The following is a 41,431-nucleotide window of genomic DNA, read 5'->3' on the forward strand; positions in this document are numbered from 1 at the left end:
GCCTGGATCAGCACCACCTTGACCAGCACCCGCAGGCGCGGCTCGAGCTCGGGGATGCCGCTGCGGTAGAAGTGCACCCGCCCGGCCAGTGCCCGCACCAGCGCCGCGTTGGTGATGAGCACCTCGGCGAAGACGTCGAGGATCTGCGCGATGACGCTGGTGTACTCGGCCACCGTGACCGCGGTGTGCAGCCCCGGGATGTCGAAGACCCGCTCGGCGAAGCCGCGTTCGATCTCGCCCTGCAACCGGCCGAGGAGTTCGTCGACGATGATGTCGCGGTCCTCGAAATAGCGGTACAGGGTGCCGATGCTGATCTCGGCCGCGGCGGCGATCCGGTTGGTCGAGGTGTTGGCGATGCCGCGTTCGGCGAACAGCGCCGCGGCGGTGGTCAGGATGTGCTCGCGGGTGGCGATGGCGCGTTCCTGGGTGGGACGTCTGCGCCGTTCGGTGGGCTTGCCGGGCATGGCGTGGGATGGCACCTCCTGTCCCGGCGATGCTAGGCGCGCGGACGCGCCCGGGCGCCACGATCAGGCCGGTGCTGTGAAGGTGCCCGCCGTGGTCGCAGGGGCGCTGTCGGTTCTCACAACCTCCGCGACGGGGACCTGCGTCGGTGTCACGGCGGGGTCGGCGTGTCCGGCCTCCGACGTCCCGGCGGGGGCGCCCGGGTCGGCGGGGTCGGCGGGGTCGGCGGGTTCGCGGATCAGCAGGGCCACCGCCACGCCGACGGCCGCGCCGAGCACGGTGTCCACGGCCCGGTCGCCGAGCAGGACCACCGGGTCGCCGGGCGCGGCGAGTTCGGTCATGGCCATGATCAGCGGGGTGAAGAACCCGAGGGCGATGCCGTAGTGGCGGACCATGAACAGCTCGGTCGGATACAGCAGCGCGATGATGGCCAGCGCCAGCACGGTCGGGCCCGGTCCCGGCAGCAGCAGCGGCGCGGTCACGGCCAGGCCGACGAAGGTGCCGACGACGCGATGGATGCCCCGCCGGATCCGGCCGCGCGAATCCGCGGCGGCCAGCGGAACGGCCGCGCCCGCCATCGCCCAGTTGGCGTGCCCTACACCCAGCAGCATCCCGATCCCCCCGGCGATCGCGATCGCCAGCGCGTAGCGGCCGGCGTGTACCACCGACACGGCACCGGAACGCGGGCGCACCCGTGGGTGCAGCTCGTCGCGGGCCGGGTGCCGACGGGACTCGAGGTACCCCGCGCCGACGCACAGCAGTGCCGTGGCGGCGCTCACGGCCAGAGCGAGCAGCCGATCGTGCTGGTGACCGGCGACCATCGCGACCGCGCCGAAGGCGAAGATGCCGAAGAACGGGCCCTCCGGACGCAGGCCGAGCCGGTCGGTCAGCGGCGAGGTCACCGCGGCGAACACCGCGACCGCGGCGACCAGGACGGCGGGCGGGGCGTGCGCGCCGCCGACGAGCAGCCCCGCGCCCACGCCGCCGACCAGCAGCACCGCGGCCTCGCCCTGGTGTTTCAGCCGCAACCGGGAGGATTCGGCGTAGCCGTACATGCCGGTGAAGGAGCCGAACACCGCGAAGATCAGCAGATCGGTGCGCCCGAGCGCCACCAGGATCAGACCCGGCACCGCCAGGCCGGTGAACACCCGGACCGCGGGTAGGTGATCGATGTCGGTGGCCAGGCGCCGGATCGGGGCGCCCGGCCACGGTAGCGGGATGGGCACAGATCCTCCGGAGCTCGGTCGCGGCCCTTTCGGGCCGCTTCACGACTTTACCGTTCCGGCCGGAACGAATTTCCCGGCGGCCGGGTCGCCCGCGTCGCGTCCGCGCGCGCACTAGCATCGGAGGCATGGCCGTCGCGCAGCGCATCCGTTCCGTCACAGTGACATCCGGGGCCCATCGATGAGCCGGGTCACCGCGCGACGGGCGATGACCCGGATCGCGCCGGGCGTGCGGATCAGCAGGCCCGACACCCTGGCCGTCGAGGAACCCCTGGAATTGCGCCTCGACGGCCGCTCGCTCATGGTCACCATGCGCACACCCGGCAGCGACATCGACCTGGCGCACGGGCTGCTGTTCGGCGAGGGACTCATCGACACCGCCGAGGACATCGTCTCCGCCCGCTACTGCAGCGGCACCGACGCCGAGGGCCGCAACACCTACAACGTGCTCGACATCCGGCTGCGGAGACCGGTGGCGATCCCCGAACGCAGCTTCCTGGCGACCGGCGCCTGCGGCCTGTGCGGCAAGACGGCGATCGAGGAGGTCCGGACCCGCCGCCGCTTCACCCTCGACGCCGAGCGCCCCACGGTCGACGCCGCGCTGCTCGCCGGGTTGCCCGAGCGCCTGCGCGCGGGACAGAAGGTCTTCGACGCCACCGGCGGGCTGCACGCGGCCGGACTGTTCACCGCCGACGGCACCGCCCTGGTCGTGGCCGAGGACATCGGCAGGCACAACGCCGTCGACAAGGTCGTCGGCTGGGCGCTGCGCCACGACCTGCTGCCCGCGCGCGACCTGCTGCTGGTCGTGAGCAGCCGGGCCTCCTTCGAACTCGTGCAGAAGGCGGTCGTGGCGGGCATCGGTTTCCTGGCCGCGGTGTCGGCCCCGAGCTCGCTGGCCGTCGACCTCGCCGCCGACGCGGACCTGACCCTGGTCGGGTTCCTGCGCGGGGACACCATGAACGTCTACAGCGGCGCGCACCGCCTCACCGCCCTGCCCGCCACCGCGCCGGCCTGACCCACGCCGGATTCATCCGCCGCCCCAGAGGCCGCCGGCGAGTGGGCGGCGGTGTGCGTGCTCGACCTCGACGACTTCAACACGGCCGACGACACCTCGGCCACTTCGCGGGCGACCGCCTGCTCATCGCGGTCGCGGGCCGGTGGCAGGCCGCCGTGGGGGCGCCGGGCACCTGCTCGCCCGTCTCGGGGGCGACGAGTTCGTCGTGTTGGCGGGCCCGCCCGCCGGCGAGCGCGCGGTGCGCCGGATGACGACCGATCTGCCGGCGGCCCTGCGGGATCCGTTCGTGATCGACGAGCACCGGCTCCGCGTCGCGATCGGCATCGGCGCGGTGCTGTGCCCGGTCGCGGGCGGCGAGCCGGTGGCGCTGCCGGCCGAGGCCGACCGCAAGCTCCACGAGGCCGAGAGCCTGCACGCCGGGCGCCGGGCCGCACCAGCGCGACACCCCGGCGCGCCGCCGAACGCTGGAGCTCAGACGGCCTCGAGCACCGCCGAGGCGCCGATGCCGCCCGCCGCGCAGATGCCGAGCAGCGCGGTCTGCTTGCCGGTGCGGGCCAGCTCGTTGGCCATGGTGGTCACCATGCGCGCGCCCGTCGCGCCGAATGGGTGACCCAGCGAGATCGAGCCGCCGTGCACGTTGAGCCGATCGATGTCGACACTGCCGACGGCGCCGTCACGGCCGAGCCGCTCCTTCGCCCACGCCGGGCTCTCCAGCATGCGCAGCACCGACAGCGTCTGGGCGGCGAAGGCCTCGTGGATGTCGACCAGGTCGACGTCGGCCAGCGACAGCCCGGCCTTGTCCAGCGCGCGCGGCATCGACACCGCCGGGCCGATGAGCACCTGGTCGGCGGGATCGACGCTCACGTAGCTCCAGGAGCGGATCGCCGCGAGCGGGGTGAACCCGAGCGCGCGGGCCTTGGCCTCGCTCATGAGCAGCACCGCCGAGGCGCCGTCGGTGAGCGGGCTGGCGTTGCCCGCGGTGACCGAGCCGCCCTCGGCGAACACCGGCTTCAGGGTCGCGAGCTTCTCGACGCTGGTCGTGGCGCGGACCAGGCCGTCGGTCTCGATCAGCGTGCCGTCCGGGGTACGCACGGGCACGACCTCGTCGTCGAAGCGGCCCGAGGCGATCGCGGCGGCGGCGCGGTGGTGCGAGCGCGCGGCGAAGGCGTCCTGGTCGGCGCGGCTGATGCCGTTGACGCGCGCCATCTTCTCCGCGGACTCGCCCATCACCTCGCCGGTGGTGCGCTCGGAGATCTTGGGCTGGCGCGGCAGCACGTCGGTGAACGGCGCGAGGCGGCGCACCACGTCGAGATAGTCACGGGGCGAGGGCTTGCCGAGCGCCACCGGTGCGACGGCGTGGACCACCTTCTGCGGCAGCTTGATCTCGGCGTTGCTGGTGGAGTCGCTGCCGCCGGCGATCATGATGTCGTACTCGCCGCGCTCGATCGCCGCGGCGGCCGAGGTGACGGCCTGCAGGCCCGACGCGCACGCCCGGGTGACGGTGTAACCCTCGCAGCCGTAGTCCAGTTTGAGGTCGAGGGCGACCTCGCGGGCGATGTTGGGCGCGTGGCTGGGCAGGATGACCCCGCCCCAGACCAGGGCCTCGATCTCGCCGGGCGCGATCCCGGACCGGTCGAGGAGCCCGCAGACCGCCGCGCCGGCCAGCGCGATGCTGTCGAGCCGGGTGAAGTCGGTGAAGGCCCGCACGAACGGGGTGCGTACCCCGGCGACGATCACGGCCCTGTTCGCGGTACCCGGCATGGCGGCAGCCCTTTCTCGGCGAAGTATCCAGGACGCAGTGTCCTGGATACAGGATGCCGGTACCGGCGGTATCAGTGAAGTGAGAGCCGCGTCACACCGTGGTGATTCGAGCCGCCCCGACCGGGGCATCCGCCGGGTACAGCGAGACCGCCGGGAGGTGCGGAGATGACCGAACCGCGCAGCACGCGCGCCCCCGGGTCCGGGAGCGGACGCCGCGGGGTGGGGATCGCCGGAAACGGGTCCGGCTCCGGGTGCGGGTTCGGGCCGGGATCCGGCGGCCGGGCCGGGTCCGGCGACGGACCCGGCGCGGGCACCGGGTCGGGCTCGGCCGGACGTCGCGGGTCCGGCTCGGGCCGGTGTGCGCGCGGCGAGCCCGCCCGTGCCGCGGCCGTCCCCTCCCTCTCCGGTGGCGCCGCGCCGGGCACCGGCCCCGCCTTCCCCGGGTCGCTCCGCAGCTGCGGCGGCACCGGTTCACGTCCGGGCGCCTGCGGTAGCGGATCGGGTCCGGGCCCCGGCGGACGGGGATCGGGTCCGGGGACAGGCGGTAGCGGATCGGGGTCGGGCCGTGGCGGGACCGGATCGGGATCGGGTGTCGGCAGGTCCCCCGGGCCGGGCTGTGGGGGAAAGGGATCCGGGCCGGGTCGAGGTATCGGCTCGGGCCCGGGCACGGGCGGAAGCGACCCGGCACCCAGCGGCGGGCCCGGCCCCGCCACCGGCGGGGGAATCGACTCCTCTCCCCGGCGCGGCACCGGGTCCCGCCTCAGCTGGGGAGGTACAGGATCCGGGCCCGGCTGCGGCGGTATCGGATCCGGGCCCGGCTGCGGCGGGACCGGATCGGGACCGGGCTGCGGCGGAATCGGATCCGGACCGGGCTGCGGCGGAATCGGATCCGGGCCCGGCTGCGGCGGCACGGGATCCGGACCGGGCTGCGGCGGCACGGGTTCCGGACCGGGCTGGGGCGGAATCGGATCCGGTTCCGGGCCGGGCGGGCGGGGCGCGGGGGTGGGCGGAATCGGCTCGCGGGGCGCGGGCTCGACCGGGCGCGTGAGTTGCGGCGACATGGGAACTGCCCTCCTCTGCGGGGACGCTGACATGGGGGGCGGATACCCGGCCGTGATCGGGCCAACCGGCACCGTCCGAAGGGAGTGCATCCGATGAGCAGCCACACGCACGGCGCGGCCACCATGCCGTCCGACGTCACGCACAAGCTGTCGTTCTTCGACCGATTCGCCAGCGCCGCTTCCCGATTCGCCTCACGCGCGTGGTTCTTCGCGTGCTGTCTGCTGCTGGTGCTGCTGTGGGCGCCCTCGGTGGTGCTGTTCCCCAGCGTGGACACCTGGCAGCTGGTGATCAACACCGCGACCACCATCGTCACCTTCCTGCTGGTCGCGCTGCTGCAGAACACCCAGGCCCGCTCGGACGAGGCGGTGCAGCAGAAGCTCAACGCCATCGCCCACGGGCTGGCCGACCTGATGGGCGAACTCAGCGGCGATCATCCCGAACTCGACAAGGACCGCACCGAACTGCTCGACGCGGTCGGCCTGGAGGATCGCGAGGGCAGCTGATTGACGGCCCGGAGCCCGGCTATATCCGCTTCGTGATGGTGTTCCGTGTTCCGGGCGTCTACCGCCCGCAGGCCGACACGTGGTTGCTCGCCGAGACGATCCGGCGGTGCGCGCTGCCGCCGGGCGGCCGCGTGCTCGATCTCTGCGCGGGCACCGGGGTGCTCGGCTGCACGGCGGCGGGCCTGCTCGGCTCCCACGTGACCGCCGCCGACATCTCGCGGCGGGCGCTGATGTCGTCGTGGCTCAACTGCCGGGTCCGCGGGGTCCCGGTGCGCCTGGTGCGCGGCGGACCCGAATCGGTGTGCCGGGTGGCCCCCTTCGACCTCGTGGTGACCAACCCGCCGTACGTGCCCGCGCGCGCGGCGGTGGGCCGTGGCCGCGCCGTGGCCTGGGATGCCGGGCCCGACGGGCGCAGCGTGCTCGACCGCCTGTGCGCGGTCCTGCCCGCCCTGCTCAGCGAACGCGGGGTCGCGCTGATCGTGCACTCGGCCCTCAGCGACACCGAACGCACCCTGGCCCAGTTGCGCACCGGTGTCGCGCACGCGTCCGTCGTCGCGCGGGCGACCGTGCCGTTCGGCCCCGTGCTGCGGTCGCGCGCGCGGTGGCTGGCCGCGCGCGGGCTGATCGACGAAACCCAGCAGACCGAGGAATTGGTGGTGATCCGTGCCCAACGAGAACCCAGTGCCGAGCTCGAGGCGATCCCGTGACCCACGCCGGGTGGTCCTCACCGCCGACGGTCCCGCGCTGATCGAGGGCCCGGTCGAGGTGTGCATGCCCGACGGGCGCGTGGTGCGCGCGGACCGCTTCCAGGTCGCGCTGTGCCTGTGCCGCCGCTCGGCGGACTACCCCCTGTGCGACACCAGCCACCGCCGCCACCGCCGGAGCGCCCCGTGACCGCCGCGGCCGTGGCGCTGCGCGCCCTGCCCACCCCGCGCGGCGACCTCTCCGCCGCCACGACCGAGGTCCTGCGGCGGCCGCCGGGATCCCCGCTGCCCGCGGTGCCGCCCGGCCGGGACTGCGACGAGGACCTGCTGCTGGCCCTGCACACCTGCTACGAACTGCACTACCACGGTTTCGCCGACGTGGACGAGGCCTGGGAATGGGACCCGGGCCTGCTCGCCTGGCGCGCCGCCCTCGAGGCGGTGCTGCTCGACGACCTGCGCGGCAACGTCGCGGGCGGCACCGACGTGCACGGCGAACTCGACCGCCTGCTGTCCGCGCCGCGCGACCAGCCCGACATCGCCGGTTTCCTCGGCGAGGAGGGCACCCCCGACCAGCTGCGCGAATACTTCGTCCACCGGTCGATCTACCACCACATCGAGGCCGACCCCTACGCCTGGGTCATCCCGCGCCTGCGCGGTGAGGCCAAGGCCGCGCTCGTCGCGGTGGAGTACGACGAGTTCGGCGCGGGTCGCGGCGAGCGGGTGCACGCCCGCCTCTACGCGGACCTGCTGACCGGCGCCGGGCTCGACCCCGGCTACCTGCACTATCTCGACGCGGTCGGAGCGCCGATGCTGGCCCTGGTCGACATGATGTCGCTGTTCGGGCTGCACCGCGCGCGGCGCGCGGCCACCGTCGGCCACTTCGCCTCGGTGGAGATCAGCTCCTCCCCGGCCTCGCGCCGCCTGGTCGAGGTCATCCGCAAGCTGCTGCCGCACCCGGACTGCGTGCGGTTCTACACCGAACACGTCGAGGCCGACGCGGTGCACGAGCAGGTGATGCGCCACGGGGTCCTCGACAGCCTGCTCGCCGAGGACCCCGCGCACGCCGAGGGCATCGTGTTCGGGATCCAGGCCACCGACCTGCTGGAGAGCCGGTTCACCGACCACGTCCTGCACGCCTGGCGGCACGGCCGCAGCTCCCTACGCGCCCCGCTGTCGCCCGACGCCGAAGGGAGTTGACCATGGATCACAGCGCCGCCCCGGTCGTTTCGGCCGTGGCCGAGTACCGCAAGCTCGGCCGCTACGGATTCACCCCGCCCGGACACCGGCAGGGCCGCGGCGCCGACGAGCGGGTGCTGTCGGCGCTGGGCCGTGACGTGTTCGCCGCCGACATCCTGGCCTCTCCCGGCATGGACGACCGGCGCGCGCTCGGCGGCCACTTGGCCCACGCCGAGGAGCTGATGGCCGACGCGGTCGGCGCCGAGGCCGCGTTCTTCTCCACCTGCGGCAGCTCGCTGTCGGTGAAGGCGGCCATGATGGCCGTCGCCGGGCACGACGGCAGCCTGCTGGTGGCCCGCGACAGCCACAAGTCGATCGTGGCCGGGCTGATCTTCGCCGGGGTGAGCCCGCGCTGGATCCCGCCGCGCTGGGACGCCGAACGGCACTTCTCCCATCCGCCGTCGCCCGAGCAGGTCGAGCGGGCCTGGCGGGACAACCCGGACGCCGCGGGCGCGCTGATCGTCAGCCCGAGCCCCTACGGCACCTGCGCCGACCTGCGCGGCATCGCGGAGGTCTGTCACGCCCGCGGCAAGCCCCTGATCGTGGACGAGGCGTGGGGCGCGCACCTGCCGTTCCACCCGGACCTGCCGACCTGGGCGATGGACGTCGGCGCCGACGTGTGCGTGGTCAGCGTGCACAAGATGGGCGCGGGCTTCGAGCAGGGCTCGGTCTTCCACCTCCAGGGCGACCTGGTCGACCCGGTGCGCCTGCGCGCCTGCGCGGACCTGCTCATGACCACCAGCCCGAACGTGCTGCTCTACGCGGCGCTGGACGGCTGGCGCAGGCAGATGGCCGAACACGGCCACGAGCTGCTCGACGACGCGCTGAACCTGGCCCGGCGCACCCGCGCGGCGCTCGGCGAGATCCCCGGGTTCGCCGTCCAGCACGACGAGCTGCTCGGCGTCGAGGCGTCCCACGATCTGGACCTGCTGCAGATCCTCGTCGACGTCTCGGGGACCGGCGCCGGTGGCTACGCCATCGCCGACTGGCTGCGCGAACACCGCTACCTCGACCTCGGCCTCACCGATCACCGCCGCATCCTGGCCACGATGTCCATGGCCGACGACGCTTCGACCACCGACCGGCTGCTCGAGGGGCTCGCCGCCTGGCGGGCCTCGGTCACCGATCCCGAGCCACCGCGCATCGACCTGCCCGACCCCTCCGACCTGCAGCTCGAGACCGTCATGGAACCGCGCCTCGCCTTCTTCGCCGACTCCGAACCCGTGCCGACCGAACGCGCGGCGGGCCGGATCGCGGCCGAGCAGCTCACCCCCTACCCGCCCGGCATCCCCGCCGTCGTGCCGGGCGAGCGGATCAGCGCCGGAGTCGTGGACTACCTGCGCTCCGGCGTCGCCGCCGGACTGAACGTCCCCGACGCGGCCGACACCGGCCTGCGCACCATCCGTGTCGTCGCCGACGGCACCTGACCGAAAGGACCCGCTCATGGCCGACACCGATCAGGCTCCCCTGCGGGCGCTCGCTCTGGTCTGCACCCTCAAGTCCTCGCCCCAGGCCTCCAGCAGCGCGCTGATGGCCACGCAGGTCCTCGACGAGCTGGCCCGCCACGGCGTGCGGGGCGACACCGTGCGCGTTCCCGACCACACCGTGCTGCCCGGCATCTCGGCCGACGAGGGCGCGGGCGACGAGTGGCCGCAGATCCGCCGTCGGATCGCCGACGCCGACATCGTGCTGCTGGCGACACCGACCTGGCTGGGTCACCTGTCCTCGGTGGCGCAGCGCGTCCTCGAGCGGCTCGACGCCGAACTGTCCGAGACCGACGACCAGGGCAGGCCCGCGATGGTCGGCAAGGTCGGCATCGCCGCGATCGTCGGCAACGAGGACGGCGCGCACAAGATCGCCGCCGACACCTTCCAGGCCCTCGACGACGTCGGTTTCACCATCCCGGCCCAGGGGTGCACCTATTGGAACGGCGAGGCCATGGGCAAGGTCGACTACAAGGACCTCGACCGCACGCCCGACGCCGTCGCCACCACCACCCGCACCCTGGCGCGCAACGCCGCCCACCTGGCGCAGCTGCTGCGGGAACGCAACTACCCGCCCTACGAGTGAGCCCGGGCCGGTGCGCCGCGGCGCGTGACGGCGGACGCCGTTGCGCGCCTTCGGCTTCGGGTCACCGATCCGGGTGACCGGCGCGGCGGCGGCCGAACACCACCTCGACCGGATGGCCCGCCACCGCGGCGTCGTAGGGATGATTGCGCACCGTCAGGTGATCGGTGATGGCGCGCAGGATGTGCCAGGAGAAGCCGGCTTCGTCGAGGGGATCGTCGACCTCGACGACGGTGTGCAGGCGCACCGTGATGCCCTCGGCGTCGGCGTCGAACTCGCATCCCAGCACCGAATCGCGCACCGCCGAGGAGATCAGCCGGGTCGCCACCTCGTCGAGGGCCACCCGCAGGTCGACGACCGCGTCGAGCGGGAAATCGGTGACCAGGGCGACGGTTTCGCCGACCGCCCGCAGCATGAGCAGCTGCCGGAACTCGGCGTCGACGGACACCGCGACCCGGCTGTGGTGCAACCGCGGCCCGCCCGCCGCGCCCACGAACCGCAGCGGTGGCACGCCGTCGCCGGCCGGCCCGTGCTCCGGATGCCGTGTCGTCATACCGTTCCTCCGCCCGCGGATCGCCGAGGTCCTTCCTGGGGGCGCATACCCGAGCCCCCCGCGGCGAAACGGCGCCCGCTCACCGGCGCCGGACCGGCACGCCGACCCACACACCGAGGAACAGCAGCGCCCCGACGACCCCCGCCGCGATCCCGACGACGGTGCCCGCGACGACGTCGAAGATGAGGATCGTCAGCCCGACCAAAGCGATGCCCAGCAGCGCCAGCCCCGCGATGGCCGAGCGGTGCGCGGTGGCCACCAGCGTCTCGAGGCGATGGCGGCGGAACAGGATCCGGTGCGCGGCGACCGGGCCGACGAGCAGCGCGGTCGCCGCGATGGAGGCCGAGACCACCACCAGGTAGAGCACCCGCAGCGGGGTGTCGAGCGAGTTGAACCGGGCCTGGAACGGCAGGGTCAGCAGGAAGCCGGTCAGCACCTGCACCCCGGTCTGCACGACGCGCAGCTCCTGCAGCAGCCCCGCCCAGTTGCGGTCGAGGCGCTGGGTCTCGTTCTCGCCCCGAACCCGCAGGTTCCAGGCGTCGTCGTGCATGACGGTGGCCTCCTAGCGGTGGAAGAACTCCTGGATCTTGGTCTGTGCCCCCTGCACGAGCACGTGCCAGGCCTCGGGATCGCCCCGCAGCATCGCCGCGGCGGTCTTCTCGATCTGGTCGCGGGTCGCGTGCGGTGGGATCGGCGGGACTCCGGGGTCGCAGCGCACGTCCAGCAGCACCGGTCCGTCGGCGGCCAGGGCGCGTTCCCAGGCGGGCCCCAGATCCTCGGGCCGGTCGACCGCGATCGCGCCGAGCCCGGCGACCCGGGCCAGCTCCGCGTAGGAGACGTCCGGAAGATCCTGGGAATCGGGGAATTTCGGGGCACCGCCCATGGCGCGCAGCTCCCAGGTGACCTGGTTGAGGTCGTTGTTGTGGAACACGCACACCACCAGCCGCGGGTCGCTCCAGCGCTGCTGGTAGCGCCGGATGGTCAGCAGCTCGCCCAGCCCGTTCATCTGCATGGCGCCGTCACCGGCCAGCGCGATCACCGGCCGGTCCGGGTGGGCGAACTTCGCGCCGATCGCGTACGGCACCGCCGAACCCATCGAGGCCAGCGTGCCCGACAGCGACCCGCGCATCCCGTGCCGCAACCGCAGGCACCGCGCGTACCAGGTCGTCGAGGACCCCGAGTCCGCGGTGACGATCGCGCCCTCGGGCAGCCGCCGCGACAGCTCCCAGACCACCCGCATCGGATTGACCGGGTCGGCGTCGAGCATCGCCTGCCGCTCGATCGTCTCCCACCAGTGCGCCACGTTGTCCTCGACGGTCTCCCGCCAGGCCGGATCGCGGTCCGGGGAGACGCGCGCGGTCAGGGCCGCCACCGTCGCCGCGGCGTCGCCGACGAGATTCACCTCGGTCGGGTAGCGCATGCCGATCCGGGTTCCGTCGCAGTCGATCTGCACCCCGCGCGCCGAGCCCGGCTCGGGCAGGAACTGGGTGTAGGGGAAGTTCGAGCCGACGATCAGCAGCGCGTCGCAGTCGCGCATGAGTTCGTAGCTGGGCCGGGTGCCGAGCAATCCGATCGCGCCGGTGACGTAGGGCAGATCGTCGGGCAGCACGTCCTTGCCGAGCAGCGCCTTGGCCACACCCGCGCCCAGCCGCTCGGCCAGCGCGGCGACCTCGTCGGCGGCGCCCCGGGCGCCCTGCCCGACGAGGATCGCCGGGCGGCGCGCGCCGTCGAGAAGCTCGGCGGCGGCCGCGATCTCGTCACTGGGCGGCAGCAGGCGCGGGGCGTGTACGCCGTCGGGGCCGCTGGATCCCACGCGCCCGAAGCCGGTCTCCGGCGGCCGGAACTGTTCGTGCTGCACGTCGTTGGGCACGATGACCACGGTCGGGGCGCGCCGCGTGCGCGCGACCCGGATCGCGCGGTCGAGGGCGGCGGGCAGTTGCTCGGGCACGTCGACCTCGACCAGGTAGGCCGAGGCCACGTCCTTGAACAGGCCCTGCAGGTCGACCTCCTGCTGGAAGTCGACGCCGCGGGCGCTGCGCGCGGTCTGCCCGACCAGCGCCAGCACCGGCACGTGGTCGAGTTTCGCGTCGTAGAGTCCGTTGAGCAGGTGGATGGCGCCGGGACCCGAGGTCGCCGCGCAGACGCCGAGGCCGCCGCCGAATTTCGCGTAACCGGTCGCGGCGAAGGCCGCCATCTCCTCGTGCCGGGTCTGGACGAAGGCAAGCCCGTCGGCCCGGCCGAACGCCGCCACCAGCCCGCCGATGCCGTCCCCGGGATACCCGAAGACCTGCTCGACGCCCCATTCGCGAAGCCTGGCGACGATATGGTCGCCCACCTCGATTCCCATGGTCACCTCCGCGGTCGGCTTACCACCGGACCGGGCCGGACGTGTCCCGGCGACATCGTCGGCGTCGAGTCGCGTCCGGCGCGGTGCGACGGTTCCAGGTGTCGACACCCGCCGCCGATTCCGCGGCCGCGGTCCTCGGTGCCCGCTGCCGCCCGATCGGCGTGTCCCCCACAGCCCGGATATGCCCCGCCACACCCCGCCGAAACGATCATCGGCGTGCGAAATCCGGCCCGGTACGGCGGTGATTGACGCCCGGCCGCCCGGGTAGAGCGGTCCTGTGACCGCATCGCCAGGAGGTATCCGATGAGCACCGACATCGACCGGCTGCTGCACACCCTGACACGGGTCGTGAACACCCTGCGCGACACCGGTATCCCCTTCGCCGTGGCGGGCGGCTGCGCCGTCTACGCCCGCGGCGGCCCCGCGACCGACCACGACGTCGACCTGTTCGTGCGCCCGGGCGACGCGGCCCGCGCCCGTGGCGCGCTCGTGCGCGCGGGCCTGCGCGCCGCCGACCCGGTGGAGGACTGGCTGCTCAAGGCGTTCGACGGTGACATCCTCGTCGACCTGATCTTCCGCACCAATCACCGCACCGTCGACGACGAACTGCTCGGCCGCGCGGAGCCGATGCGCATCGGCGCCGCGGCCGCGCCGGTGCTGTCGGCCACCGACCTGCTCGTGGACCGGCTGATGGTGCTCGACGCGCACCGGCTCGACTTCGCCCGCCTGCTGCTCATCGCGCGGGCGCTGCGGGAACAGGTGGACTGGCCGACGGTGTTCGCCGAGACCGCGGGCTCGCCCTACGCGCGCGCGTTCCTCGGCCTCGTCACCGACCTCGGCATCTGCGCGGCGCCCGCGCCGCCCGCCCCGCCGGGACCGGAGCCACCGCAGTATGTCATCGCCAACCTGCGGCGCGTGTTCGCCGAGGACCCGCGCACCGCGACCCAGAGCGTGCACGTCACCGTGCGCGGCGACGTGCTGGTGCTGACCGGCGAGGTCGCCGACGAACACAGCCGCGCCGCGCTGGAGACCGTCCTGGCCGAACGGGTCGGGACGCTGCGCGTGCACAACGACGTGCGGGTCTCGCGCCCGGCGGCGCCCGCGGGCCCGGAACTGCTGGGGTGAGGCCGGCATGCGTATCGCGGCGGTAGGAGATGTGCACCTGGGGGCGGACTCGCGGGGCAGCCTGCGACCGGAACTGGCCGACCTGCCCGCCCACGCCGACGTGCTGCTGCTCGCCGGCGACCTGACCCGGGTCGGCACCCTCGACGAGGCGCGGGTCGTGGCGGGCGAATTCACCGACCTCGGCGTCCCCGTCGTCGCCGTGCTCGGCAACCACGACTATCACACCGACCACGACGCCGAGATCACCACGCTGCTGTCCGACCACGGCATCACCGTGCTCGAGGGCGACGCCACCACCGTCGCCGTGAACGGTCACACCCTCGGGATCGCGGGCACCAAGGGCTTCGGCGGCGGTTTCGCCGGCAAGTGCGCCAGCGCGTTCGGCGAACCGGAGATGCGCGAATTCGCCACCCACACCACCGAACTCGCCGACGCCCTGCACACCGCGCTGGCCGGCCTCGACACCGACGTGACCGTGGCACTGACCCACTACTCCCCCGTCTCGGACACCCTGCACGGCGAACCACCCGAGATCTACCCGTTCCTTGGGTCCTATCTACTCGGCGAGGCGATCGACGCCTGCGGGGTCGACCTCGCGGTGCACGGTCACGCGCACGCCGGCACCGAACGCGGCACCACACCCGGCGGCATCCGGGTCCGCAATGTGGCCCGCCCGGTGCTCGGCACCACCTACGCGGTCTACGAGCTGCGCCCGCGCGCGCATCGCGACGACCCGGCCACTGTTTGGCCCCCGCACTCCCGGGTAGGGACCGCACACGGGGGCGTGCACGCGCCCCCGGCCGAAACCGAGACCTACCCGAGGAGCTGAACGATGACCATCGATCAGGAAACCGGCCGGATCACGGGCACGCGCGACAAGGACTACGACCTCATCTGGTTCGCCGAGGCGTCGCTGAGCAACGCACTGCGCATGGAGCAGTACGCCGCCGACGCCGAACGCGTCGGTGACTCCGAACTCGTCGACTTCTTCCGCCGTGCCCAGCACGAGAGCCGCAAGGGCGCCGAGCAGGCCAAGGAGCTGCTCGCCGCCCGGTTGCGCTGACCCACACACACGGCGCCCGATGTCCGTCGCGGACATCGGGCGCCGTGCTCTCGTCGGGTCAGGTCCGGGCTTCGATGCGGGCCCAGGCGCGATGCTCGCCCAGCGCCGCGAGCAGCCCGGCGCAGACGTTCTCCGCCTCGCCCACCGTGACGCCGGGGCCGTCCGGGTCGGCGCCGTTGCGCGTGAGCGCGCCGCTCGCGTCCCCGACCGCGGCCAAGGCCTTGCCGTGGCGCCACATCTCGCTCACCAGGAGGTCGACGCGCGGGTCGATCGGACCCGCCAGCAGCACCGCCCCGTCGAACTCGACCGAGCGCATCGTGGCGAAGGTGCGTTCGATGGGGATGTCCTCCACCGTGCCGCCGTGCGCCGCGGTGAGCAGCGGCCGCGCGCCCGCCTCCAGCAGCGCCTGGCGGACCGCGCGCACCGCCGTCGGCGCGGTGGCGTCGTCGACGAGGACCGCGACGGTGCGGCCGTCGACGGGGAAGCTGCCCCGGCGCTGCGACAGCGCCGGGCTCGGCGCCAGTTCCACGGTCTCGGCGTTCGGCGCGGGCGCCTCGAGACCGAGTTGCGCGGCCACGTAGCCGGTCAGCTCGGCGTCGACGTTCGCCAGCATCTGCAGTCCGCGCGCCCGCACCGTCACGTCGGTGCACTTGCCGAGCTCGAAGGCGAAGGCGTCGGCCAGGTGCTGTTGTTCGCCCGGCGCGAGGCTGCGGTAGAACATGCGCGGCTGGGAGAAGTGGTCGGCGAAGGACACTTCGGCGGGCCCGTTCGCCGAGGTCCGCAGGTGCGCGGCGGGCTCGGGGATCGGGACCGGGGATTCGACGTAGGCCCGGTCGAACGCCCCGGCCGCGTAGGGGCAGCCGCCGCCCAGCGAATTCGGCTTGTAGGGCGCGATGCCCGCGGGCACTCCCATCTGGTGCATGCCGTCGCGCAGGTTGTCGTTGATCGGAGCGTGCGGGGTGTTGATCGGCAGCTGGTTGAAGTTCGGCCCGCCGAGCCTGCTGATCTGGGTGTCGAGGTAGGAGAACAGCCTGCCCTGCAACAGCGGGTCGTCGGTGACCTCGATCCCGGGCACCAGATGGCTGGGACAGAACGCGACCTGCTCGGTCTCGGCGAAGAAGTTGACCGGGTTCGCGGTCAGGCGCAGGGTGCCGATCACCTCCACCGGGGCCAGCTCCTCGGGCACGATCTTGGTCGGGTCCAGCAGATCGATGCCCTCGAACTCGTGACCGGGGGTGTCGGGGAAGACCTGCACGCCCAGATCCCATTCCGGGAAATGCCCCGAGGCCAGGGCCTCGGCCAGGTCGCGCCGGTGGAAGTCGGGATCGAATCCGGCGGTGAGCTGGGTCTCCTCCCACAGCATCGAGTGCACGCCCAGGCGCGGCTTCCAGTGGAACTTCGCCAGCGTGGTGCGCCCGTCGGCGGCCACGAGCCGGAAGGTGTGGATGCCGAAACCCTCCATCATGCGCAGCGAGCGCGGCAGCGCCCGGTCCGACATGTTCCAGAACGTGTGCGCGGTGGCCTCGGTGTGCAGGGTGACGAAGTCCCAGAACGTGTCGTGCGCCGACTGCGCCTGCGGGATCTCGGTGTCCGGATGCGGTTTGCCCGCGTGGATGATGTCGGGGAACTTGATGGCCTCCTGGATGAAGAACACCGGGATGTTGTTGCCCACCAGGTCGTAGACGCCTTCGCCGGTGTAGAACTTCACCGCGAAGCCGCGGGTGTCGCGCACGGTGTCGGCCGACCCGCGCGACCCGAGCACCGTGGAGAACCGCACGAACACCGGTGTCTCGACCCCGGATTCGAGGAACTTCGCCCGCGTGATCCGCGAGGCGGCGCCGTTGGCGACGAACACCCCGTGCGCCCCGACCCCGCGCGCGTGCACCACCCGCTCCGGGATGCGTTCGTGGTCGAAGTGGGTGATCTTCTCGCGGAGATGGATGTCCTGCAACAGGATCGGGCCCCGCGGGCCCGCCTTGAGGGCGTGGTCGGTGTCGGCGGTGACCAGGCCCTGCGCGGTGGTCAGCGCGTCGCCCTGCGGGCAGCGCGCCCCCGGCGTGCCGGACAGCTCCGCGCCGGTCGGGCCGCGCAGTTCCGGGCCCTGCTGACCGGGCGCGGGTTCGGGTGCCGGGCAGCCGCCCGGGGTCTCGTCGGGCGGGGTGGGCGGACGCAGGTACTGCTCGGGGATGCCGTCGTCGGGCATGATGTCGCCTTTCTCGGGTCAGAGGATGGGGCGGCCGCCGGTGACGGCCAGGCGGGCACCGGAGATATAGCTGCCGTCGTCGGCGGCCAGCAGGACGTAGGCGGGCGCGAGTTCCGCGGGCTGCCCGGCGCGGCCCAGCGGGGTGTCGTCGCCGAACGCGGCGACCTTCTCCGGGGGCATCGTGGAGGGGATGAGCGGGGTCCAGATCGGTCCGGGCGCCACGCTGTTCACGCGGATGCCCTTCTCGCCCAGCAATTGCGCGAGGCTGGCCGACAGATTCGCGATCGCGGCCTTGGTCGCCGCGTAGGGCGCCAGCGTCGGCGAGGGCATATCCGAATTCACCGACGAACTGCCGATGATCGACGATCCCGGCGGCATGTGCGGTAACGCGGCGCGGACCAGATGGAAATAGGCGCCCACGTTGAGGGCGAAGGTGTAGGCGAATTCCTCGTCGCTGATCTCGTCGAGATCGGTGTGGGTCATCTGATAAGCGGCATTGCTCACCAGCACGTCGATGCGGCCGAATTCTTCGACCGCCCGGGCCACCACCGCGCGGCAGTGCTCGGGCGCCGACAGATCACCCGGCACCAGCACCGCGCGGCGCCCGGCCTCGCGCACGTATTCGGCCACCTCGCGGGCGTCGTCCTCCTCGTCCAGGTACGAAATGAGCACGTCGGCGCCCTCGCGGGCGAAGGCGATCGCCACCGCGCGCCCGATCCCGCTGTCGGCGCCGGTGACGACGGCGGCCTTACCCGCCAGTTTTCCCGACCCTCGGTACGTGTTCTCCCCGCAATCGGGCACCGGACGCATCCTGGCCTGAATTCCGGGTGTCGGCTGCTGCTGTTCGGGAAATCCCATCGCATACGCTCCTTCACCACCGTCGGCAATTCGGTTCGCTCTCCGACTACCGCGCACCGGGCCGGGCAAACAGTGATTGAGTGGCTTTGTGCCGGGTACGCGGCCATCATGGAATTACTGGTCATCGCCGGTCTCGTCGTCGCGGTCGCCGCCGTCGTGGTGTACCGCCGGGTCACCGGCCGCCGTCCCGACTATCCCGAAGAGACAGGTAACCCCCGGAGGTGAGCGTCCTCCGGGGCGGCCGCGGAAGGAGCCATCATGAACCTCACCCCCGCCGGCCCGGAGCCACCGGTGCCGCACCGCCCCGGGGAGCCGCCCCAGGCCGTCCCGCATCCGCACGTGCACCATTTCCCCGACGACACGCGGACCACCCGCTCGCACGCCGGGGAATCCATCGAGGACATCCGTAACTGGCCGGGACTGTTCCTGGTCGGTGTCGGGCTCGTCCTGCTCGCGCTCACCCTGACCGCGGCCGGCTACGGCTTCGAGGGCTGGGCGGTCATCGCGGGCGTGCTCTGCGGGGTGTGTCTGCTGTCGGGCATCCTCATCGTGCTCGGCGAACACTCGCGGGTGAAGGCCCGCGAGGGCCTGCACCTGTGGGACGCCCAGGGTCACTGATCGCACGCGATCGGCGGCGCCCGCAGTCGGGCGCCGCCGATCGCGCGGGTCAGTCCCGGCCCAGCGCGTGGGCCAGTTCCTTCTTGTTCATCTTCGACCGCCCGTGGATGTTGCGGTCCTTGGCCTCTTCGTAGAGCTGGTCGCGGGTGAGCCCGCGCGGGCCCTTGCGATGCGCCCGCTGTCCGCCGCGCTTGCCCGAGGACATGTCGGTGCGCGACAGCTTGCTCGAGGTCTTCGCCTCCCCCGAACGCGCGCGTTCCTTGTTCACGGTGCGGGCGGCGATCTCCTCGGCCCGATCCTCCCCGACGCCGCGCTCCTCCTGGGATTCCTTGATGTGCTTGTACTGCCGTTCGCGTTTGTCGCTCCACGCTCGCTGCGGCATGACCTGCACCTCCTCGGCTGACGATTCCGGTCTCTGTCGTGGGGGATCTACCCGGGAGCCGGCACCGAAAACAGCCGGGCCAGGTCGCCGACGAACTCGTCGTAGGCGGCGTGGCGGTCCGGGGCGCGCAGCACCGACGACGGGTGCACGGTCACCCCGGCCCGGTACCGCTCCAGCTCGACGGTGCCGCCCCGCAGCTCGGTCACCTTCGCGCTCGGTCCGAGCAGCGCCCGCGTCGCCACCGCGCCGAGGCAGATCACCAGCTCCGGGGTCAGCGCGTCGAGTTCGGCGGTCAGCCACGGCGTGCACGCCACCACCTCGGTGCGGCTGGGCTGCTGATGGATGCGCCGCTTGCCGCGTTCGACGAAGCGGAAGTGCTTGACGGCGTTGGTCAGGTACAGCCGGTCCCGGTCGACGCCCAGGTCGGCCAGCGCGCGGTCGAGCAGCCGGCCCGCCGGGCCGACGAAGGGGTGCCCGTCGAGGTCCTCCTCGTTGCCGGGCTGCTCACCGACGAGCACGGTGTCCGCGTCGGCGGGGCCCTCGCCGAACACCGTGCGGGTCGCGTCGCGGTACAGGTCGCAGCCGTGGCAGTGCGCGGCCGCCGCGGCCATGGCGTCGAGGTCGGTGGTGTCGGGGACGTACCGGGCCGCGCCCGGGAACTTCGTGGTCATCGCGCCACCTCCGCGGGCTCGCGGCCGGGGGCGCGACTCACCGTGGCGCCCGCGGCCCGGGCGGCACGGGCGAAGGTGACCGCGTCGCGCACGGCCGCGCCGCCGGGATCGTTGTTGAAGTAGACCCAGACGTCGGCGTCGTCGGGCCAGGTGTCGCCCAGCCGGTGCGCCCAGCTGTCGAGGGCGCGGCGGCCGTAGTGGGGGGCGGGTCGCGCCCGGCCCGCGTGCAGGCGCAGATAGCCCCACCCGGCCGTGCGCCACAGCGGCGTGACCGGGCGCGAGTCGCGGTCGGCCCAGGCCAGGGCCGCGCCGCGCCGCTCGAGCACCGCGCGGATCTCGCCGGTCCACCACGACGCGTGGCGCGGCTCGACGGCCACGCGCACCGAGCGCGGGAAGCAGCGCAGGCAGTCGTCGAGCAGGTCGGCGTCGGCGCGCAGGGTCGGGGGCAGCTGGAGCAGGACCGGGCCCAGCCGCCCGCCGAGCCCGTCGGCCCGGTCGAGCAGGCGCCGCACCGGCTCCTCGGGCTCGCGCAGCCGGCGGATGTGGGTCAGGAACCGGCTCGCCTTGACCGCGAAGACGAAGTCGTCGGGGGTGCGCTCGCGCCAGGCGACGAAGGTGTCGCGGTCGGGCAGCCGGTAGAAGGCGTTGTTGGACTCGACGGTGGCGAAGTTCTCGGCGTAGCACTCGAGCCAGCGGCGCATCGGTACCCCGTCGGGGTAGAGGACGCCACGCCAGTCCCGGTATTGCCAGCCGGACGTGCCGAGATGGATCACCGCGCTCACCTCCTGTTCCGTCGCGGTCGGGGTGATACCCGTCACCGGGCGGGGCAATCGGCCCGCTCACGCGCGTTTGAAGCCCGCCCCCACGGCAACCCTGCAGACAGGTAGGTCGAAGCCCGAACGATCGCAGCACGACTGCAGGAGATGATTCCGTTGCCGCAGACCTCCACCGATGCCGACGCCCCGCCCCACTCGGGCGGCGACAGCTACGACGACATCGAACCGCTGTTCGCCGACCTGGCCCGGCTCGACCCGGACAGCCCCGCGCACCACCATCTGCGCGAAGACATCATCGACCGTTGCCTTCCCCTCGCCGAACACATCGCGATGCGCTTCGCCGGGCGCGGCGAACTGTTCGACGACCTGCTGCAGACCGCGCGTCTGGGGGTGGTGGTCGCGGTCGACCGCTTCGATCCCGGCTACGGCGCGCCGTTCCTCGCCTTCGCGGTGCCGACGGTGATGGGCGAGGTCCGCCGCCACTTCCGCGACAACACCTGGGCCCTGCGCGTCCCGCGCCGGGAGAAGGAACTCCAGGCCGAGGTGACGATCGCCGCCGACCAGCTGACCCAGGAACTGGGCCGCACCCCGACCGCGCGGGAACTGGCCACCGAACTCGACGTCGAGGTCACCGACATCACGACCGCCCGCGTCGCCGCCGAGGTCTACAACACCCGCAGCCTGGACATGCCCGTGCACGACTTCCACGGCGAGCCCGCGGGCGACACCGTCGCCGACACGCTGTGCTGCGAGGAGAACCGCTACGACCTGGCCGAGGACACCATCACGGTGGCGCCGCTGCTGGCCGAACTCGACGACGCCGAGCGCCGCCTGCTGGTGTGGCGCTTCTACGATTCGCTGTCGCAGTCGGCGATCGCGCGCAGGCTCGGCGTGTCCCAGATGACCGTGTCGCGCATGCTCAGCCGCCTGCTCGGGCGGCTGCACGATCAGGCGGTCGCCGAACCCGTCGCCGCCTGAGGCCCGCCCTCGGCCGGTTCGCTGAGCAGATCGGCGATGGGCGACATCGGGTTGATCACCACGCCCGCCTTCCGCAGGCCGCCGTCCATGACCTGCCAGATGGTCTCCTGCAGATAGGACGAGAGCTCGGTGGCGTCCATGGGCTGCATCGAGCGGCTCAGCCACCGGTTGACCACGCCGTCGACGAAGCCGGTGAGCCCGAACGCCATGGGCTCGGCGATGGTCACAGGCGCGCCCTGGGTGCGCAGCGCGGTCTCCACGACTTCCTTGACCCGGTTACCGATGGCGATCTTGGTCCCGGAGACGATGGGCGAGTTGCTGCGCGGCTGACCGGTCGACCCGGCGCCGAGGAAGTAGTGCAGCCGCGGGTTCTCCGCGATCCAGCCGACGTAGGCGTCCACGGCGCGCGCGATGGATTCGGCGATGGTGCCTTCGGGATTCAGCGTCGGGGTCAGCACGCCGAGCAGGTCGTCGATGATGCGGCGCCGGACCTGCTCGTCGAGATCCTGGCGGTCCTTGAACAGCCGGTAGACCACCGACCGTGGCACCTCGGCCAGGTCGGCGATCTCCTGGACCCCGACCTCGGCGCCCTGGGTCTGCACCGCCTGGAGGGCGACGGTGAGGATGCGGTCGCGGCGGTCGGCCCGGTGGCTGTCCCACCGGCTGGCCCGGCCGTCGGTGCGTTCGACGGTCATCTCGTCCTCCCTCCGTGCGCTGATCGAACTCTAGTGCAGTGGCCGCCGGTGGCCGGTGCTGGCACGGGCCACCGGCGGCCGGGCGGACTCACCCCGCGGCGTCGCGCGGCAGCCCGAGCATGCGTTCACCGATGACGTTGAGCTGCACCTCGGTGGTGCCGCCGTAGATGGTGGTCGCGCGGCCGGCGATGAGCTGTTCCATCGCGTGGTCGCTGCGCTCCCCCGGCACCGACACCACGCCCGCGGTACCGAGTTCGGCCACGATGTACTCCGAGATCGCCTGGCCGAGTCCCATGCCGAGCAGCTTGGCGACGCTGGACATGATGGACACGTCCATCCCCGACAGCTGCCTGAGCACCATGCGGGCGCCGAGCACCTCCACCGCGCGCGCGTCGGCGACCAGCCCGGCCAGGTGGTAGCGCGCCACCGCCGACAGCTCCCGGCCGCGGGCGAACCGCAGCAGGTCGACGTCGGTGGCGTAGGCCTCCATCTTCTGGCTCAGCGCCACCCTCTCACCGGCCAGGGTGGTGCGCGCGACGTGCCAGCCGTCGTCCACCGCGCCGACCACGTCGCTGTCGGGGATGAACACGTCGTCGAGGAACACCTCGTTGAACAGGGCCGAGCCGGTCATCTCGCGCAGCGGCCGCACCGTGATGCCGGGGCTGGACATGTCGAGCACGAAGTAGGTGATGCCCTCGTGCTTGGGCTTGTCCGGGCTGGTGCGGGCGATGAGCATCGCCCAGTCGGCGAACTGGGCCACGGTGGTCCAGATCTTCTGCCCGCTGATCCGCCAGCCGCCCTCGACCTTGCGGGCCTTGGTGGTCAGGCTCGCCAGGTCGGAGCCGGCGCCGGGCTCGCTGAAGAGCTGGCACCACACGACCTCGCCGCGCAGCGTCGGCACGACCAGCTCGCGCTTCTGGCGTTCGTCGCCGTGGCCGACGAGCGCGCCGACGGCCCAGGTGCCCATGAGCAGCTGGGGCATGTCGATGCCGGAGGCCTTGATCTCCTGGGCGATGACGACCTGTTCGAGCGGACCTGCCGAACGGCCGTAGGGTGCGGGCAGGTGCGGCAGGTTCCAGCCGCCGTCACCGAGGGCGATCAGCTGGTCGTCCTCGTCGAGTTCGGCGATGCCCGCCAGATCGGCGCGCACCGCCGCGCGGATCTCCTCGGCCTCGGCGGGCAGGTCCAGTTCGGTCGACAGCGTCGCCCCGGCCAGGGCGTAGGCGGCGACCCGCTCCGCCCGTTCGTCGCGTACCCCGAGCGCCCCGCGCAGCGCGAGGGCTCGCCGGTAGTACAGGTGCGCGTCGTGCTCCCAGGTGAATCCGATGCCGCCGTGCACCTGGATGCAGTCCTGGGCGACCTGCACCGCGGCGTCGGGCACCACCAGCGCGGCGATGGCCGCGGCGTAGTCGGCGTTGTCGTCGCCGCGGTCGAGGGCGAAGGCCGCGTCCCACAGCACCGCCCGCGCCTTCTCGAGCGCGATGCCCATGTGCGCGCACTTGTGCTTCACGCCCTGGAACTGGCCGATGGGCCGCCCGAACTGCACCCGGGTCCTGGCGTACTCCGCGGCGGTCGAGACGCACCAGGACAGGACGCCGACCGCCTCGGCGCCGAACACCACCGCGGCCAGCGACCGCACGCGCTCGGCGTGCAGGCCGTCGAGCACCCGCGCCGCGGGCACCTCGACCGCGGCGGCGTCGATCCGGCCCGACCCGCGCAGCAGGTCGATGCCGTCCTGCGCGGTCACCGTCAGCTCCGAGGCCTCGAACTGCACCCAGCGCTGTGTCGCGCCGACCTCGACGGGCGCCACGATCACCTCGGCCGCGTCGGCGCCGAGGACGCCGTCGGCGTGCCCGTCGACGATCAGGATCCCGTCCCGCTCGACCCCGGTCAGCGCGCCGCGCAGCGCGACGGCGCCGGTGCGTGAGCCGTCGACGAGACCGGGGACCTGCGCGTCGGCGGCGGGCCCGCCCGCGGTGGCCAGCACCGCGCTCGCCAGGGCGGTGGGCACGAACGCCCCGCTGTGCAGCCCGCGGCCGAGCGCCTCGAGCGCCACGGCCAGGGTCAGCAGGCCCGCGCCCTGGCCGCCGCGGTCCTCGCCGATGTGCAGGCCGAGCAGGTCCTGTTCGACCAGCGCGTCCCAGTACGGGACCGGCTTGTCGGTCGCGCCGGATTCCACGGCGGCGCGCACGATCTCGGCGGTGACGGTGCGTTCGACGAACCCACCGACCGCGTCGGCGAGCGCGCGGTGGTCCTCGCCGACGCCGAGGCCGAGCGCGTAACCCGCGCGGGCCATGGCTAGTTCACCTCTTTCAGCTGCGCGGCGACGCCGTCGATCGTCCACGGGCCGTCGGTCTCCACCGTGCGGATCCCGTGCCAGCCCGCGAGTTCGGTGATGGCGCCGCCCTGGACCGCGAACACCTTGCCGGTCAGCGTGCAGTCGGCCTCGGCCAGGTGCGCGACGAGCGGGGAGATGTTGGCCGGGTCGAAGGCGTCGAACTCGCCCTCGGGGACCTCGGCGGCGAACAGCGCCCCCATGCCCGGGGTGGCCAGGGTGAGCCGGGTGCGGGCGATGGGCGCGATCGCGTTGACGCGCACGCCGTAACGCTCGAGCTCGTCGGCCGCGACCAGGGTCAGCGCCGCGATGCCCGCCTTGGCCGCGCCGTAGTTGGCCTGCCCGGCGTTCGGCATGAAGGTGCCCGAGGCCGAGGCGGTGTTGATCACCGAGGCGTTGACCGGTTCGCCCGCCTTGGCGCGCGCCTTCCAGTACGCGGCCGCGTGGTGCAGGCAGGCGCCGTGGCCCTTGAGGTGCACGGCGATGACCGCGTCCCACTGGGCCTCGTCCATGCCGGCGATGAAGGCGTCGCGCAGGATGCCGGCGTTGTTGACCAGCACGTCGAGCCCGCCGAATTCGGCGACGGCCTGCTCGACCAGCGCCTGCGCGCCCGCCCAGGTGGCGATGTTCTCGGTGTTGGCGACGGCTTCGCCGCCCGCGGCGCGGATCTCGTCGACCACCTGCTGCGCGGGGCCGGCGTCGCTGCCGCTGCCGTCGTTGGCGCCGCCGAGATCGTTGACGACGACCTTGGCGCCCTCGCGGGCGAACAGCAGCGCGTGCTCGCGGCCGATGCCGCGGCCCGCTCCGGTGACGACGGCGACGCGCCCGTCAAGCTTTCCCATGAGTTCGGTACTCCTCGTTCGTGATCGGTCTCGGGGTGGTCAGGCGTCGGCGATCTCGGCCCGGCCGTCGATGATGGCGATCTGCCCGGCCGCCTCGGTTTCGAAGGCGTAGGCGGCGACCCCGGGTTCGGTGGCGCCGGTGCGCCAGAAGGTGGTGGTGATGTCCTGGCCGGGCAGCACCGGCTTGGCGAAGCGGACCGCGAGGCGGCGCAGCCGCGCGGTGTCGCCGCCCGCGAGCTCGGTCAGCGCGGCCCAGGAGGTGAAGGCCATGGTGCACAGGCCGTGGTTGATGATGCCGGGCAGTCCGGCCATGCGGGCGATCTCGTCGTCGAGGTGGATCGGCATGGGGTCGCCGGAGGCGGGCGAGTACCGGAAGGTCTGGTCGCTGTCGACGTGCGCGGTGACCACGGCCGCGGGCTCGGCGGCCCGGTCGGCGTCGGTGATGCGGTGCGGCGGCGCCTGGGTGCCCTCGCCCGGTCCGGCGTCGACCTTGCGGAAGAACGCGGTGAGCCACTGCTCGTTGACCAGTTCGCCCGCCGCGTCCCGGGTTTCGGCGTAGACGGTGACGGTGGAACCGTTGGGCTTGCCCTGGTAGCCGATCGGCTTGGCGCGCACCACCAGTTCGTCGCCGGGCCGGATGGGCCGGTGGAACAGGAAGTCCTGTTCGCCGTGGACGAGTTTCATCAGCAGTTCGACCGGCGCCACCGACAGCGCCGCGGGCGCCATGGAGGTGAACACCGGCACCACCGCGAACACCGGTGGGGCGACCTGCCCGTCGCGGTGCGCCGCGACGGGATCGTTGGTCGCCGCGGCGTATTCGGCGATGCGGCCGGCGGTGACCTCGAATCGCTCTTCCTCGGTCCACTCCCCCAGGCCGGAGCCGTCGAAGACGACTCCGGCCGATTCGCTGGTCGTCATGCCGAGGCGCCGACCAGTTCGGTGAACTTGGCCATCGAGGCCTTCAGGTCGGCCTCGGCGTGCTTGGCCACGGCCTTGCCGATCGGGCCGACGATCATGGTGCCCTTGAAGGAGGCGTCGAACTTGGCCGAGGACCCGGTCGCGGTGGGCTCGACCTCGAGGCGGAATTCCACGGTGACCCCGGCCATGCCGGTGCCGGTGATCTCGAGGAACTTCTGCGGGTCGACCTGGGCGACGGTCCACTCGATCTTGTTGGCCATGTTCATCACCGACACGACCTCGATGAAGCGCGCGCCCGCGGTCAGCTCGGCCGGGAGCTCGCTGCGCCAGCCCTCGTGGATGGTCAGCCACTCCTCCCAGTTGGCCAGGTCGCTCAGGCGCGCCCAGGCCTGCTCGGGGGTGACGGGCAGCTCGGTGGAGACGGAAACGGATGCCATGGGGTTACTCCTTGTCGCGGAACGGAATTCGGATGTTCGGTGGGGTCAGCGGACGGCGGGCCGGTAGGCGGTGACCACGACCGCGCCGCCGAGACCGATGTTGTGCTGCAGCGCGATCCGCGCGCCCTCGACCTGACGGGCGTCGGCGGTCCCGCGCAGCTGCCAGGTCAGTTCGCTGCACTGGGCCAGGCCGGTGGCCCCCAGCGGGTGGCCCTTGGAGATGAGGCCGCCGGACGGGTTGACCACCCACCGGCCGCCGTAGGTGGTCGCCCCGTCGTCGACCAGGCGGCCGCCCTCGCCCTCGGCGCACAGGCCGAGCGCCTCGTAGGTCAGCAGCTCGTTGGTGGAGAAGCAGTCGTGCAGTTCGATGACGTCGACGTCCTCGGGGCCGATGCCGGCCTGCTCGTAGACCTTGCGGGCCGCGGTGCGCGACATGTCGGCGCCGACGAGGTTGATCGCGCTCTGGGTGTCGAAGGTCGAGGACAGGTCGGTGACCATGGCCTGCCCGACCATCTCCACCGCCCGGCCCGCGAGGTCGTGGCGGTCGACGAACGCCTCGCTCGCCAGCACCACCGCGCCCGAGCCGTCGGAGGTCGGCGAGCACTGCAGCTTGGTCAGCGGACCGTAGATCTGCTTGGCGGCCAGGACTTCCTCGAGGCTGTATTCCTTCTGGAACTGCGCGTAGGGGTTGTTGACCGAGTGCTTGTGGTTCTTGACGCCGATCCTGGCGAACTGCTCGGCGGTGGTGCCGTAGCGTTCCATGTGCTCCTTGCCCGCGGCGCCGAACATGTAGGGCGCGGGCGGCATGGCGAACTCCTGCAGTTCGGCGAGGGCCAGCAGGTGGCGCATCATGGGCTGTTCGCGGTCGTCGTAGGTCGAGCCGAGCGAGCCCTTCTGCATCTTCTCGAAACCGAGGGCCAGCGTGCAGTCGGCCAGCCCGCCCCGGATCGCCTGCGCCGCGAGGTAGAGCGCGGTGGAGCCGGTGGAACAGTTGTTGTTGACGTTGACGATCGGGATGCCCGAGAGGCCCAGTTCGTAGACGGCCCGCTGTCCCGAGGTCGATTCGCCGTAGACGTATCCGACGTAGGCCTGCTCGATCGCGTCGTAGGCGATCCCCGCGTCCTCGAGCGCCTTGGTCCCCGCCTCGCGGGCCATGTCCGGGTAGTCCCACTCCAGCGCACCCGGCTTCTCGAACTTCGTCATCCCGACGCCGACGACGAACACCTTGTTGGACATATACGCACTCCCGTGGCCGCTCCGCGTGCCCCGGGTATGTGGGACACCGTGTCTCTGTAACTTAGGTTGGACATGGCGTCCAGGTCAATAGGTGCCGCGACATTGCCGAACACCGGCCCGATCGGTCCTGCGGGAGACCCAGGTCACGAAGTGTTCGCGCGAACGCGCTTTTTCCAGGAATGCCTGTCCAGGACAAAAAGGCCGCCACCGGCACCGACGACGGTCGGGACGATGGCGGCCGGTCGGCCTCCGGGCGGCTCAGCCCAGCAACTGGGCCTTGGCGGCGGCGAACTCGGCATCGGACAGCGCGCCCGAGGAATGCAGTTCGCTCAGCTGCTGCAGGCGCGTGACCAGGTCGGGACCCGCGTCGGCGGCCTGCGTGGCGGGGGCCTGGGCGGGGGGCGGCGCGTACTGCTGCGGCTGCTGGGCGTAGGACTGGGGCTGATAGGCGGGCTGTTGCTGCTGGTCGGCGTAGGCCTGATGTTCGGCGGCGCGGCGCGAGGCGCGCCGGTTCACCGCGTTCGACGTGGCGGTGGCGGTACCGGCGACGACGGCGGTGCGGGCGACGGTGCCGAGCAGGCCGGGCCTGCCGACGCGTCCCATTCGCAGGGGCATCGGATTCCTCCTGAGGTCAGGACGCCGCGGCGATCGCGGCGTCGAGGGCGTCCCGGGGCACCTGGACGTGCAGGTCGACCCGGCCTTCGGCGGCGCGGACGGTGGCGGCCAGGTTGCGGGCCCAGGTGTTCTCGAAGACCAGCACCACCGCGGTCGTGCCGGGTTCGAGCCCCTCGCGCACCACGTCGAGGTCGCTGTCGGAGACCAGATTTAGCTCCGAGGCGGTCAGCCCGGTGAGCCCGATCTCGGCGACCTCGTCGTCGATCTCGAACTCGCTGACCGACCCCGCCTCGTCGGCGGACAGCACCACCAGGTCGAGCAGCGTCACGTCCCCGCGCGCGACCACCGTGGCCAGCGCCTCGCTCACCGCCGCGGCGACCCGGGTACCGGGAAAGGTGAGCACGAGCAGTTCGACCGGTCCGAGCACAGATGAGTCAGCCATGCCCGCATCCTGCGCGCCCGGGCGCCCGCCGCGCCTCACCCGAAACGGATGAAAAGCCTCGGCCCGGCGCCGGGACGATCAGCGGGACGCCGGGCGCCACCAGCCGAAGGTGAGCTCCACCGCGCGCCGCCAGTTCTCGTATTCGCTCTCGCGGACGGCGGGGTCCATGCGGGGCCGCCACTGCGCCGCGACCCGGCGGTTGCGGCGCAGGCCCTCGAGATCGGGCCAGTAACCGGTGGCCAGCCCGGCGGCGAACGCCGCGCCGAGGGAGACGGTTTCGGCCACCAGCGGCCGCTGGACCGGGATGTCGAGGACGTCGGCGATGATCTGCATGAGCAGGTTGTCGGCGGTCATGCCGCCCGCGGCGCGCAGCTCCGGGATGCGCAGGCCGGAGTCGGCCTCCACGGCGGCGACCACGTCGCGGGTCTGCCAGGCGGTGGCCTCGAGCGCGGCGCGGGCGAGGTGGCCCTTGGTCACGTAGGAGGTCAGGCCGATGAGCAGACCGCGCGCGTCGCCCCGCCAGTGCGGGGCGTAGAGGCCGGAGAAGGCGGGGACCAGATAGCAGCCGCCGTTGTCGCCGACCGTGCCCGCGAGGGTCTCGATCTCCGAGGCGGTCGCGATCAGGCCGATGTTGTCGCGCAGCCACTGCACCAGCGATCCGGTGACGGCGATGGGACCCTCGAGCGCGAACACCGGGTCCGTGTCGATCTGGTAGCCCACCGTGGTCAGCAGCCCGTGGGTGGAGTCGACCCGGTCGGCTCCGGTGTTGACCATGAGGAATCCACCGGTGCCGTAGGTGCATTCGGTGTCGCCCGGGGAGAAGCAGGTCTGGCCGAACAGGGCCGCGTGCTGGTCGCCCATGGCGGCGGCGAGCGGGACGCCGGGCAGGACCGCCCGCGCGGTACCGAAGGTGCCCGCCGAGGGCACGATGCGGGGCAGCGCCGCGGCGGGAATTCCGAAGAACCGCAACAGGTCCGGGTCCCAGGACAGGGTGGACAGGTCCATCAGCAGGGTGCGGCCCGCGTTCGTGACATCGGTCAGGTGCGCCCCGCCGTCGGGACCGCCGGTGAGGTTCCAGATCAGCCAGGTGTCCATGGTCCCGAACAGCACCTCGCCGCGTTCGGCCCGCTCGCGCAGCCCGGGCGTCGTGTCGAGCAGCCAGCGCAGGCGCGGCGCGGCGAAGTAGCCGGCGAGGGGCAGCCCGGTGCGGGCGCGGACGAGGTCGGCGCCCGGCGCGGCGGCGAATTCGGTGACCAGTTCGGTGGTCCGGGTGTCCTGCCACACCACCGCGCGCCCGATCGGGGCGCCGGTACGGCGGTCCCAGACCACCACCGTCTCGCGCTGATTCGCGATGCCCAGCGCCGCGACCTGCTCGACCCCGATCCCCGCGTCCCGCAGCGCGGCGGGCACCACCGCCTGCACGATCCGCCAGATCTCGCCCGCGTCGTGTTCGGCCCAGCCGGGCCGGGGATGGTGCCGGGTGTGTTCGCGCTGCGCTTGACCGGTCAGCCGGGCCCGCTGGTCGAAGACCAGGCAGCGGGTGGAGGTGGTGCCCTGGTCGACGGCGAGCACGTAGTGCCGGGACATCGGCGGTCTTCTCCTTCGGCGGACGATCACGGGCGGCTGAGCCCATCATGCTGTAAACGAACGGCCGGTACCGGGCCATAACCCTGCGACACCGACGACCGGGAGAACCACCGTGACCGCCGACCGCACCCCCGCCCGCCGCTGGTACCTGCTGCCCATCGGCGCGGGCGCCGTGCTCTGCCTCGCCTTCTGCGTGGCGCCCGTGCTCATCGCGACCGGCGCGCTGCGCCGCGACAGCCTGCCGATCGACCTGCCGACCGTGCAGGTCCTGGGCCTGTCCCTGCTCGTCGTCGGCGTGGTCGGGCTGATCCGCGCCCGCCGCCCCGCCGGACCGGCCGCTCCCGGTACCGATCCCGCGCCGGGCACCGACCCCGCCGGGCAGTGAGCGCCACCGCTTCCGGCGCGCCGGTCACCCCGCGAATCCGAGATCGCGGGAGGCCGCGCGCGCCGCGTCCCGCACCTGTTCGACGACGGCGGGTCGCGGTCGCACCCCGTCCTCGCTGACGCTGTCGACCGGCCCGTCGACACCCAGCGCGCCGACCACGAGGCCGCCGGTGGTGCGCAGCGGCGCGGCGACGCCCGCCCAGCCCGCGCGCGTCTCCTCGATCTCGCCCGCCCAGCCGCCCGAGCGGACCTCGGCCAGTTCCCGCTCCAGCGCGGGACGGGCGACCAGGGTGCGGTGGGTCAGCGCGGACAGCGCCGTGTTCCGCAGAGCCGCCGCGAGTTTCGGGTCGTAGGCGAGCAGGATCTTGCCCAGGGCGCTCGCGTGGGCGGGCAGGATCTCGCCGACGCCGTGTTCCTGCTCGAGGTCGTTGTCGGGACGAAACACGTGGTGCACGACCGTGACGGTCCCGTCGACCGGGACCGCGACCCGCACCGCCGCGCCGCTGCGCGCGGCCAGGGCGTCCGCCCGCCCGAGGACCCGCCCGCGCAGTTCGTTGGGATCGAGATACCCGGTGCCGAGGCCGTGCAGGGCGGGCGCCAGCAGGTAGCGACCGGTGCGCCGGTCCTGGTCGGCGAACCCGACCTCGACCAGGGTCCGCAGGATGCCGTGCACGGTCGGCTTGGCCAGCCCGAGCGCCGCCGCGACCTCGCCGACCGGCAGCGGCCCGCGCGCGAGCAGCCGCAGCACGGCGGCGGCGCGCTCGATCGACTGGATCGACCCCGGCATGCCGGCACCGTATCACCGCTCCGGCCGCGCCCCGGCGACCCAGACCCGCGCCGCCGTGCCGGCGCTCCGCTGCCCTTGGCGCCGTTTCCGCTGCGCGGCAGGCGGTTTCCTGCTGTCCTGAACCGATGACCTTCCGCTACCCCGAGGACGTCCCGGTGCTCACCGACGGCACGGTGACCCTGCGCGCCCACCGGCCCGAGGACCTGGAGGCCATCGTCGAGCAGGGTCGGGACGCCGAGATGGTGCGCTTCACGACGGTGCCGCGCCCCTACACCCGCATCGACGCCGAGCAGTACCTGGCCCGGGTGGCCCGCAGCTGGCGCGACCCCGATCCGACCTCGATCCGCGCGTGGGCGATCACGCGGGCGCCCGACGGGCCGTTCTGCGGTTCCGTCGACTACCGCCCGACCACCGCCCACGTCGCCTCGCTCGGTTTCGGGCTGCACCCCGCCGCCCGCGGCGAGCGCCTGATGACCCACGCGGTGGCCCTGGTCCTGGATCACGCGTTCGCCCACGGCATCGAGACGATGCGCTGGCAGGCCGTGGTGGGCAACTGGGCGAGCCGGAAGACGGTGTGGCGGCTCGGTTTCCGCTTCGAGGGCACGGTGCGCAGGCGGATCGTCACGCCGGGCGGCGCCGAGGACGGCTGGCTGGCCTCGCTGCATCGCGACGACCCGCGCGCACCGTGCGAGCCCTGGCCGACCGGCTAGCGGTCAGGAACCGCGCGGGTCCTGGGACCGCACCGGGCCGATCCGGGTGGGCGGCCAGATCCGGAAGACCGCCCTGCCCCGCACGTTGGCCAGCGGGACCGCGCCGCCGAATTCGTCGCGCACGTGGGCGCGCGAGTCCCGGGACTCGTTGCGGTTGTCGCCCATCACCCACAGGTGCCCGTCGGGCACGATGACCGGACCGAAGACCCGCCCGCGCGGATAGACGAGGTTCGGGCGGTCCGGGGACCACGGGTAGTCCTTGGCGACGTAGGGCTCGTCGAGCGCGACGCCGTTCACCTGCACCCGCCCCTGCGGATCGCAGCACTGCACGGTCTGGCCGCCGATCGCGATGACGCGCTTGACGACGGTGTTCTCGTCGGGCGGGACGAGCCCGGTGTAGGAGAGCACGTCCTGCGCGAGACGCACGGCGGTGTTGCGCGAGCGGATCGAGGTGTAGGTGTCGTTCCAGGACGGCGGGCCGGCGAAGACGACCACGTCGCCGGGCAGCGGGTCGCGGTCGTGGTAGGTGATCTTCTCGACGTAGATGCGGTCGCCGACGCAGCCGGCGCAGCCGTGCAGGGTCGGGTCCATGGACTGGGACGGGATGACGTAGGGCCGCCCGACGAAACCCACCAGCAGGGTGGACAGCACCCCGACGATGACGATCAGCAGGGGCAGTTCCTGCCACAGCGGCCTGCGGGTGGATGCGCGGCGGCGGAACAGCTTTCGCCGGCCGGATTCCCTCTCGCCATCCACGGATCCGGTCTTCGAACGCCTGCCCAACACCCGCTCAGCGTAGCCAGCGCGTCAAACGTTCGACAATGTCGAACGCGGGCCGTGGTGCGGTCCCCGCGCCCTTCGTAGCGTCGATCCCGAACCCGGTCGCGCCGGGTGCCGGGCTCGACGGCGAGCCCACGAAAGGGATCGCGATGCCGCAGTACATCGGTGCCATCGACCAGGGCACGACCAGCACCCGCTGCATGGTCTTCGACCGGCGCGGCGCCGTCGTCGCCCGCCACCAGCTCGAGCACGCCCAGATCATGCCGCGCGCGGGCTGGGTCGAGCACGACCCCGACGAGATCTGGGAGCGCACGAGGACGGTCGTCACGAGCGCCCTCGCCGGGGCCGGGCTCACCGCCGCCGACCTGGCCGCGATCGGGGTCACCAACCAGCGCGAGACCACCGTCGTCTGGAACCGGCACACCGGCCGCCCCTACGGCAACGCCATCGTGTGGCAGGACACCCGCAGCGACCGCATCATCGCCGACCTGCACCGCTCCGGCGCCGCCGAGACCATCCGGCGGCGCACCGGACTGCCGCCGGCGCCGTACTTCTCGGGCGGCAAGCTGGCCTGGATCCTCGACAACGTCGAGGGCGTGCGCGCCGACGCCGAACGCGGCGACGCCCTGTTCGGCACCCCCGACTCCTGGCTGATCTGGAACCTCACCGGCGGGGTGCGCGGTGGCCGACACCTGACCGACCCGACCAACGCCTCGCGCACCATGCTCATGGATCTCGAGACCCTGGACTGGGATCCGGAATTGCTGGAGATCTTCGGCGTCCCCCGCGCGATGCTCCCGCGCATCGTGCCCTCCGCCAACCCCGACACCTTCGGCAGCACCAGTCCCGACGGCCCGTTCGAGGCCGCGGTCCCCATCACCGGCGTGCTCGGCGATCAGCAGGCGGCCACGGTCGGTCAGGTGTGCTTCAAGCCGGGCGAGGCCAAGAACACCTACGGCACCGGCAATTTCCTCGTCCTCAACACCGGCACCGAGATCGTGCACTCCGGCCACGGCCTGCTCACCACGGTGGCCTACCACTTCGCCGGGCAGGCGCCGGTCTACGCCCTCGAGGGATCGATCGCGGTCACTGGGTCGGCGGTGCAGTGGCTGCGCGATCAGCTCGGCATCATCGGCGGCGCCGCCCAGATCGAGGACCTGGCCGGCCAGGTCCCCGACACCGGCGGGGTCTACTTCGTGCCCGCGTTCTCGGGCCTGTTCGCCCCCTACTGGCGCGCCGACGCGCGCGGCGCCATCGTCGGGCTCTCGCGCTACAGCAACAACGCCCACCTGGCCCGCGCCACCCTCGAATCCATCTGCTACCAGACCCGCGACGTCGTCGAGGCCATGCAGCGCGACTCCGGGGTCCGCCTCGAGACGCTGCGGGTCGACGGCGGCGTCACCGCCAACGCCCTGGCCATGCAGATCCAGGCCGACTTCCTCGGCGTCGCGGTCTCGCGGCCGGTGATCGCCGAGACCACCGCCCTCGGCGCCGCCTACGCCGCGGGCCTGGCGACCGGATTCTTCTCCGGCACCGACGAACTCGTCGCCAACTGGCACGAGGACCGCCGCTGGGAACCCACCTGGACCGACACCATGCGCGCGCAGGGCTACCGCGACTGGCAGAAGGCCGTCGGCCGCACCCTCGACTGGGTCGACATCGCCGGCTGACCGACGCCCCCCCGACTTCTCCGACACCCCTCTGCAAAGGAGCACCCCGTGACCACCACCCGGCTCGACCCCGCCTACCGCGCCGCCGCCCTCGCCACCCTCGACGACTCCGAGGTCGACGTCCTCGTCATCGGCGGCGGCATCACCGGCGCGGGCGCGGCGCTCGACGCCGCCTCGCGCGGCCTGTCGGTCACCCTGGTCGAGGCCCGCGATTTCGCGGCGGGCACCTCGAGCCGGTCCTCCAAGCTCATCCACGGCGGGCTGCGCTATCTCGAGCAGCTCGACTTCGCCCTGGTGCGCGAGGCGCTCAAAGAGCGTGGGCTGCTGCTGAACTCGCTCGCGCCGCATCTGGTGCGCCCGGTCTCGTTCCTCTACCCGCTCCAGCACCGGGTGTGGGAGCGGGCCTACATCGGCGCGGGCATCGCCCTCTACGACACCCTCGGTGGCGCCCGCTCGGTCCCGATGCACAAGCACCTGAGCCGCACCAGGGCACTCGAGCTCGCCCCCGCCCTCGCCGAGGACGCGCTCACCGGCGCCATCCGCTACTACGACGCCCAGGTCGACGACGCCCGCCACACCATGACCGTGGCCCGCACCGCCGCCGACGCGGGGGCCACCGTGCTCACCCGCACCCGCGTCACCGGCCTGCTCCGCGACGGCGACCGGGTCACCGGCGCGGTCGCCGAGGACCGCGAAACCGGTGCGACCCACCGCATCCGGGCGCGCGCGGTGATCAGCGCCACCGGCGTGTGGACCGACGACATGATCGAGATGACCGGCGTGGACTTCCCGTTCCACGTCCGCATGTCCAAGGGCGTGCACATCATGGTCCCGCGCGACCGCCTCGACCTGGACACGGGACTGATCATGCGGACCGAGAAGTCGGTGCTGTTCGTGATCCCGTGGGCCGAGCACTGGATCATCGGCACCACCGACACCGACTGGGACCTGGACAAGGACCACCCGACCGCGACCGCGGCCGACGTGCAGTACATCCTCGACCACGTCAACGCCGTCCTGCGGGAGCCGCTCACGCGCGCCGACATCGTCGGCACCTACGCCGGACTGCGCCCGCTCATGACCGGGGCCTCGAAGGAGACCGCCAAGCTCTCCCGCGAGCACGCGGTGGCCGAACCCGCCCCCGGCCTGTTCGTCATCGCGGGCGGCAAGTACACCACCTACCGGGTGATGGCCGCCGACGTCGTCGACGCCGCGGCCGCCCGCCTCGACCGCCCGGTGCCCCCCTCGGCCACCGACCGCCTGCCGGTGCTCGGCGCCGCCGGCTACCACGAGATGCGCGACGGCCTCGCGGGTCTGGCGGCGGAGTCCGGCCTGTCCACCGAGACGGTCGAGCGGCTGCTCGGCCGCTACGGCTCGCTGGTGCGCGACCTGTTCGCCCTGATCGCCGCCGACCCGGCCCTGGCACGCCCGATCGAGGGCGCACCGCACCACCTGGCGGCCGAGGCGGTCTACGCGGCCACCCACGAGGGCGCCCTGCATCTGGACGACCTGCTCACCCGCCGCACCCGGATCTCCATCGAGGTCTCCGACCGTGGCCTGACCGCCGCCCAGGACATCGCCCAGCTGGTGGCGGGTCCGCTGGGCTGGGACGAGCGACGGGTGGACACCGAGGTCAACGCCTACTTCGACCGCGTGCACGCCGAACTGGCCGCCAACCAGGCCGCCACCGACGAGGCCGCCAACGCGGCACGCCTGGTCACCGCCCGCTGATCCGCATCGCAACGAGCCGGGCGGCGCGACCCGACGGGGACGCGCCGCCCGGCTCGCTGCTGTCGTCAGCCGATCAGCGAACGCAGTAACGCGATCACGTTGTACAGGATGTTCGCCACCATGGCACTCACCTCCTCCGCGGACGACCGGACGGTCCGGAAACGGCGACGACGCGGTGGCGCGCGAGCCCGTCACGGGGCCCGCGACCTTCATCGGATCCGGCGCGCCGCGACGGGCGCGCCTCGGGTGACTCAGGGCACCGACAGTAGCACAGATGATGTCGCAGCTAATCTTTCGCAACATTTCTGCACCGGGCCACACCGCCGTTACCGAGCATGTGACCGGCGCTTCGTGACTGCACCGCGACACAGTCCCGGTGACCGCAACCGGACGGCTATATCCCTTCGTCCCGGCGGGCGACGCACGCTAACCGGCGCCCGCCCGTCCCGAGACCGCGGCGCCCCCTCGCGCCTGCACCCCCGCGAGGGCGGCGGCGCTGCCGGACTCGTCGGCGCGACAGGCGGACTCGCCGATCACTTCCCGCCGCCGGCGCCCGCCCGACCCACAGCCGGTGCGGCGACGACACATCGGGCCTCTGCCAGCTCGCCCCGACCGCGGCGGGCGCGCCGGGCGATAGGCCGTCCCCGCGGTGACAGGCCGCGGAACCGGCGGGCGCGCAGGCGAAATAGCGGCTATACCGGAAACCGATCGGTGCGGCAATTCACGGACGGAATTCCCGCCCGGCGCGCCCAGGTCGGGGTGCCAGGTTCGCCGTCCGGGCGCGGACGCACTACGATCGCCCAGACATCTCCGGCACCGACGAATGAACAGGAAATCGCAAATGGCGCGCAAGGTTGTTGTCACCCTCATCGATGATTACGACGGCACCTCGACCGCCGAAGAAACCGTCGTTTTCGGAATCGACGGCGTCACCTACGAGATCGACCTTTCGTCGGCCAATGCCGCCACCCTGCGCGAGACCCTGGACCAGTGGATCCCCTACGCCCGCCGGGTCGGTCGCGGGAAGGCCAAGCCCGCCGCCCGCCGCGAGCAGGCCGCCCCGGGCGGCTCGCGCCGCAACGACCTCACCGCCATCCGGGCCTGGGCAGCGGAAAACGGACACAAGGTGTCGAGCCGTGGCCGTATCGCCGCCGAAATCGTCGAGGCTTACCAGAAAGCCTCCGCGTAGGTTTCTTTCCCGCGAGCCGGTGCCGAATCCCATTCGGCACCGGCTTTGCGCGTTTATGCGGGTGGTCGGGCCAATGCGCGCATACCGGTCACCAGCCGCTCCGGCGAGGGCGCGTGCTCGGGATCAATCAGCCATTGCAGCAGCAGGCCGCCGATCATCGTCTGCAACAGCGCGCCCACTGATTCGTCGCCGTCGTGCCCGAACAGTTCGGCCAGGCCGCGCCGCGCCCGTGCCTGGGCCGCGGCGAGTTCGGCGCGGAGTTCCGGGGTGTGTATCGCCTGGGGGTAGCTCTCGGCATTGGCGACCCATACCGCGCGGTCGGTGGTGAACGAGTCCACCAGCCGCCGCAGGAATTCGGTCAGCCGGTCGCCGGGTTCGTCCGCGGCCACGGTGTCGAGGATCTGCTGCACCGCGGTGGCGCTGGACTCGATCATCGCCTGGGTGAGCAGCTTGTCGCGGGTGCCGAAGTGGTAGTTGATCGCGGCGAGGTTGGTCCCGGAGGCGGCGACGATGTCGCGCACGGTCGTGCGGGCGTACCCGCGGTCGGCAAGGCATTGTTTGGCGGCGGCGAGCAGATCTTCCCTGGTTCCCACGCGGACACCCTACCAAACACACGTTTCAAACACCTGTCACTGACAAACGTTTGAAACGCTTGTATGGTCGGGGTGTCCGCCCGCCCCACCCACGGAAGTACGAGTCCCGCGATGACCGCCCTGCGACCGATCTCCCCCTTCGAATCCGGCTATTTCGGCCGGGACACCACCCTCGGCGCCGTGCCGACCGGCGGCATGCCGCTGTTCATCGGCACCACCGTCACCGGCCCGCTCGACATCGCCCGCGTCCGCGGCGTCCTCGACGGCCTCGCCGCCGCCCATCCCCTGCTGCGCTGCCGCACCGCCGAGGTCGACGGCGTCGCCTGCCTGGTCCGCGACGACACCTACCGCCCGCCGCTGCGCGTGCGCACCGGCGGCGAATCCGCCTATCTCACCCTGGTCAACGCGCCCCAGGACTGGTCGGAGGGCCTGTTCCGCGCCGAGGTGCTGCGCGAGGGCGACCGCCACCAGCTCGTGCTCGTCGTGCACCACGGCATCGCCGACGGCCGCTCGGCGGCGGCGCTGCTGGCACTGTTCTGGCGCAACTACACCGCCGGGATCACCGGAGAGGCTGCGGCCCTGGCCTTTCCGGACCAGTCACTCCCGCCGGCGATGGACGTGGCCCTGTCCACGGTGATCGGCGCCGGGGACGCCGAGGCGTGGCTCGACACGGTCCGGGTCGCCGCGGCGGGCCTGGATCCCGCCGCCGCGCCGCGAACCCTCCCCCACGACGGCGGCGCGCACGATCCCCTCGGCCGCTTCGCCCTGTGCCGCGTCGAACTGTCCGCCGAGCGGACCAGCGGGCTGGTGCGCGCGGCCCGCGACGCCGGGCTGACCGTGCACGCGCTGCTCACCGGCGTCGCGCTGGCCGCGCTGCGCACCCGCTTCCCCGAACCCGGTGCGGTGCCGATGTTCTGCGGCCACGCCGCCGACGTGCGCGGGGAACTCACGCCCCCGGTCCCGCTGCACGCCCTGGGCAACTACGCCTCCGGCGCGGGCACCTACGCCGTCGCCGGGGACGACGCCGACCCCTTCGCCATCGGCCGCGACGCGGGCGCCGCCCTGCGCACGGCCCTCGACGCCCACGAGCCCGCCCGCTTCATCCTGGCCGTGCAGCGCGCCGACGCCGCCACCGCCGCGCTGCTGGCCGCGCCGCCGACCGTGGCCCTGTCCAACCTCGGGCGCCTGCCCGCCCACCAGCTGCCCGCCGAACTCGCCTTCGTGCGCGACGACATCTACGCGATGGGCCCGGGCATGCCGCCCAAACTGACCGTGTTCACCCGGGGTCCGCGCCTGACCGTCCAGCTCGAATTCGACACCGCCGTCCACGCCCGCGCGGGCATGGACGGCCTGCACCGCACCCTGGCCGAACTGCTCGACGAGGCCGCACGGGTCACCCACGCCGCCTGACCGGTCCGGAGGCCGGGACCGCGCGTGCGGTCCCGGCCTCCGGGCTCAGGCGCGGCGCGTCAGGCGGACGACCGGGTAGTGCCGGCCGGACCTGTCCTGGTACCTGCCGTAGCGCGGCTGGGCGGCGACGATGCGGTCCCAGGCCTCGGCGCGCTCGTCGCCGTCGAGCACCGTTGGAAAGACCGGGATCTCGCCGGTACCGGGCAGTTCGATCGTGGCGTTGGCGGGGCCCGCCATCAGGTTGCGGTGCCAGTCGGGGTCGCCCGCGCCGCCGCCGGAGGCGACCAGCAGCCAGGCGTCCTCGCCGTCGGGGAACCAGGTCACCGGGGTGACGCGCGGCTGTCCCGTGCGCCGTCCCACAGTGTGCAGGATCAGCACGTCCATGCCGAGGAACGTGCCCTTGCCCGCGCGGATCTTACGGTTCATGCGGGCGTTCATGCGGTGCTGCATCCAGCGGGAGAAGCCGCCGGTCCGGGTGGTCTCGGTGGTGGTCACGGTCATCAGCCCCAGGCGCCGGCGATCTGCCGGGTGGTCGCGTTGAGCCGGTTGAACATGTTGGTCACCCCGATCATCAGGACGATGGCGGCCAGCTGCCGCTCGTCGAAGTAGGTGGCGGCGGTGTCCCAGATCTCGTCGGTGACCGGGTCGGGACGGTCGGCGAGCCGGGTCGCGGCCTCGGCCAGGGCGAGGGCCGCGCGCTCCTCCTCGCTGAAGTACGGGGTCTCGCGCCAGGCAACGACGGTGGCCAGCCGCTCGTCGCTCACCCCGGCCTTGCGGGCGGTCTTGGTGCCGCCGTCGACGCAGGCGCTGCAGCCGTTGATCTGGCTGACGCGCAGGTGGACCAGCTCGAGGATCTCGGCGTCGACGCCGCCGGTCTGCACGGCCGCCAGGACCTGCTGGATGGGCTGCATGGCGCCGGTGAGGACCATGGCGGGGTTCTGCATACGGGACTGCATGATGTTCTCCTCGGGTCGGGATCCGCGGGGATCCGCTGCGTTCGTTGCCCGGTGTGCTCCGTGGCGTGTCTCCATGACAGCCCGCACCCCTTGTCCCCGGACAGGGGCGTGGGACACGATGGGACAGCGGAAGCCGTGCTGATCTCGGCCGATCCGGGCGAAACTTTTTCGCGGACCGCGGGACGAAGGAGAGCGACGCCGGTGGCGGCACAGCAGGTGAACTACCCCCAGGACGAGCTGGCGGAGCGGCTACGCAAGATCCAGGAGCTGTCCGGGCTCGGGGTGCGGGCGCTGGCCCGCGACACCGGCCTCAGCTCCTCCTCGCTGTCGCGCTACCTCACCGCCCAGACCGTGCCGCCGTGGCCGGTGGTGGTCGAGCTGTGCAAGTTCGTCCGCCGCGACCCGCGCCCGCTGCGGCCGCTGTGGGAGCGCGCCGCGACCCCGCTGGCCGCCCCGCCCAAGACCTCCCGGCAGGTGCAGCCGCCGTCCCCGCCGCCGGGCGCGCCG

43 protein-coding genes and 2 pseudogenes are annotated in these 41,431 nt (G+C 72.8%); 20 read left to right on the forward strand and 25 right to left on the reverse strand.

Annotation, left to right across the window (positions count from 1 at the left end):
* Both ON36_RS00465 and ON36_RS00470 read right to left on the reverse strand, forming a co-directional pair.
* Positions 1 to 464: TetR/AcrR family transcriptional regulator (locus ON36_RS00465; protein ID WP_043646317.1), on the reverse strand; the 464-nt coding region annotated here is incomplete at its 3' end.
* Between the two features lie 63 nt (positions 465 to 527).
* Positions 528 to 1,688 (reverse strand): FUSC family protein, encoded by a 1,161-nt coding sequence (locus ON36_RS00470; protein ID WP_245557792.1) that lies wholly within the window; start codon positions 1,686 to 1,688, stop codon positions 528 to 530.
* 178 nt (positions 1,689 to 1,866) lie between these two features.
* On the opposite strand from ON36_RS00470, the gene fdhD reads away from it, so the two are divergent.
* Positions 1,867 to 2,700 (forward strand): formate dehydrogenase accessory sulfurtransferase FdhD, encoded by an 834-nt coding sequence (gene fdhD, locus ON36_RS00475; protein WP_043646318.1) that lies wholly within the window; start codon positions 1,867 to 1,869, stop codon positions 2,698 to 2,700.
* 205 nt (positions 2,701 to 2,905) lie between these two features.
* A pseudogene (locus tag ON36_RS36840) lies at positions 2,906 to 3,049 on the forward strand (hypothetical protein); the annotation flags it as partial.
* A gap of 122 nt (positions 3,050 to 3,171) precedes the next feature.
* Here ON36_RS36840 and ON36_RS00480 read toward each other — a convergent pair.
* On the reverse strand, positions 3,172 to 4,461 hold the full coding sequence (locus ON36_RS00480; protein ID WP_043646321.1) for an acetyl-CoA C-acyltransferase: 1,290 nt from the start codon (positions 4,459 to 4,461) through the stop codon (positions 3,172 to 3,174).
* Positions 4,462 to 5,615: 1,154 nt separating this feature from the next.
* Between ON36_RS00480 and ON36_RS00485 the strand changes: the two genes are divergently transcribed.
* The 6 genes from ON36_RS00485 to ON36_RS00510 are packed head-to-tail and all read left to right on the forward strand — an operon-like array spanning position 5,616 to position 10,036.
* Positions 5,616 to 6,026, forward strand: a complete 411-nt coding sequence (locus ON36_RS00485; RefSeq protein ID WP_043646324.1) for a low affinity iron permease family protein — start codon at positions 5,616 to 5,618, stop codon at positions 6,024 to 6,026.
* A gap of 35 nt (positions 6,027 to 6,061) precedes the next feature.
* Entirely contained in the window at positions 6,062 to 6,733 is a 672-nt protein-coding gene (locus ON36_RS00490; RefSeq protein WP_043646326.1) for a HemK2/MTQ2 family protein methyltransferase, read from the forward strand.
* 10 nt (positions 6,734 to 6,743) lie between these two features.
* Entirely contained in the window at positions 6,744 to 6,920 is a 177-nt protein-coding gene (locus ON36_RS00495; protein WP_218001154.1) for a CDGSH iron-sulfur domain-containing protein, read from the forward strand.
* Entirely contained in the window at positions 6,917 to 7,927 is a 1,011-nt protein-coding gene (locus tag ON36_RS00500; RefSeq protein WP_043646332.1) for an iron-containing redox enzyme family protein, read from the forward strand. The genes ON36_RS00495 and ON36_RS00500 overlap by 4 nt, the downstream gene beginning before the upstream one ends.
* A gap of 2 nt (positions 7,928 to 7,929) precedes the next feature.
* Positions 7,930 to 9,393, forward strand: a complete 1,464-nt coding sequence (locus ON36_RS00505) for an aminotransferase class I/II-fold pyridoxal phosphate-dependent enzyme (protein WP_043646335.1) — start codon at positions 7,930 to 7,932, stop codon at positions 9,391 to 9,393.
* Between the two features lie 16 nt (positions 9,394 to 9,409).
* The gene (locus ON36_RS00510) at positions 9,410 to 10,036 is read left to right on the forward strand and encodes a flavodoxin family protein (protein WP_043646337.1); all 627 of its coding nucleotides are present in this window, start codon (positions 9,410 to 9,412) and stop codon (positions 10,034 to 10,036) included.
* A 61-nt stretch (positions 10,037 to 10,097) separates the two neighbouring features.
* Here ON36_RS00510 and ON36_RS00515 read toward each other — a convergent pair whose 3' ends face one another.
* The 3 genes from ON36_RS00515 to ON36_RS00525 all read right to left on the reverse strand — a co-directional run bounded on the left by ON36_RS00515 (position 10,098) and on the right by ON36_RS00525 (position 12,933).
* Entirely contained in the window at positions 10,098 to 10,586 is a 489-nt protein-coding gene (locus ON36_RS00515) for an ATP-binding protein (RefSeq protein ID WP_052313503.1), read from the reverse strand.
* Positions 10,587 to 10,665: 79 nt separating this feature from the next.
* A complete protein-coding gene (locus ON36_RS00520; protein WP_043646339.1) occupies positions 10,666 to 11,136 on the reverse strand; it encodes a DUF6328 family protein in 471 nt (156 codons plus the stop codon).
* Between the two features lie 12 nt (positions 11,137 to 11,148).
* Positions 11,149 to 12,933 carry a thiamine pyrophosphate-requiring protein gene (locus ON36_RS00525; protein ID WP_043646342.1) on the reverse strand — a complete coding sequence of 595 codons (1,785 nt, stop codon included), beginning with the start codon at positions 12,931 to 12,933 and terminating at the stop codon, positions 11,149 to 11,151.
* Positions 12,934 to 13,236: 303 nt separating this feature from the next.
* Between ON36_RS00525 and ON36_RS00530 the strand changes: the two genes are divergently transcribed.
* The 3 genes and pseudogenes from ON36_RS00530 (at position 13,237) to ON36_RS00540 (ending at position 15,121) form a co-directional block, all read left to right on the forward strand.
* The gene (locus ON36_RS00530; protein WP_043646346.1) at positions 13,237 to 14,058 is read left to right on the forward strand and encodes a nucleotidyltransferase family protein; all 822 of its coding nucleotides are present in this window, start codon (positions 13,237 to 13,239) and stop codon (positions 14,056 to 14,058) included.
* A gap of 7 nt (positions 14,059 to 14,065) precedes the next feature.
* Positions 14,066 to 14,803 (forward strand): annotated as a pseudogene (locus tag ON36_RS00535) (metallophosphoesterase family protein); the annotation flags it as partial.
* 87 nt (positions 14,804 to 14,890) lie between these two features.
* Positions 14,891 to 15,121, forward strand: coding sequence for a hypothetical protein (locus ON36_RS00540; RefSeq protein WP_043646349.1), 231 nt, complete (start codon positions 14,891 to 14,893; stop codon positions 15,119 to 15,121).
* A 58-nt stretch (positions 15,122 to 15,179) separates the two neighbouring features.
* On the opposite strand, the gene ON36_RS00545 is transcribed toward ON36_RS00540, so the two are convergent.
* Complete coding sequence (locus tag ON36_RS00545; RefSeq protein ID WP_043646352.1) at positions 15,180 to 17,324, reverse strand: catalase; 2,145 nt, start codon at positions 17,322 to 17,324, stop codon at positions 15,180 to 15,182.
* Between the two features lie 18 nt (positions 17,325 to 17,342).
* A complete protein-coding gene (locus tag ON36_RS00550; protein ID WP_043646354.1) occupies positions 17,343 to 18,182 on the reverse strand; it encodes a glucose 1-dehydrogenase in 840 nt (279 codons plus the stop codon).
* Positions 18,183 to 18,440: 258 nt separating this feature from the next.
* Between ON36_RS00550 and ON36_RS00555 the strand changes: the two genes are divergently transcribed.
* Entirely contained in the window at positions 18,441 to 18,800 is a 360-nt protein-coding gene (locus tag ON36_RS00555) for a hypothetical protein (RefSeq protein WP_245557793.1), read from the forward strand.
* Positions 18,801 to 18,849: 49 nt separating this feature from the next.
* On the opposite strand, the gene ON36_RS00560 is transcribed toward ON36_RS00555, so the two are convergent.
* The 3 genes from ON36_RS00560 to ON36_RS00570 are packed head-to-tail and all read right to left on the reverse strand — an operon-like array spanning position 18,850 to position 20,626.
* The gene (locus ON36_RS00560; protein ID WP_043646418.1) at positions 18,850 to 19,182 is read right to left on the reverse strand and encodes a hypothetical protein; all 333 of its coding nucleotides are present in this window, start codon (positions 19,180 to 19,182) and stop codon (positions 18,850 to 18,852) included.
* A 47-nt stretch (positions 19,183 to 19,229) separates the two neighbouring features.
* The gene (locus ON36_RS00565) at positions 19,230 to 19,853 is read right to left on the reverse strand and encodes a UdgX family uracil-DNA binding protein (protein WP_043646357.1); all 624 of its coding nucleotides are present in this window, start codon (positions 19,851 to 19,853) and stop codon (positions 19,230 to 19,232) included.
* Positions 19,850 to 20,626, reverse strand: a complete 777-nt coding sequence (locus ON36_RS00570; protein WP_043646420.1) for a DUF72 domain-containing protein — start codon at positions 20,624 to 20,626, stop codon at positions 19,850 to 19,852. The genes ON36_RS00565 and ON36_RS00570 overlap by 4 nt, the downstream gene beginning before the upstream one ends.
* 150 nt (positions 20,627 to 20,776) lie before the next feature.
* Between ON36_RS00570 and ON36_RS00575 the strand changes: the two genes are divergently transcribed.
* The gene (locus ON36_RS00575) at positions 20,777 to 21,607 is read left to right on the forward strand and encodes a SigB/SigF/SigG family RNA polymerase sigma factor (RefSeq protein WP_043646358.1); all 831 of its coding nucleotides are present in this window, start codon (positions 20,777 to 20,779) and stop codon (positions 21,605 to 21,607) included.
* On the opposite strand, the gene ON36_RS00580 is transcribed toward ON36_RS00575, so the two are convergent.
* From ON36_RS00580 to glpK (ON36_RS00620), 9 genes are all read right to left on the reverse strand, one after another.
* Positions 21,577 to 22,302, reverse strand: a complete 726-nt coding sequence (locus tag ON36_RS00580; RefSeq protein ID WP_052313504.1) for a TetR/AcrR family transcriptional regulator — start codon at positions 22,300 to 22,302, stop codon at positions 21,577 to 21,579. The genes ON36_RS00575 and ON36_RS00580 overlap by 31 nt on opposite strands.
* Before the next feature lie 88 nt (positions 22,303 to 22,390).
* Entirely contained in the window at positions 22,391 to 24,598 is a 2,208-nt protein-coding gene (locus ON36_RS00585; RefSeq protein WP_043646361.1) for an acyl-CoA dehydrogenase family protein, read from the reverse strand.
* A 2-nt stretch (positions 24,599 to 24,600) separates the two neighbouring features.
* Positions 24,601 to 25,479, reverse strand: coding sequence for an SDR family oxidoreductase (locus tag ON36_RS00590; RefSeq protein WP_043646364.1), 879 nt, complete (start codon positions 25,477 to 25,479; stop codon positions 24,601 to 24,603).
* A 39-nt stretch (positions 25,480 to 25,518) separates the two neighbouring features.
* Positions 25,519 to 26,397, reverse strand: coding sequence for a MaoC/PaaZ C-terminal domain-containing protein (locus tag ON36_RS00595; protein WP_043646365.1), 879 nt, complete (start codon positions 26,395 to 26,397; stop codon positions 25,519 to 25,521).
* Positions 26,394 to 26,834 carry a type II toxin-antitoxin system Rv0910 family toxin gene (locus ON36_RS00600; RefSeq protein ID WP_043646369.1) on the reverse strand — a complete coding sequence of 147 codons (441 nt, stop codon included), beginning with the start codon at positions 26,832 to 26,834 and terminating at the stop codon, positions 26,394 to 26,396. The genes ON36_RS00595 and ON36_RS00600 overlap by 4 nt, the downstream gene beginning before the upstream one ends.
* A 45-nt stretch (positions 26,835 to 26,879) precedes the next feature.
* Positions 26,880 to 28,070, reverse strand: a complete 1,191-nt coding sequence (locus ON36_RS00605) for a lipid-transfer protein (protein ID WP_043646374.1) — start codon at positions 28,068 to 28,070, stop codon at positions 26,880 to 26,882.
* A gap of 258 nt (positions 28,071 to 28,328) precedes the next feature.
* Positions 28,329 to 28,685 (reverse strand): SHOCT domain-containing protein, encoded by a 357-nt coding sequence (locus ON36_RS00610; protein ID WP_043646380.1) that lies wholly within the window; start codon positions 28,683 to 28,685, stop codon positions 28,329 to 28,331.
* Positions 28,686 to 28,701: 16 nt separating this feature from the next.
* Positions 28,702 to 29,127 carry a DUF6325 family protein gene (locus ON36_RS00615; protein ID WP_043646385.1) on the reverse strand — a complete coding sequence of 142 codons (426 nt, stop codon included), beginning with the start codon at positions 29,125 to 29,127 and terminating at the stop codon, positions 28,702 to 28,704.
* A 78-nt stretch (positions 29,128 to 29,205) separates the two neighbouring features.
* Positions 29,206 to 30,714, reverse strand: coding sequence for a glycerol kinase GlpK (gene glpK / locus ON36_RS00620; protein ID WP_043646386.1), 1,509 nt, complete (start codon positions 30,712 to 30,714; stop codon positions 29,206 to 29,208).
* Positions 30,715 to 30,826: 112 nt separating this feature from the next.
* Here glpK (ON36_RS00620) and ON36_RS34085 point away from each other — a divergent pair, with 112 nt between their 5' ends.
* Positions 30,827 to 31,099, forward strand: a complete 273-nt coding sequence (locus ON36_RS34085) for a hypothetical protein (RefSeq protein WP_043646388.1) — start codon at positions 30,827 to 30,829, stop codon at positions 31,097 to 31,099.
* A 24-nt stretch (positions 31,100 to 31,123) separates the two neighbouring features.
* Here ON36_RS34085 and ON36_RS00630 read toward each other — a convergent pair whose 3' ends face one another.
* The gene (locus ON36_RS00630; RefSeq protein ID WP_043646389.1) at positions 31,124 to 31,885 is read right to left on the reverse strand and encodes an IclR family transcriptional regulator; all 762 of its coding nucleotides are present in this window, start codon (positions 31,883 to 31,885) and stop codon (positions 31,124 to 31,126) included.
* Between the two features lie 125 nt (positions 31,886 to 32,010).
* Here ON36_RS00630 and ON36_RS00635 point away from each other — a divergent pair, with 125 nt between their 5' ends.
* Positions 32,011 to 32,595: a GNAT family N-acetyltransferase gene (locus tag ON36_RS00635; RefSeq protein ID WP_052313505.1), complete on the forward strand. Its 585-nt coding sequence runs from the start codon at positions 32,011 to 32,013 to the stop codon at positions 32,593 to 32,595.
* Positions 32,596 to 32,598: 3 nt separating this feature from the next.
* Here ON36_RS00635 and lepB read toward each other — a convergent pair whose 3' ends face one another.
* The gene (gene lepB, locus ON36_RS00640) at positions 32,599 to 33,351 is read right to left on the reverse strand and encodes a signal peptidase I (protein WP_043646392.1); all 753 of its coding nucleotides are present in this window, start codon (positions 33,349 to 33,351) and stop codon (positions 32,599 to 32,601) included.
* A 173-nt stretch (positions 33,352 to 33,524) separates the two neighbouring features.
* On the opposite strand from lepB, the gene glpK (ON36_RS00645) reads away from it, so the two are divergent.
* From glpK (ON36_RS00645) to ON36_RS00655, 3 genes are all read left to right on the forward strand, one after another.
* Positions 33,525 to 35,045: a glycerol kinase GlpK gene (gene glpK / locus ON36_RS00645; RefSeq protein WP_043646425.1), complete on the forward strand. Its 1,521-nt coding sequence runs from the start codon at positions 33,525 to 33,527 to the stop codon at positions 35,043 to 35,045.
* A 48-nt stretch (positions 35,046 to 35,093) separates the two neighbouring features.
* The gene (gene glpD, locus ON36_RS00650; protein ID WP_043646394.1) at positions 35,094 to 36,776 is read left to right on the forward strand and encodes a glycerol-3-phosphate dehydrogenase; all 1,683 of its coding nucleotides are present in this window, start codon (positions 35,094 to 35,096) and stop codon (positions 36,774 to 36,776) included.
* 841 nt (positions 36,777 to 37,617) lie between these two features.
* Entirely contained in the window at positions 37,618 to 37,965 is a 348-nt protein-coding gene (locus ON36_RS00655) for a histone-like nucleoid-structuring protein Lsr2 (RefSeq protein WP_043646398.1), read from the forward strand.
* Between the two features lie 53 nt (positions 37,966 to 38,018).
* Here the strand turns inward: ON36_RS00655 and ON36_RS00660 are convergent, their stop codons facing one another.
* Complete coding sequence (locus ON36_RS00660; RefSeq protein WP_043646400.1) at positions 38,019 to 38,558, reverse strand: TetR/AcrR family transcriptional regulator; 540 nt, start codon at positions 38,556 to 38,558, stop codon at positions 38,019 to 38,021.
* Between the two features lie 111 nt (positions 38,559 to 38,669).
* Between ON36_RS00660 and ON36_RS00665 the strand changes: the two genes are divergently transcribed.
* Complete coding sequence (locus ON36_RS00665; protein WP_043646402.1) at positions 38,670 to 39,968, forward strand: phthiocerol/phthiodiolone dimycocerosyl transferase family protein; 1,299 nt, start codon at positions 38,670 to 38,672, stop codon at positions 39,966 to 39,968.
* 45 nt (positions 39,969 to 40,013) lie between these two features.
* Here ON36_RS00665 and ON36_RS00670 read toward each other — a convergent pair whose 3' ends face one another.
* Together ON36_RS00670 and ON36_RS00675 are read right to left on the reverse strand one after the other, a co-directional pair.
* Positions 40,014 to 40,469: a nitroreductase family deazaflavin-dependent oxidoreductase gene (locus ON36_RS00670; protein ID WP_043646404.1), complete on the reverse strand. Its 456-nt coding sequence runs from the start codon at positions 40,467 to 40,469 to the stop codon at positions 40,014 to 40,016.
* Positions 40,469 to 40,924: a carboxymuconolactone decarboxylase family protein gene (locus ON36_RS00675; RefSeq protein ID WP_043646406.1), complete on the reverse strand. Its 456-nt coding sequence runs from the start codon at positions 40,922 to 40,924 to the stop codon at positions 40,469 to 40,471. Before ON36_RS00675 ends, ON36_RS00670 begins: the two co-directional genes overlap by 1 nt.
* 201 nt (positions 40,925 to 41,125) lie before the next feature.
* Between ON36_RS00675 and ON36_RS00680 the strand changes: the two genes are divergently transcribed.
* Positions 41,126 to 41,431: helix-turn-helix domain-containing protein (locus ON36_RS00680; RefSeq protein ID WP_043646408.1), on the forward strand; the 306-nt coding region annotated here is incomplete at its 3' end.

The organism is Nocardia thailandica NBRC 100428, from assembly GCF_000308795.1.
GTDB lineage: Bacteria > Actinomycetota > Actinomycetes > Mycobacteriales > Mycobacteriaceae > Nocardia > Nocardia thailandica.

Excerpts from the sequence above, each read along its gene's own strand:
- ON36_RS00510 (WP_043646337.1), top strand. The coding sequence starts at position 9,410 with ATGGCCGACACCGATCAGGCTCCCCTGCGGGCGCTCGCTCTGGTCTGC.
- ON36_RS00615 (WP_043646385.1), bottom strand. The coding sequence starts at position 29,127 with ATGGCTGACTCATCTGTGCTCGGACCGGTCGAACTGCTCGTGCTCACC.
- ON36_RS00595 (WP_043646365.1), bottom strand. The coding sequence starts at position 26,397 with ATGACGACCAGCGAATCGGCCGGAGTCGTCTTCGACGGCTCCGGCCTG.
- ON36_RS00485 (WP_043646324.1), top strand. The coding sequence starts at position 5,616 with ATGAGCAGCCACACGCACGGCGCGGCCACCATGCCGTCCGACGTCACG.
- ON36_RS00490 (WP_043646326.1), top strand. The coding sequence starts at position 6,062 with ATGGTGTTCCGTGTTCCGGGCGTCTACCGCCCGCAGGCCGACACGTGG.
- glpK (WP_043646425.1), top strand. The coding sequence starts at position 33,525 with ATGCCGCAGTACATCGGTGCCATCGACCAGGGCACGACCAGCACCCGC.
- ON36_RS00675 (WP_043646406.1), bottom strand. The coding sequence starts at position 40,924 with ATGCAGTCCCGTATGCAGAACCCCGCCATGGTCCTCACCGGCGCCATG.
- ON36_RS00635 (WP_052313505.1), top strand. The coding sequence starts at position 32,011 with ATGACCTTCCGCTACCCCGAGGACGTCCCGGTGCTCACCGACGGCACG.
- ON36_RS00545 (WP_043646352.1), bottom strand. The coding sequence starts at position 17,324 with ATGCCCGACGACGGCATCCCCGAGCAGTACCTGCGTCCGCCCACCCCG.
- ON36_RS00600 (WP_043646369.1), bottom strand. The coding sequence starts at position 26,834 with ATGGCATCCGTTTCCGTCTCCACCGAGCTGCCCGTCACCCCCGAGCAG.
- ON36_RS00505 (WP_043646335.1), top strand. The coding sequence starts at position 7,930 with ATGGATCACAGCGCCGCCCCGGTCGTTTCGGCCGTGGCCGAGTACCGC.
- ON36_RS00670 (WP_043646404.1), bottom strand. The coding sequence starts at position 40,469 with ATGACCGTGACCACCACCGAGACCACCCGGACCGGCGGCTTCTCCCGC.
- ON36_RS00610 (WP_043646380.1), bottom strand. The coding sequence starts at position 28,685 with ATGCCCCTGCGAATGGGACGCGTCGGCAGGCCCGGCCTGCTCGGCACC.
- ON36_RS00515 (WP_052313503.1), bottom strand. The coding sequence starts at position 10,586 with ATGACGACACGGCATCCGGAGCACGGGCCGGCCGGCGACGGCGTGCCA.
- glpK (WP_043646386.1), bottom strand. The coding sequence starts at position 30,714 with ATGTCCCGGCACTACGTGCTCGCCGTCGACCAGGGCACCACCTCCACC.
- ON36_RS00605 (WP_043646374.1), bottom strand. The coding sequence starts at position 28,070 with ATGTCCAACAAGGTGTTCGTCGTCGGCGTCGGGATGACGAAGTTCGAG.
- ON36_RS00480 (WP_043646321.1), bottom strand. The coding sequence starts at position 4,461 with ATGCCGGGTACCGCGAACAGGGCCGTGATCGTCGCCGGGGTACGCACC.
- ON36_RS00550 (WP_043646354.1), bottom strand. The coding sequence starts at position 18,182 with ATGGGATTTCCCGAACAGCAGCAGCCGACACCCGGAATTCAGGCCAGG.
- ON36_RS00525 (WP_043646342.1), bottom strand. The coding sequence starts at position 12,933 with ATGGGAATCGAGGTGGGCGACCATATCGTCGCCAGGCTTCGCGAATGG.
- ON36_RS00630 (WP_043646389.1), bottom strand. The coding sequence starts at position 31,885 with ATGCCGGGGTCGATCCAGTCGATCGAGCGCGCCGCCGCCGTGCTGCGG.
- ON36_RS00520 (WP_043646339.1), bottom strand. The coding sequence starts at position 11,136 with ATGCACGACGACGCCTGGAACCTGCGGGTTCGGGGCGAGAACGAGACC.
- ON36_RS00530 (WP_043646346.1), top strand. The coding sequence starts at position 13,237 with ATGAGCACCGACATCGACCGGCTGCTGCACACCCTGACACGGGTCGTG.
- ON36_RS00580 (WP_052313504.1), bottom strand. The coding sequence starts at position 22,302 with ATGACCGTCGAACGCACCGACGGCCGGGCCAGCCGGTGGGACAGCCAC.
- ON36_RS00560 (WP_043646418.1), bottom strand. The coding sequence starts at position 19,182 with ATGCCGCAGCGAGCGTGGAGCGACAAACGCGAACGGCAGTACAAGCAC.
- ON36_RS00655 (WP_043646398.1), top strand. The coding sequence starts at position 37,618 with ATGGCGCGCAAGGTTGTTGTCACCCTCATCGATGATTACGACGGCACC.
- ON36_RS00665 (WP_043646402.1), top strand. The coding sequence starts at position 38,670 with ATGACCGCCCTGCGACCGATCTCCCCCTTCGAATCCGGCTATTTCGGC.
- ON36_RS00565 (WP_043646357.1), bottom strand. The coding sequence starts at position 19,853 with ATGACCACGAAGTTCCCGGGCGCGGCCCGGTACGTCCCCGACACCACC.
- ON36_RS00540 (WP_043646349.1), top strand. The coding sequence starts at position 14,891 with ATGACCATCGATCAGGAAACCGGCCGGATCACGGGCACGCGCGACAAG.
- ON36_RS00555 (WP_245557793.1), top strand. The coding sequence starts at position 18,441 with ATGAACCTCACCCCCGCCGGCCCGGAGCCACCGGTGCCGCACCGCCCC.
- ON36_RS00575 (WP_043646358.1), top strand. The coding sequence starts at position 20,777 with ATGATTCCGTTGCCGCAGACCTCCACCGATGCCGACGCCCCGCCCCAC.
- ON36_RS00585 (WP_043646361.1), bottom strand. The coding sequence starts at position 24,598 with ATGGCCCGCGCGGGTTACGCGCTCGGCCTCGGCGTCGGCGAGGACCAC.
- fdhD (WP_043646318.1), top strand. The coding sequence starts at position 1,867 with ATGAGCCGGGTCACCGCGCGACGGGCGATGACCCGGATCGCGCCGGGC.
- ON36_RS00590 (WP_043646364.1), bottom strand. The coding sequence starts at position 25,479 with ATGGGAAAGCTTGACGGGCGCGTCGCCGTCGTCACCGGAGCGGGCCGC.